General features: G+C 73.2%; 54 protein-coding genes (2 of these 54 running past the window's edge). 38 read left to right on the top strand and 16 right to left on the bottom strand.

Annotated elements, in window-relative coordinates; translation table 11 throughout:
- The 9 genes from AC0VX2_RS11075 to AC0VX2_RS11035 form a co-directional block, all read left to right on the top strand.
- A protein-coding gene (locus tag AC0VX2_RS11075; RefSeq protein WP_036339371.1) for a phospholipase D-like domain-containing protein crosses the window boundary here: on the top strand, window positions 1-1,078 show its 3' portion. 191 nt of this gene lie to the left of the window's left edge; 1,078 of the gene's 1,269 nt are visible here — the last part of the coding sequence; its start codon lies beyond the left edge, outside the window; its stop codon occupies window positions 1,076-1,078.
- 362 nt (window positions 1,079-1,440) lie between these two features.
- Window positions 1,441-3,198: an ABC transporter ATP-binding protein gene (locus AC0VX2_RS11070; protein WP_036339374.1), complete on the top strand. Its 1,758-nt coding sequence runs from the start codon at window positions 1,441-1,443 to the stop codon at window positions 3,196-3,198.
- Complete coding sequence (locus AC0VX2_RS11065) at window positions 3,195-5,300, top strand: ABC transporter ATP-binding protein (protein WP_020621743.1); 2,106 nt, start codon at window positions 3,195-3,197, stop codon at window positions 5,298-5,300. Before AC0VX2_RS11070 ends, AC0VX2_RS11065 begins: the two co-directional genes overlap by 4 nt.
- 372 nt (window positions 5,301-5,672) lie before the next feature.
- Complete coding sequence (locus AC0VX2_RS11060; RefSeq protein ID WP_020621742.1) at window positions 5,673-5,843, top strand: hypothetical protein; 171 nt, start codon at window positions 5,673-5,675, stop codon at window positions 5,841-5,843.
- Between the two features lie 13 nt (window positions 5,844-5,856).
- Window positions 5,857-6,603: a hypothetical protein gene (locus tag AC0VX2_RS11055; RefSeq protein ID WP_227717954.1), complete on the top strand. Its 747-nt coding sequence runs from the start codon at window positions 5,857-5,859 to the stop codon at window positions 6,601-6,603.
- Window positions 6,600-7,655: a hypothetical protein gene (locus tag AC0VX2_RS11050; RefSeq protein ID WP_020621740.1), complete on the top strand. Its 1,056-nt coding sequence runs from the start codon at window positions 6,600-6,602 to the stop codon at window positions 7,653-7,655. Before AC0VX2_RS11055 ends, AC0VX2_RS11050 begins: the two co-directional genes overlap by 4 nt.
- The gene (locus AC0VX2_RS11045; RefSeq protein WP_020621739.1) at window positions 7,652-8,338 is read left to right on the top strand and encodes an ABC transporter ATP-binding protein; all 687 of its coding nucleotides are present in this window, start codon (window positions 7,652-7,654) and stop codon (window positions 8,336-8,338) included. Before AC0VX2_RS11050 ends, AC0VX2_RS11045 begins: the two co-directional genes overlap by 4 nt.
- A 16-nt stretch (window positions 8,339-8,354) precedes the next feature.
- Complete coding sequence (locus AC0VX2_RS11040; protein WP_475432588.1) at window positions 8,355-9,449, top strand: permease; 1,095 nt, start codon at window positions 8,355-8,357, stop codon at window positions 9,447-9,449.
- A gap of 63 nt (window positions 9,450-9,512) precedes the next feature.
- Complete coding sequence (locus AC0VX2_RS11035; protein ID WP_020621737.1) at window positions 9,513-11,024, top strand: SulP family inorganic anion transporter; 1,512 nt, start codon at window positions 9,513-9,515, stop codon at window positions 11,022-11,024.
- Window positions 11,025-11,034: 10 nt separating this feature from the next.
- Here the strand turns inward: AC0VX2_RS11035 and AC0VX2_RS11030 are convergent, their stop codons facing one another.
- Window positions 11,035-11,448, bottom strand: coding sequence for a VOC family protein (locus AC0VX2_RS11030; protein WP_020621736.1), 414 nt, complete (start codon window positions 11,446-11,448; stop codon window positions 11,035-11,037).
- Between the two features lie 143 nt (window positions 11,449-11,591).
- Between AC0VX2_RS11030 and AC0VX2_RS11025 the strand changes: the two genes are divergently transcribed.
- From AC0VX2_RS11025 to AC0VX2_RS11010, 4 genes are all read left to right on the top strand, one after another.
- A complete protein-coding gene (locus AC0VX2_RS11025; RefSeq protein ID WP_036317511.1) occupies window positions 11,592-12,545 on the top strand; it encodes a CPBP family intramembrane glutamic endopeptidase in 954 nt (317 codons plus the stop codon).
- 1 nt (window position 12,546) lies between these two features.
- Entirely contained in the window at window positions 12,547-13,959 is a 1,413-nt protein-coding gene (locus tag AC0VX2_RS11020; RefSeq protein WP_020621734.1) for an MATE family efflux transporter, read from the top strand.
- 60 nt (window positions 13,960-14,019) lie between these two features.
- A complete protein-coding gene (locus AC0VX2_RS11015) occupies window positions 14,020-14,601 on the top strand; it encodes a hypothetical protein (protein ID WP_043276001.1) in 582 nt (193 codons plus the stop codon).
- Window positions 14,602-14,718: 117 nt separating this feature from the next.
- Entirely contained in the window at window positions 14,719-15,120 is a 402-nt protein-coding gene (locus tag AC0VX2_RS11010; protein ID WP_020621732.1) for a hypothetical protein, read from the top strand.
- 10 nt (window positions 15,121-15,130) lie between these two features.
- Here the strand turns inward: AC0VX2_RS11010 and AC0VX2_RS11005 are convergent, their stop codons facing one another.
- Together AC0VX2_RS11005 and AC0VX2_RS11000 are read right to left on the bottom strand one after the other, a co-directional pair.
- Window positions 15,131-16,117, bottom strand: coding sequence for an L-lactate dehydrogenase (locus AC0VX2_RS11005; protein ID WP_020621731.1), 987 nt, complete (start codon window positions 16,115-16,117; stop codon window positions 15,131-15,133).
- 96 nt (window positions 16,118-16,213) lie between these two features.
- A complete protein-coding gene (locus AC0VX2_RS11000; RefSeq protein ID WP_036341617.1) occupies window positions 16,214-17,005 on the bottom strand; it encodes a CGNR zinc finger domain-containing protein in 792 nt (263 codons plus the stop codon).
- A 167-nt stretch (window positions 17,006-17,172) separates the two neighbouring features.
- Between AC0VX2_RS11000 and AC0VX2_RS10995 the strand changes: the two genes are divergently transcribed.
- On the top strand, window positions 17,173-18,828 hold the full coding sequence (locus AC0VX2_RS10995; protein WP_036341620.1) for a thiamine pyrophosphate-dependent enzyme: 1,656 nt from the start codon (window positions 17,173-17,175) through the stop codon (window positions 18,826-18,828).
- Between the two features lie 32 nt (window positions 18,829-18,860).
- Here the strand turns inward: AC0VX2_RS10995 and AC0VX2_RS10990 are convergent, their stop codons facing one another.
- Window positions 18,861-19,421 (bottom strand): GNAT family N-acetyltransferase, encoded by a 561-nt coding sequence (locus AC0VX2_RS10990; protein WP_036341622.1) that lies wholly within the window; start codon window positions 19,419-19,421, stop codon window positions 18,861-18,863.
- Between the two features lie 267 nt (window positions 19,422-19,688).
- Between AC0VX2_RS10990 and AC0VX2_RS10985 the strand changes: the two genes are divergently transcribed.
- From AC0VX2_RS10985 to adhP, 4 genes are all read left to right on the top strand, one after another.
- Window positions 19,689-20,126 carry a DUF779 domain-containing protein gene (locus tag AC0VX2_RS10985; protein WP_010079970.1) on the top strand — a complete coding sequence of 146 codons (438 nt, stop codon included), beginning with the start codon at window positions 19,689-19,691 and terminating at the stop codon, window positions 20,124-20,126.
- Window positions 20,123-21,550 carry a helix-turn-helix domain-containing protein gene (locus AC0VX2_RS10980; protein ID WP_036316757.1) on the top strand — a complete coding sequence of 476 codons (1,428 nt, stop codon included), beginning with the start codon at window positions 20,123-20,125 and terminating at the stop codon, window positions 21,548-21,550. The genes AC0VX2_RS10985 and AC0VX2_RS10980 overlap by 4 nt, the downstream gene beginning before the upstream one ends.
- A 122-nt stretch (window positions 21,551-21,672) precedes the next feature.
- Window positions 21,673-23,196, top strand: coding sequence for an acetaldehyde dehydrogenase ExaC (gene exaC, locus AC0VX2_RS10975; RefSeq protein WP_070708862.1), 1,524 nt, complete (start codon window positions 21,673-21,675; stop codon window positions 23,194-23,196).
- Between the two features lie 54 nt (window positions 23,197-23,250).
- A complete protein-coding gene (gene adhP, locus AC0VX2_RS10970; protein WP_070708863.1) occupies window positions 23,251-24,282 on the top strand; it encodes an alcohol dehydrogenase AdhP in 1,032 nt (343 codons plus the stop codon).
- A 154-nt stretch (window positions 24,283-24,436) separates the two neighbouring features.
- Here adhP and AC0VX2_RS10965 read toward each other — a convergent pair whose 3' ends face one another.
- Both AC0VX2_RS10965 and AC0VX2_RS10960 read right to left on the bottom strand, forming a co-directional pair.
- A complete protein-coding gene (locus AC0VX2_RS10965) occupies window positions 24,437-25,342 on the bottom strand; it encodes an alpha/beta hydrolase family protein (RefSeq protein ID WP_020624651.1) in 906 nt (301 codons plus the stop codon).
- Between the two features lie 9 nt (window positions 25,343-25,351).
- Complete coding sequence (locus tag AC0VX2_RS10960; protein ID WP_043279157.1) at window positions 25,352-26,359, bottom strand: IS481 family transposase; 1,008 nt, start codon at window positions 26,357-26,359, stop codon at window positions 25,352-25,354.
- Between the two features lie 165 nt (window positions 26,360-26,524).
- Here AC0VX2_RS10960 and AC0VX2_RS10955 point away from each other — a divergent pair, with 165 nt between their 5' ends.
- Both AC0VX2_RS10955 and AC0VX2_RS10950 read left to right on the top strand, forming a co-directional pair.
- A complete protein-coding gene (locus AC0VX2_RS10955; RefSeq protein WP_020624653.1) occupies window positions 26,525-26,965 on the top strand; it encodes a hotdog fold thioesterase in 441 nt (146 codons plus the stop codon).
- Entirely contained in the window at window positions 26,962-27,279 is a 318-nt protein-coding gene (locus tag AC0VX2_RS10950; protein WP_020624654.1) for a putative quinol monooxygenase, read from the top strand. The genes AC0VX2_RS10955 and AC0VX2_RS10950 overlap by 4 nt, the downstream gene beginning before the upstream one ends.
- Before the next feature lie 149 nt (window positions 27,280-27,428).
- Here the strand turns inward: AC0VX2_RS10950 and AC0VX2_RS10945 are convergent, their stop codons facing one another.
- A complete protein-coding gene (locus AC0VX2_RS10945) occupies window positions 27,429-27,986 on the bottom strand; it encodes an SRPBCC family protein (protein ID WP_020624655.1) in 558 nt (185 codons plus the stop codon).
- Between the two features lie 215 nt (window positions 27,987-28,201).
- Here AC0VX2_RS10945 and AC0VX2_RS10940 point away from each other — a divergent pair, with 215 nt between their 5' ends.
- On the top strand, window positions 28,202-29,209 hold the full coding sequence (locus tag AC0VX2_RS10940; protein ID WP_101965873.1) for an IS481 family transposase: 1,008 nt from the start codon (window positions 28,202-28,204) through the stop codon (window positions 29,207-29,209).
- Between the two features lie 9 nt (window positions 29,210-29,218).
- Window positions 29,219-29,632 (top strand): DUF4259 domain-containing protein, encoded by a 414-nt coding sequence (locus AC0VX2_RS10935; protein ID WP_036316745.1) that lies wholly within the window; start codon window positions 29,219-29,221, stop codon window positions 29,630-29,632.
- Window positions 29,633-29,683: 51 nt separating this feature from the next.
- Here the strand turns inward: AC0VX2_RS10935 and AC0VX2_RS10930 are convergent, their stop codons facing one another.
- The 4 genes from AC0VX2_RS10930 to AC0VX2_RS10915 are packed head-to-tail and all read right to left on the bottom strand — an operon-like array spanning window position 29,684 to window position 33,594.
- Window positions 29,684-32,143, bottom strand: coding sequence for a heavy metal translocating P-type ATPase (locus tag AC0VX2_RS10930; RefSeq protein WP_041103401.1), 2,460 nt, complete (start codon window positions 32,141-32,143; stop codon window positions 29,684-29,686).
- Window positions 32,144-32,148: 5 nt separating this feature from the next.
- Complete coding sequence (locus tag AC0VX2_RS10925) at window positions 32,149-32,367, bottom strand: heavy-metal-associated domain-containing protein (protein ID WP_041103399.1); 219 nt, start codon at window positions 32,365-32,367, stop codon at window positions 32,149-32,151.
- Window positions 32,368-32,408: 41 nt separating this feature from the next.
- Window positions 32,409-32,789: a metal-sensitive transcriptional regulator gene (locus tag AC0VX2_RS10920; protein ID WP_010079981.1), complete on the bottom strand. Its 381-nt coding sequence runs from the start codon at window positions 32,787-32,789 to the stop codon at window positions 32,409-32,411.
- 10 nt (window positions 32,790-32,799) lie between these two features.
- Window positions 32,800-33,594, bottom strand: a complete 795-nt coding sequence (locus AC0VX2_RS10915; protein ID WP_041103397.1) for an arsenate-mycothiol transferase ArsC — start codon at window positions 33,592-33,594, stop codon at window positions 32,800-32,802.
- 198 nt (window positions 33,595-33,792) lie between these two features.
- Here AC0VX2_RS10915 and AC0VX2_RS10910 point away from each other — a divergent pair, with 198 nt between their 5' ends.
- On the top strand, window positions 33,793-35,037 hold the full coding sequence (locus AC0VX2_RS10910) for an isochorismate synthase (RefSeq protein ID WP_041103395.1): 1,245 nt from the start codon (window positions 33,793-33,795) through the stop codon (window positions 35,035-35,037).
- Window positions 35,038-35,293: 256 nt separating this feature from the next.
- Here AC0VX2_RS10910 and AC0VX2_RS10905 read toward each other — a convergent pair whose 3' ends face one another.
- Window positions 35,294-35,566, bottom strand: coding sequence for a three-helix bundle dimerization domain-containing protein (locus tag AC0VX2_RS10905; protein WP_240756457.1), 273 nt, complete (start codon window positions 35,564-35,566; stop codon window positions 35,294-35,296).
- Window positions 35,567-35,911: 345 nt separating this feature from the next.
- On the opposite strand from AC0VX2_RS10905, the gene AC0VX2_RS10900 reads away from it, so the two are divergent.
- The 3 genes from AC0VX2_RS10900 (at window position 35,912) to AC0VX2_RS10890 (ending at window position 39,227) form a co-directional block, all read left to right on the top strand.
- A complete protein-coding gene (locus tag AC0VX2_RS10900) occupies window positions 35,912-36,784 on the top strand; it encodes an oxygenase MpaB family protein (protein WP_020628429.1) in 873 nt (290 codons plus the stop codon).
- Window positions 36,785-37,001: 217 nt separating this feature from the next.
- On the top strand, window positions 37,002-38,186 hold the full coding sequence (gene rlmN / locus AC0VX2_RS10895) for a dual-specificity RNA methyltransferase RlmN (protein ID WP_459564257.1): 1,185 nt from the start codon (window positions 37,002-37,004) through the stop codon (window positions 38,184-38,186).
- A gap of 453 nt (window positions 38,187-38,639) precedes the next feature.
- Window positions 38,640-39,227, top strand: coding sequence for a DUF4352 domain-containing protein (locus AC0VX2_RS10890; protein WP_169577820.1), 588 nt, complete (start codon window positions 38,640-38,642; stop codon window positions 39,225-39,227).
- 70 nt (window positions 39,228-39,297) lie between these two features.
- Here the strand turns inward: AC0VX2_RS10890 and AC0VX2_RS10885 are convergent, their stop codons facing one another.
- Window positions 39,298-39,780, bottom strand: a complete 483-nt coding sequence (locus AC0VX2_RS10885; protein ID WP_020628426.1) for a pyridoxamine 5'-phosphate oxidase family protein — start codon at window positions 39,778-39,780, stop codon at window positions 39,298-39,300.
- Window positions 39,781-39,876: 96 nt separating this feature from the next.
- Complete coding sequence (gene aroQ / locus AC0VX2_RS10880; protein WP_020628425.1) at window positions 39,877-40,329, bottom strand: type II 3-dehydroquinate dehydratase; 453 nt, start codon at window positions 40,327-40,329, stop codon at window positions 39,877-39,879.
- 128 nt (window positions 40,330-40,457) lie between these two features.
- Here aroQ and AC0VX2_RS10875 point away from each other — a divergent pair, with 128 nt between their 5' ends.
- Both AC0VX2_RS10875 and trxA read left to right on the top strand, forming a co-directional pair.
- The gene (locus AC0VX2_RS10875; protein WP_148408581.1) at window positions 40,458-41,465 is read left to right on the top strand and encodes an IS481 family transposase; all 1,008 of its coding nucleotides are present in this window, start codon (window positions 40,458-40,460) and stop codon (window positions 41,463-41,465) included.
- Window positions 41,466-41,664: 199 nt separating this feature from the next.
- Window positions 41,665-42,105, top strand: a complete 441-nt coding sequence (gene trxA, locus AC0VX2_RS10870) for a thioredoxin (RefSeq protein WP_051995255.1) — start codon at window positions 41,665-41,667, stop codon at window positions 42,103-42,105.
- A gap of 30 nt (window positions 42,106-42,135) precedes the next feature.
- Here trxA and idi read toward each other — a convergent pair whose 3' ends face one another.
- Window positions 42,136-42,765, bottom strand: a complete 630-nt coding sequence (idi, locus tag AC0VX2_RS10865) for an isopentenyl-diphosphate Delta-isomerase (RefSeq protein ID WP_020626536.1) — start codon at window positions 42,763-42,765, stop codon at window positions 42,136-42,138.
- 146 nt (window positions 42,766-42,911) lie between these two features.
- On the opposite strand from idi, the gene AC0VX2_RS10860 reads away from it, so the two are divergent.
- The 9 genes from AC0VX2_RS10860 (at window position 42,912) to crtX (ending at window position 50,227) form a co-directional block, all read left to right on the top strand.
- Entirely contained in the window at window positions 42,912-43,460 is a 549-nt protein-coding gene (locus AC0VX2_RS10860; protein WP_020626537.1) for a hypothetical protein, read from the top strand.
- A gap of 161 nt (window positions 43,461-43,621) precedes the next feature.
- Window positions 43,622-44,698, top strand: a complete 1,077-nt coding sequence (locus AC0VX2_RS10855; protein WP_010079993.1) for a polyprenyl synthetase family protein — start codon at window positions 43,622-43,624, stop codon at window positions 44,696-44,698.
- A 1-nt stretch (window position 44,699) separates the two neighbouring features.
- Window positions 44,700-45,596: a phytoene/squalene synthase family protein gene (locus AC0VX2_RS10850; protein ID WP_020626538.1), complete on the top strand. Its 897-nt coding sequence runs from the start codon at window positions 44,700-44,702 to the stop codon at window positions 45,594-45,596.
- On the top strand, window positions 45,593-47,293 hold the full coding sequence (gene crtI, locus AC0VX2_RS10845; protein WP_020626539.1) for a phytoene desaturase family protein: 1,701 nt from the start codon (window positions 45,593-45,595) through the stop codon (window positions 47,291-47,293). Before AC0VX2_RS10850 ends, crtI begins: the two co-directional genes overlap by 4 nt.
- Window positions 47,290-48,174 (top strand): prenyltransferase, encoded by an 885-nt coding sequence (locus tag AC0VX2_RS10840; RefSeq protein ID WP_020626540.1) that lies wholly within the window; start codon window positions 47,290-47,292, stop codon window positions 48,172-48,174. The genes crtI and AC0VX2_RS10840 overlap by 4 nt, the downstream gene beginning before the upstream one ends.
- Window positions 48,144-48,533, top strand: coding sequence for a C50 carotenoid gamma-cyclase subunit alpha CrtYg (gene crtYg / locus AC0VX2_RS10835; RefSeq protein WP_020626541.1), 390 nt, complete (start codon window positions 48,144-48,146; stop codon window positions 48,531-48,533). Before AC0VX2_RS10840 ends, crtYg begins: the two co-directional genes overlap by 31 nt.
- A complete protein-coding gene (gene crtYh / locus AC0VX2_RS10830; RefSeq protein ID WP_020626542.1) occupies window positions 48,530-48,886 on the top strand; it encodes a C50 carotenoid gamma-cyclase subunit beta CrtYh in 357 nt (118 codons plus the stop codon). Before crtYg ends, crtYh begins: the two co-directional genes overlap by 4 nt.
- Before the next feature lies 1 nt (window position 48,887).
- Window positions 48,888-49,439 (top strand): DUF2238 domain-containing protein, encoded by a 552-nt coding sequence (locus AC0VX2_RS10825; protein WP_169577817.1) that lies wholly within the window; start codon window positions 48,888-48,890, stop codon window positions 49,437-49,439.
- A complete protein-coding gene (crtX, locus tag AC0VX2_RS10820; RefSeq protein ID WP_020626544.1) occupies window positions 49,436-50,227 on the top strand; it encodes a C50 carotenoid glucosyltransferase CrtX in 792 nt (263 codons plus the stop codon). Before AC0VX2_RS10825 ends, crtX begins: the two co-directional genes overlap by 4 nt.
- Here the strand turns inward: crtX and AC0VX2_RS10815 are convergent.
- Complete coding sequence (locus AC0VX2_RS10815) at window positions 50,212-51,897, bottom strand: SDR family oxidoreductase (protein WP_020626545.1); 1,686 nt, start codon at window positions 51,895-51,897, stop codon at window positions 50,212-50,214. The genes crtX and AC0VX2_RS10815 overlap by 16 nt on opposite strands.
- A gap of 135 nt (window positions 51,898-52,032) precedes the next feature.
- Here AC0VX2_RS10815 and AC0VX2_RS10810 point away from each other — a divergent pair, with 135 nt between their 5' ends.
- Window positions 52,033-55,419, top strand: the 5' portion of a protein-coding gene (locus AC0VX2_RS10810) for a DEAD/DEAH box helicase (RefSeq protein WP_020626546.1). Its footprint extends 45 nt past the window's final position; only the first 3,387 of its 3,432 coding nucleotides appear in the window; the start codon lies at window positions 52,033-52,035; the stop codon falls past the right edge of the window.

The raw sequence follows: 55,419 nt of genomic DNA, 5'->3' as shown, positions 1-55,419 counted from the left end.
CCACGTGGAGGGCTCCGAGCTGCGCATCTTCACCTCGGGTGAGGACCTCTACAAGGAGATGATCGCCGCGATCGACGGAGCGCAGCGGATCATCAAGTTCGAGACCTACATCTGGAAGAGCGACCCCACGGGCCAGCGGTTCATGGACGCCTTCAACCGGGCGGCCGCGCGCGGCGTGGAGGTCTACGTCTCCTATGACGGGTTCGGGAACCTCGTGGTCCCGCCCCGCTTCTACCGTCAGCTGGACCCGCGCATCCACGTGTTCCGGCTGCCGGCCTTCGCCCGCCCGATCTGGCGAGGCGTGGTCCGACACAGCGGGTTCAACCACTCGAAGATCATGGTGGTGGACGACGAGGTCAGCTTCGCAGGCGGCTTCAACATCGGCGACGACTACGCCCGCTTTTGGCGGGACACTCACGTGCGCGAGCGCGGCCCGGCGGTGTGGGGGCTGGACCAGTCGATCTCCATCAAGTGGAACGCGCACCACCGTGCGGGCGAGCAGATGTCCTGGCGCCCCCCGGACACGTGGGACCCGCGCATCACCGTGGCCGCGAACCAACCGCCGCTGCTGGTCTACCCGATCCGGCTGAGCTACCTCGACGCCATCCAGCGGGCGCAGCACCGCATCCTCATCAACACGCCGTACTTCATCCCGGACCAGCAGGTCCTCGAGGCGCTGCTGCACGCGGCCCGGCGGGGGGTGGACGTGCAGGTGATGGTGCCGGAGGACTCCAACCACATCGTGGCGGACTGGGCCTCGCGCGGCTTCTTCGGGAAGATGCTCGAGGCCGGCATCACGATCCTGCTGTACAGGGCCAGCATGATCCACGCGAAGACCGCCACCGTGGACGGCATCTGGTCCACCGTGGGCTCGGCCAACGTCGACCGCCTCTCCCTGGGCTTCAACTACGAGTCCAACGTGGTGGTCGTGGACCGCGACTTCGCCGCCCGGATGGAGGAGATCTTCGCTCTCGACGCCCAGCGGGCCGTCCGGATCGACACCCCGCGCTGGAAGGACCGTCACCGCCTCGCCCGCGTGGTCGAGGTCCTCCTGGTCCCGCTGCGTCCCCTGCTCTGAGGGGCCCGGGCGCTGAGCCAGACGTTTCTGCGGTTCTGACGCCCGATCCGCAGCAGAAACGTCTGGCTCACGCCCCCGTCTGGCGTCGCTCAGTCCTCGTGCGGGTCCGCCAGCAGGTGGTTCGGCAGCCGGTCGTCCGGGGTGCGCCCGGGGCGTCCGACGACGACGTGCGGCGCCGGGTTCACCGTCGAGGGGCCCGAGATGAGCACGATCCCGCCCACCGGCTGAGGGACCGGCGCTCCCTCGACGACGGCTGCTGCCCGCGCCCTCCCGCGGCTGGGGCACAATGAGCCCGGCCCCCTTCGGCCCACCTCACTGCAGCCCACGCGGCCGCGCGCCCATCCCGACTCCCTGGGAGCCCCATGCTCTGGACCCTGCTCCGCCGTCACGGCCGGCGCTATCGCGGCGCCGTCGCGGCCGTCGTCGTGCTGCAGCTGCTCAGCACGCTGGCCATGCTGTACCTGCCCAGCCTCAACGCCCGCATCATCGACGAGGGCGTAGCCCGCGGTGACACCGCCCGCATCTGGGACATCGGCCTCGTGATGCTCGGCGTCGCGCTGGTGCAGGTGGTCGCCGCGATCGCCGCCGTGTGGTTCGGGGCGAAGGCCTCGATGGGCGTCGGCCGGGACCTGCGCCGCGCCGTCTACACCCGCGTGGACGCGTTCTCCGCGGAGGAGCTCGGCCGCTTCGGCGCCGCGACCCTCATCACGCGCGGCACCAACGACGTCAACCAGGTCCAGATGCTCACCCTCATGGCCCTGAACTTCATGGTGGCCGTGCCGATCATGGCGGTCGGCGGCATCATCATGGCCATCCGCGAGGACCCGGGCCTGTCCTGGCTCGTGTGGGTCTCCGTGCCGGTGCTGCTGGTGATCGTGGCGTGGATCGTCGCCCGTCTCATGCCGCTGTTCCAGCGGATGCAGGACAACATCGACGACGTCAACGGCGTGATGCGCGAGCAGATCCAGGGCATCCGCGTGGTCCGCGCGTTCGTGCGCGAGCGCCACGAGACACGCCGGTTCACGGACGCCAACGCCGCCCTGACGGAGACGTCCGTGCGGATCGGCCGGCTGTTCGTGCTGCTCGGCCCGGTCATCACGATGATCCTCCACCTCGCCACCGCCGCCGTCCTGTGGTTCGGCGGCGAGCGCGTGGACGCGGGGCTCGTGCAGGTCGGCGCGCTCACCGCGTTCATGCAGTACCTGCTGCAGATCCTCATGGCGGTGATGATGGGCACCTTCATGATGATGATGCTCCCGCGCGCCGTGATCTCCGCCCGCCGCATCGGCGAGGTCCTGGACACCGTCCCCACGCTCGCTGAGCCGGTCCGCCCGGTGACCCCCGCGCGTCGCGACGGCGCCGTGGAGCTGCGCCACGTCACCTTCCAGTACCCCGGCGCCGAGGCGCCGGTGCTCGACGACGTCAGCTTCGCCGTCGCCCCCGGCACCACGACGGCGATCATCGGCTCGACCGGCTCCGGCAAGTCCACGCTGATCAGCCTGCTGCCGCGGCTGTACGACGCGACGTCCGGCGAGGTGCTCGTGGACGGTGTGCCGGTGACCGACCTGGCCCGGGCCGAGCTGACCGAGGCCGTGGCCCTCGTGCCGCAGAAGCCGTACCTGTTCTCGGGCACCGTGCGGGAAAACATGCAGTTCGGGGCCCCGGACGCCTCGGACGAGCGCATCTGGGCGGCCCTCGAGACGGCCCAGGCCGCCGACTTCGTGCGCGCCCGCACCACCGGCAAGGCAGAGACGGCGGCCTCCGGTCTGGACTCGCGCCTCTCCCAGGGCGGCACGGACGTCTCCGGTGGCCAGCGCCAGCGCCTGTCCATCGCGCGTGCCCTCGTGGCCGAGCCGCGGATCCTCGTGTTCGACGACTCGTTCTCCGCGCTGGACGTCACCACCGACGCGCGGCTGCGGGCGGCGCTCGACCGCGCGGCGGCCGGGGTGACTCGGATCGTCGTCGCCCAGCGGGTGGCCACCATCACCGACGCCGACCAGATCATCGTGCTGGACGAGGGCCGCGTGGTCGGCCGCGGCACCCACGCCGAGCTGCTGGCGGACAACCAGACCTACCGGGAGATCGTGGACTCCCAGCTGACCGCGGAGGACGTGGCATGAGCGAGCACCTGACGGACGAGGAGATCCTCGAGATCCAGGAGCAGGGCGCCACCGACGACTGGGGCGGCGGGCCGGCCCGCAAGGCCAAGGCGTTCTGGCCGTCCGCGAAGCGGCTCATGAGCCTGTTCCGCACGGAGAAGCTGGGCCTGGTGGTGGTCGCGCTGATGGTGCTGGTCGCCGTCGTGCTCAACGTGTGGGCCCCGCACGTCCTGGGCCGGGCGATGGACGTGATCTTCGGCGGCGTGGTCTCCGCGCAGATGCCCGGCGGGCTGAGCCGCGAGCAGGTCATCGACGGGCTGCGCGCCCAGGGCGAGGACCAGGCCGCGGAGATGCTCTCCGGCATGGCGTTCACACCGGGCGAGGGGATCGACTTCACCGAGCTGGGCCGGCTGATCCTGATCGTGCTGGCCATGTACCTCGTGGCCCAGCTGTTCATGTGGCTGCAGGGCCGCGTGCTCAACGACCTCGTGATGCGCCTCGTGTTCCGCCTGCGCGAGGACATCGAGGCCAAGATCAACCGGCTGCCGCTGAGCCACTTCGACCGCGGGCAGCGTGGCGACCTGCTCTCCCGCACCACCAACGACGTGGACAACGTCCAGCAGGCCCTCCAGCAGGCGTTCGCCTCGCTCGTGTACTCGGCGCTGACCGTGATCGGCATCGTCGGCATGATGTTCTGGCTGTCCTGGCAGCTCGCGCTCATCGCCCTGATCGCCCTGCCGGTGGCCGGTGTGGTGGTGGGCGTGATCGGCAAGAAGTCCCAGGCGCTCTTCTCCGCGCAGTGGCGGGAGACGGGCCGGCTCAACGGGCACATCGAGGAGTCGTTCACGGGGCACGAGCTGGTGACCGTGTTCGGCCGTCAGCGGGACATGGCCGCGCGCTTCGACGAGCGCAACGAGGAGCTGTACGAGGCCGCGTTCACGGCGCAGTTCTACTCGGGGATGATCATGCCGATCATGCAGTGGGTGAACTGGCTGGGCTACGTGGGCATCGCGGTGGTCGGCGGCCTGCGCGTGGCCAACGGGCAGATGACCCTCGGCGCCGTGACCGCGTTCATCCAGTACTCGCGCGAGTTCAACCAGCCGCTTGGGCAGATCGCCGGCATGTCCAACATGCTGATCTCCGGCGTGGCGTCGGCCGAGCGCATCTTCGAGCTCCTCGACGAGCCGGAGGAGACCCCCGACGGCACCCCCGCCCGCACCCCCGACGGCACTTTCGTTTGGGAAACGGCGCCCTCCGAGAGCGCTTTCGTTCGGGAAACGGCGCCCTCCGCCATCCCCGGGCCCGACGGCGTCGCCCACCTCCCGCGCCCGCTGCGCGGTCGCGTGGAGTTCGAGCATGTGCGCTTCTCCTACACGCCGGAGAAGCCGCTCATCACGGACCTGAACTTCGTGGCGGAGCCGGGGCAGACGGTCGCGATCGTCGGGCCGACCGGTGCCGGCAAGACCACCCTGGTCAACCTGATCATGCGGTTCTACGAGGTGGACGGCGGGCGGATCCTGCTGGACGGCGTGGACACCCGCACGGTCAGCCGCGGCGAGCTGCGCGCCGCCACCGGCATGGTGCTCCAGGACGCCGTGCTCTTCGGCGGGACCATCCGGGAGAACATCCGCTACGGCCGACTCGACGCCACGGACGAGGAGGTCGTCGCGGCGGCGAAGGCCACCTACGTGGACCGTTTCGTGCACACCCTGCCCGACGGCTACGACACCGTGATCGAGCAGGACGCCGCCAACGTGTCCGCGGGCGAGCGGCAGCTCATCACCATCGCCCGTGCGTTCCTGGCCCAGCCCTCGCTCCTGATCCTGGACGAGGCCACCTCCTCCGTGGACACCCGCACCGAGGTGCTGGTCCAGGGCGCGATGGCGGCGCTGCGCTCGGACCGCACGAGCTTCGTGATCGCCCACCGCCTCTCCACCATCCGGGACGCGGACGTCATCCTCGTGATGGAGGACGGCGACATCGTGGAGCAGGGCTCGCACGATCAGCTGCTGGCCGCTCGCGGCGCGTACTTCCGGCTGTACAGGAGCCAGTTCCAGGGCGGGGAACAGGCGGAGGAGCAGGACGACGACGGCGCGCCCGCCGCGCGCGAGGACGCCCGCTGAGGCCGGGGCTGGATGGCGCCGGCGCCCAGCCACTGGCCGCTGGCGTCGCTGCGACACGGGACCACCCGATGACCTTCTCGATCCAGGTGCCGGTGAGTTTCACGAGCCCGCACCTCTCCGGAGCCGGAGGTGTACGGGGCTAGGGCGCGCGGCGGTGACGGGAGTATCGAAACCCGATCGTCGGGCCACCCCTGCCGGTGTGGCCGCGCTCATTCGTCCCCTGAGATTGCGCATCCGTCACGCGCAGGACCCTCTTGACTCCCTGGTGGGGCACGTCTGTGGACCGACCGAGAATTCTCTGGACACAGGGCGAGCACCTTCATAGAGTGTGACGCAGATCACGAATGAGCGTGAACCATAAGGAGGAGCGACATGGGTATGAAGCAGCGGATTTCTAAGGTCGGTGCCGGCGTGGCCGTCGCTGGACCGTTGGCCGTCTCCGGTGCGGTGCCAGCGCAGGCGCTGACGGACTCCGGTCGGCAGGACTGCAGCGCAGGACTCCTCCTGTCGGGCACCTACGGCTACTGCTACTACCCGTACTGACTCGCCGGCACCGATGACTTCATTACGCATTCCTGCGACGGCCGCCCTGGTGGCGGCCGTCGCCCTGACCCTCACCGGCTGCGTCGGTCGGGAGTCTGCGGGCCTCGGCGGTTCATCCACGGTCGCCGCTCCCCCCACCGCGACGGCCGAGAAGACCTGGGACGCCTCGCAGTGGGTTCCCACCGAGAGGATCGAACCCCTCCTGACGACGGAGGCGGAGAAGGAGCGCGCCTACCGTGAGCAAGTCGCGCGGCACGCTCAGGGGGCGGGAATGCCCGCGCCGCCTCAGGTGGAGCGCTCCGGGTGGTACGCCACGTCCCTCGAGTCGGACCGCATGGTGTCCACATGCCTGGCCGAGGCCGGGTGGCCGAACTCGGTCGGTCCGACCGGGGGAATTCAGATCGACACCCCACCTGAGTCCCAGAGGTCTGCTTTCGAGGCGGCCTACGTGACCTGCTACGCACAGCACCCGGTGGATCCGAGCTACACCCAGGACTGGACCGATCCGCAGCTCCGCCTCGTCTATGACTACTGGGACCAATACCTCATCCCGTGTCTCGAGGCCTACGGCTACACGGTCGACACCTCCGCGCGCCCCTCCAAAGAGGCATTCGTCTCCGCGTTCTACACTCCAGGCCGCCACCAGTGGTGGCCCTTCGCGGACAGCATGAGGGGCGTGTCGGCAGAACGCCAGGCCGAGGTCGCGCAGACATGCCCGGAGCTTCCGCCGCAGGATGTCTTCTGGGGGTCATCCGGATGAATCGCCCCGCCCGCTGGGCCGCCCTCGTCCTTGCGCTCGTGGCCGTCGCCGCGCTCGCCTTCTGGGCCGGCCGGGTCACGCTCACACCTCCGGCTCAGGCCGAGCAGCGTCCGGCCGCGAGCGCCCTCGTCACCGTCGCCGAGCAGGAGCTCGGCCGTGTCATCACCCTCGGCGTCTCCGTGTCGCGCGAGCAGACGCCGGCGGCGGTGAACGCGCTGACCGGCGTCGTCACCCGGGCCGGAGAGTCCGGCGAGGTGGCTGCCGGGGAGGTGCTGTACGCCGTCGCCCAGAAGCCCGTGCTCGTCCTCCAGGGCGAGCTTCCCCAGTGGCGCCCTCTCGGGGAGGGCACTTCCGGCGACGACGTCGCCGCGTTCCAGCGCATGCTCGCCGCCACCGGCGCGAAGGTGGAGGCCACCGGCACGTGGGACGAGGCCACCGCGGACGCCTGGGACGACTGGCTCACCGAACGCGGCTACCCCGCCGCGGACACCGTGGAGCTCGGCCAGCTCGTGGTCCTCGACGCCCTCCCCGCGCCCCTCAGCGTGGACGCGAAGACCACCGCCGTCGGCACCACCCTCGCCGGCGGCGAGAACGTGGTGGCCCGCCCCGGCGACCAACCGGACTTCGCCCTCGAGGTCAACCAGGAGCAGGCCGCCCTCATCCCGGCCGGCACCCAGGTCACCGTGCCCCACGGCGAACACGAATGGAAGGCCGTCGCCGGCGAGTCCACCTCCGACGAGCAGGGCCTGATCCGCATCACCCTCACCGCCCCGGACGGCGGCGTGGTCTGCGGCGAGGACTGCGACACCCTGCCCGCCGACGCCACCACCTCCCTGCTCTCCCAGGTCAGCGTGGTCCCGCCCGTCTCCGGGCCCGTGGTCCCCGTGTCCGCCCTGCGCACCCAGCCAGACGGCGCCGCGACGGTCACGGTGGTCCGGGACGGCGCCGCGGAGGACCGCACCGTCACCGTCCTCGGCTCCGCCGACGGCCTCGCCGTCGTGGACGGCGTGGACGCCGGCGAGCAGGTGCGCGTGCTGAACGGCACCCGATGACGGGGCCCGCCACCCCGGGCACGCCCGCCGCCCCCGTCGTCCCCGCCGCCCTCGCCGTCGAGGACCTGCGCTTTGCCTACACCCGCGCCGCCGAGGAGCTGTTCGACGGCCTCACCCACGCGTTCACGCCGGGCGCCGTCACCGCCCTCACCGGACCCTCCGGGCGCGGCAAGTCCACCCTCCTGTACGTGCTCGGGCTCATGCTCACGCCCACCTCCGGAGTGGTGCGCCTCGGCGACGTCGACGCCTCCACCCGCCCGGACCGGGAGCGCTCCCGCCTGCGCGCCACCTCCGTGGGATTCGTGTTCCAGGACTCGGAGCTGGACCCGTCCCGCCCCATCCTGGACTCCGTGGTGGAGCCCGGCCTCTACGCCGGGTTGGAGCGCCAGACGCTCGAGGACCGGGCACGGGCGCTGCTCGAGCGCTTCGGCCTCGCCCACCGCGCCGACCACCGGCCCGGGCAGGTCTCCGGCGGGCAGGCGCAGCGGGTGGCCGTGTGCCGCGCCCTCGTGAACGCGCCCGTCGTCGTCCTCGCGGACGAGCCCACGGGCAACCTCGACCCGGACAACGCCGGCCTCGTCATGGACGCCCTCGCCGATGCCGCCGCCGAGGGGCGCACCGTGGTGGTCGCCACCCACGACCCCGCCGTCGTCGCCCGCGCCGACGAGGTGGTGCGGCTGTGAACCGGGAGGACCGCCCATGAACCTGCGCACCCTGCTGCGTGAAGCCGTCACCGCCGCACGCACCTCTCCCGTGCCCTCCGCCCTCGTGCTGCTCGTGGTGGCCGCCATGTGCTTCGCCGCCGTGGCCACCGTGGGCAGGCAGGCCGCCACCGAGGCGGCCGTCGCCGCAGAGCTCTCCGGCCCCGGCGCCCGCGTGCTCACCGTCACCGACACCGGCGGCACCGGTTTCCTCACCGGCGCCACCGCGGCCACCCTCGCCGGACTCGACACCGCCGAGGCCGCCCTCGCCCGGGACTCGCCTATGGACGCCGTGAACACCGGGATCGGCCGGGGCGGCGCCCGCGTGGCCGTGACGAACGTGGTCGGCACCCTGGACCGTGGCATCGAGCTGACCCGCGGCCGCCTGCCCGCCCCCGGCGAGGTGGTGGTCCCCGAGGCCAAGCTCGCCGAGCTCGGCCTCGCCCAGCCCTCCGGAGCGATCGAGGCCACGGACGGCCGCCAGTGGGCCGTCGTCGGGGCGTTTCAGGCCGAGGACCCCTTCCAGGACCTCGACGGCTACGCCCTCACCGTCCCCGCCGCCCCGGACGCCCTCGTGATGCAGCAGGTCCGCGTCCTCGCCGCCGACACCGCCGGCACCCGCGCCATGCAGGAGGCCGCGCTCGCCGTGATCGACCCCGACCCGCGCGCCTCCTCCATCCAGACCGCCCGTGCCCTCTCCGCCGGCAACCAGGTGATCACCGGCGAGCTCGCCGGGCTCGGACGCTCCCTGCTGCTGCTGATCCTCGGAGCCGGCGCGTTCTTCGTGTCCATCGTGGTGCTCGCCGACGTCCTCATCCGCCGCCGCGACCTCGGCCGCCGCCGCACCCTCGGCATCGGCCGCGGAGACCTGATCCTGCTCGTGGCCGTGCGCACCGCCGTGCCTGCGCTGCTGGGCGCCGTGCTGGGCTCCGGAGCCGGGTACGCCGTCGTCGCCGGCCAGGGCGGGACGCTGGGGGTGGACTTCGTGGCGGCGGTGGCCGTGCTGGCCGCCCTCACCGCGCTGCTGGCCAGCCTCGCCCCGGCGGCGTTCGCCGCGTTCCGCGACCCCGTGCGGGTGATGCGGACGGCGTGAGGGGTGGCGGGCGGACCCGCTCACCGGCGGGCACCCCGCCCGCGCACCGCTACCCTCGGGAGCATGCCCGCCTTACCCGCCGCGCCCCCGCCTGCCCTCACGCCGCTCCAGCGGCAGTCCGTCCTGCGCACCCTGCGCAGCCCTCGGCTGCTGGGCACGGAGGTGCTGGCCGCCGTCGTGGTGGCGCTCGCGCTGATCCCGGAGGCCATCGCGTTCTCGATCATCGCGGGCGTGGACCCGCGCGTCGGCCTGTTCGCCTCCTTCACCATGGCGGTGACCACGGCGATCGTGGGCGGCCGGCCCGCCATGATCTCCGCGGCCACGGGGGCGGTGGCGCTCGTCGTCGCACCGCTGTCCCACGCGTACGGGGTGGGGCACCTCCTGGCCGCGATCATCCTCGGCGGCGTCATCCAGATCCTGCTCGGCGTGTTCGGGGTGGCCCGGCTCATGCGGTTCGTCCCGCGCTCGGTGATGGTGGGGTTCGTCAACGCGTTGGCCATCCTCGTGTTCACCTCGCAGCTGCCCGAGCTGATCGGCGTCCCGTGGCTCGTGTACCCGCTCACGGCGTTGGCCCTGGCGATCGTGGTGCTGTTGCCGCGGCTCACCACTGCGGTGCCTGCGACGCTCGTGGCCGTCGTCGTGGTCACCGCCCTGGTGATGGCCGCCGGCCTGGCCGTGCCGCGCGTGGGGGACCGGGGCGCGCTGCCGGATGCGCTGCCCGTGCTCGGCCTGCCGGACGTCCCGCTGACGTGGGAGACCCTCCGGTTGATCCTGCCGTTCAGCGTCGGCATCGCGTTCGTGGGGTTGCTCGAGTCCCTGCTCACCGCGAAGCTCGTGGACGACATCACCGACACCCGCTCGGACAAGACGCGCGAGTCCTGGGGGCAGGGTGTCGCGAACGTGGTCTCGGGGTTGTTCGGCGGCATGGGCGGCTGCGCCGTGGTGGGGCAGACCATGATGAACGTCAAGGCGAACGGCGCCCGCACCCGGATCTCCACGTTCCTCGCGGGCGTGTTCCTGCTGGTGCTCGTGGTGGCCTTCGGCGGCTTCGTGGCGCAGATCCCCATGGCCGCGCTCGTGGGCGTGATGATGTTCGTGGCCGCCGCCACCTTCGATTGGCATTCGGTGCGCCCCGCCACCCTGCGCGCGATGCCGCGCTCGGAGACCGCCGTCATGGTCGTGACCGTGGCGGCCACGGTGCTCACTCACAACCTCGCGATCGGCGTGGGTGTGGGCGTGCTCGCTGCGCTGGTGCTCTTCGCTCAGCGCGTCTCGCGTCTGGTCACGGTGGTCCGCGAGGTCCACGACGACGGCGACGCCGTCACGTATCGCGTGCACGGCGCCCTGTTCTTCGCGTCCTCGAACGACCTCTACTCGCAGTTCGAGTACGCCCTCGACCCGCCGCGCGTCGTGATCGACATGAGTGCCGCGCACGTGTGGGACGCCTCCACTGTGGCCGCGCTCGACTCGGTGCTGACCAAGTACGCCCGGCACGGGATCCACGCCGAGGTGACGGGGCTGAACGAGGCCTCCGCGGCGATGCACGCGCGCCTCACCGGGCGACTCGGCGCCTGAGCCGGCGGGCTCAGGCGGTGACGAACTCCCACTGGTGCCCGTCCGGGTCGACGATCTCGCGGGAGTGCATGCCGGAGTCGGCCATCTCCTCGCGCAGGTCCTCGGGCAGGGGCACCTCGGCGGCGCCGAGCTCGATCGCCCGGTCCGCCAGGGCGTCCACCGCCGCGGCGTCGCCGACGGTCAGCGCCATGAGGGCGGAGTTGGTGGTGAGGCAGTCGGCGATCTCACGGTTGCCGATGAAGTCGGTGTAGTAGCCGGGGCTGAGGTACATCGCGTACGTCGACTCGGTGAGCTCGATGCACACCGAGTGCTCGTCCGAGTAGTCGTCCATCGCGGTGGCGCCCAGGGTCGTCCAGAACTCACGGATCCGCTCGGTGTCCGTCGTCGGGAGGTTGATGAACACCGGCTGGGAGAACAAGGCCATGGGGAGCACCGTAGACGAGGCGTTCGGCCCGCCGCCACCGCGCGCGTGTCGCGGGCGCGCGGGCGTGGCGTGGGCCACGGAGCCGCTCCCGACGACGGCGCCCGCGGCCTGGCGCGTCCGCCCCCGTTGGTAGCGTGGCCGCCATGAGCGTTCCTCCCTCTGGCCCGCCGGCCGGTCCGCCCGCCGGCTGGCCGCCGTCGGGCCGGCCGTCCGCCCGCCGCGCCGCCGTCGCCCCGAGCCTGCACGGGCACCCCGGCGCCCCCGGTGGCGTCCCCGCCGGCTGGCCCGGCCGCCGGCCCGCGGCCCGCCCCGCGCCGGACTGGACCCCGGGTCGGTTCCACTGGGGCGACGCCGTCGTGGTGCTCGTGTACGTGGCGCTCATGGTGCTCGGGCTGGGGCTGTGGCTGGCGGTGTCGCTCGGCCTGGTCCCCGGTGACCTCGAGGCGTTCGACCTGGTCCGCGACGGGTTCACGGTGAACATCGTCAGCTACGCGATCCTCGTGGTGCTCGTGCTGGCCGTGGCCTGGCGCCCGCTCGTGACGTCGCTGCGGGTGTTCCGCACGGGGACGTGGTGGAAGCTGTTGCTGCTGCCCGCCACGTGGCTGGCGTGCATCGTCGTGAACGTGATCGTGCTGAGCCTCATCGGGGAGGCGCAGACCAGCGCCAACCAGGCCGCGCTCGAGGAGATGACCACGCAGGCCCCGCCCGTGCTCATGATCCTCATGACCGTGGTGGCCGCCCCGCTCGTGGAGGAGTACCTGTTCCGCCACCTGCTGATCGGCAAGCTCTCCCGCTGGATCAACGTGTGGGTGTGCGCCGTGGTCTCCGTGCTCGCGTTCACACTCCTGCACTTCCTCGGCACCGGCGGCGACTTCCGGCTCGTGGAGACCGTCCCGTACCTGACCCTCGCGGTGGCGATCACGGTGTCCTACATCCTGATGGGCCGCTCGTTCGGGTACGCGGTGCTGCTGCACATGGTGAACAACGGCATCGCCATCGCGATGCTCTACCTCGTGGCCCCCCTGCTGCCGGACACGCTGCCCGGCCCCACTGCCCCGACCACGGCGCTGGCCCCGCTGCTGGCCCTGCTGGGCTGAGATGGCAGGACCCTCCGGCTCGACGGCGGCGCCCGCCCCGCAGGACGCGCGCGCCCTCACGCGGCGCATCCTCGCGCTCGCGGTCCCCGCGTTCGGCGCGCTCATCGCGGAGCCGCTGTTCCTGCTGGCCGACACCGCGATCATCGGGCACCTGGGCACGGCCCAGCTGGCCGGCGTCGGGATCGGCACCACCATCCTGCACACGCTCACCGGCCTCATGATCTTCCTGGCCTACGCCACCACCCCGGCGGTGGCCCGGCTGATCGGGGCGGGGAACCCGGCCGCCGCGATGGACCGCGGCCGCGACGGCATCTGGCTGGGCCTGCTGCTCGGCGCGGTGCTGGCCGTCCTCGGCTGGCTCGCGGCCCCCGCGCTGACGGCGGCCCTCGGCGCGACGGGCGAGGTGCAGGCCCACGCCGTCGCCTACCTGCGCTGCTCCATGCCGGGGCTGCCGGCCCTGCTGGCCGTGCTCGCGGCCACCGGGGTGCTCCGCGGCCTCCAGGACACCGTGACGCCGCTCGTGGTGGCGGGTGTGGGCTTCGGCGCGAACATCGGGCTGAACGTGGCCCTGGTGTACGGGCTGGGCTGGGGCGTGGCCGGCTCGGCCGTCGGCACGTCCGTGGTGCAGTGGGCGATGCTCGTGACGTACCTGTTCGTGCTGGCCCCGCGCTTCCGCCGCTCGGGCACGGTGTGGGCGCCCCGTGCGTCGGGCATGCGCGCCACGGCCCAGGTGGGCTCGTGGCTGCTGCTGCGCACCGCGAGCCTGCGGGCGGCCATCCTCATCACCGTCATGGCCGCTGCCGGAGCGGGCGACCTCACCCTCGCCGCGCACCAGCTCGTCTTCACGCTGTTCTCCACGCTGGCGTTCGCCCTCGACGCCCTCGCGATCGCCGCGCAGGCCCTGATCGGCGCCGAGCTCGGGGCCGCCCGGCCGGACGCCGCCCGTCGCCTCACCCGGACGATGGTGCGCTGGGGGCTGGGCTTCGGCGTCGTGACCGGGGCCGTGCTGGCCCTGGCGGCACCGGTGCTGCCGGGGCTGTTCACCACGGACCCGACCGTGCAGGCCGCCGCCACCGTGGGCCTGTGGGTGCTGGCCGCCGGGCAGCCGGTGGCCGGCTACGTGTTCGTGCTGGACGGCGTGCTGATCGGCGCCGGCGACGCCCGCTACCTCGCCCTCGCCGGCCTCGTGAACCTCGTGGTCTACGCGCCGGCGCTCTGGGTGCTCGCGCAGCTCGCCACGGGCGGGTTCGGCTGGACCGCGGTCTGGCCCGGACCGAACGCCGCCGTGCCCGACGCCGGTGTGCAGCTGGGCCTGCTCTGGCTCGGCTTCGCGGGGGTCTACATGGGGATGCGGGCGCTCACCCTCGGCTGGCGGGCCCGGCGCGACGACTGGATGCGGCTCGGCGTCGGGTGAGCGCGTCCGGGCGGTGACGCGCGGGCCGGGCCGCGGCCGCACTGCTCCTAGACTGGGGCGGTGGCTACCGTGCAGACCCCCCTCGAGATCTCGTCCGTGGTGTTCAAGCCGATCCTGATCCGCGCCGTGGTGGCGCTGGCGTTCGGTCTGACCACCGTGTTCGTCGCCGAGCCGGGCCTGACGTGGATGAAGGTCATGTTCGCGCTGTACCTGGCGTTCTCCGGTTCGGCGATGTGGGAGTACCTGCGCCGCGACCCGGTGCCCGTGGCCATGCGCTCCCCGCTGTCCCTGGCGGCGGCCGCGTGGATGCTCGGCGTGATCGTGCTGCTGTTCCTGGGGTCCCCGGCGGCGGTGGGCGTGGCGGCCGGCGCCGCCCTCGTGCTCGGCGGCGTCGCCGAGCTCGTGGCGTGGGCCCGCCACCGCCGCGAGTTCATCCCCGCGCGGGACCAGCTGTGGACCGGACTCGTGGGCCTGCTCTCCGGGGGCGGCGTGGTCGTGGCGGCCCTGCAGGGCTTCGGCCCGCACGCCCTGCTCGGCATCGCCGGCGGCGGGGCGATCCTGATCGGGGTGCTCCTGATGGTCTCCGGGCTCGGCTTCCACCACGAGGTGCGCCGCGACCGCGGCACCGCCAAGGGGCTCTGAGTCGACCCGCCGACGCCAGCACGTAGACTGGATCCGGTCCACCGCGCCGTCTCGCCAGCAGCCGCGCCGCCGCGGACCACGCCACCCGAGCCGCCCCCAGCCGTCAGGAGTCCCGCCGTGAGCGCACCGTCCCCCCGCCCGTCCGCCGATCGCGCCGGATCCGGCCGCCCGGCACGCGGCGGTCTGCGCACCACGGTCAAGGGCCCGCTCGTCTTCTCCGCCGTGCTCGGCCTGATCGGCGGGGTGATCGCCGGCATCACGGCCTCCGGCGGCACCCAGAATCCACTGCGCGTCGACATCGCGCTGATCGCCTTCGGCGTCTTCTTCATGACCTCGCTCGTGGTGGTGGCCATGCTGCAGCTCGCCGCGCGCGAGAACCCGGACCACCTCTCCCAGGGCTCCGGCGTGAACCGCTCCTCCGAGGAGATGTTCCGCAAGGCCGCCGCCGAGCGCCGCGCCCAGGCCGCCGCCGAGCGCCGCGAGCAGGGCGGCACCGGAGGCGACGCCCCGCGCGCCTGAGGCCGGCGCCTCAGAACCCGAGGCTGCGTGCCTCCCGCCGCAGCGCGTCCGCCGAGGCGTGCAGCGCCCGCATCTCCGTGGCGTCCAGCTCGGTCTGGATCACGCGGGTCACGCCGCCGCGCCCCACCACGGACGGCAGGGACAGGGCGACGTCCGAGAGCCCGTGGACGCCGTCGAGCACGGTGGAGACCGGCAGAATGGCGTGCTGGTCGCGCAGGATCGCCTCGAGCAGGCGGGTCGTGGCCACGCCGACCGCGTACGTGGTGGCGCCCTTGCCCTGGATCACCTCGTACGCGGCGTGCACCACGGTGTCCGCGACTTCGTCCAGGTCGGCGCGGGTGAACAGCGGGTCGGCCGGCGTCGGCCACTCGAGGAGGGGCGTCGGGCCGATGCGCGCCGAGCTCCACGCGGGGAACTCCGTGTCCCCGTGCTCGCCGAGGATGGCCGCGTGCACCGACGACGCGTGGACCTGCGCCCGCGACGCCAGCAGCCACCGCAGGCGGGACGTGTCCAGCAGGGTGCCCGAGCCGATCACCCGGCCGGCCGGCAGGCCGGTGAGGCGCTGGGCCACCAGCGTGAGGACGTCCACGGGATTGGTGACGAGCACGATCAGCGCGTCCGGCGCGTGCGCCTGCACCTGGGGCAGCAGGCCGCGCAGGATCTCCACGTTGTGCGCGCCGAGGTCGAGGCGGGTCTGCCCCGGCTTCTGCTTGGCGCCGGCCGTGATCACGACGACCTCGCAGCCGGCCAGGACGTCCGGGTCCGCGCCGCCGGTCATCGCGGATGCAGAGGTGAACGGGGTGCCGTGGGCCAGGTCGAGGACCTCGGCGCGGACCTTGGGCTCGTCGATGTCGTAGAGGGCGACCTCGCGGGCGACGCCGCGGATCAGCGCCGCGTAGCAGATCGCGGTGCCGACGCCGCCGGCCCCCACGACGCCGACCTTGCGGTGGGCGGGTCCGAGGGACGCGGGGGTGTGGGCGGGGGTGTGCTCGCTCATGTCTCGCAGGCTAGGGGCGTCCGGCCGGCCGACGGAACCAGAGGCCGCCCCGTCCCCCGATGTTCAGCGGCGGGTCACCTGGCGGGTGGGGCCGGGTCAGTCCTTCTTCTTGTCCGACTTCTTCTTGCGGGCCTTCTTCTCCGCCTTCTTGCGGGCCTTCTTCTCCGCCTTCCTGCGCTCCTTCTTCTCCTTCTTGGTCTCCCGGCGGGGCTCGTCGGCGGCGGCCTCGGAGTCCACGGCGGCCTCGGGCGCCTCGGAGTCCACGACGGCCTCCGGCGCCTCCGCCTCCTCCGGCCCGGCCGGATCCGCCGCGGGGGCGGACTCCGCCGCCTCGGCCAGCCGTGCCCGGTAGGAGCGCACGTGGGTGCGGTTGGCGCAGTTGGCCTCGTCGCAGAACCGCTTGGACCGGTTCCGGCTGGCGTCCACGAGCGCGTTCTCGCAGTCCTCGCCCTCGCACACGCGCAGGCGGGTCAGCTCGCCGTCCATCGCGGTCTCCGCCAGCGCGAGGGCGGCCATCGCGGCCAGCCGCTCCACCGCGTCGGCGGGGACCTGCGCCGGTGCCAGCCCGACGACGTCGCCCCCGGCCGTCAGCCGCAGCGGCCCGGCCGCGGCGAGGAGGGCGTTCACGCGCTCCACGGCGGCCGCCTCGTCCACGGCGGCGAGGGCCCAGACCTCGGCCAGACGGCCGCGGAGTTCGCGGCCACGCACGGCCGCGGCGGCGGCCAGGCGGAGGCGGACCTCGTCCTCCTGGAGTTCAGGGACGAGGGAGGGCAGCTGCGTGGCGGCGGTGAACCGCTCGTCGGCCGGCTGACCGCCCCGCAGTCCGGGGGCGGTGTTCAGGAACGCGGCCAGGGAGGCGAGGCGGGAGAGCGTCGGCGCGGAGAGCATGGGGAAATCGTACGGCGGGCCCGCCCTCCCGTCACCGGCTTCACGCCGCGTATCGGGTCGCCTCCGGCGCCGTCCCGTCCAGTACCCTGACCCCCACGGACCCCGTCTGCACGGCGGGGTGCACCCACGGGGCCGGAGGGGCCCCCGAACCAGCACAGGAGACCTCCATGTCCCAGACCTCCCAGGCGACCGGTCGCCTCTCCGCCGGGCACGTCATCGTCAAGACCCTCGAGTCCCACGGCGTGAAGCGCGTCTACTCCGTGCCGGGCGAGTCCTACCTGGACGTCCTGGACGGCCTGCACGACTCGGGCATCGAGAACGTGGTGTGCCGCCACGAGGGCGGCGCCACGTACATGGCCGAGGCCGACGGCAAGATGAACGTGGTCCCTGGCGTCGCCATGGTGACGCGCGGCCCGGGCGCCGCGAACGCCCACGTCGGCCTGCACACCGCGTGGCAGGACTCGACGGCGCTCGTCCTGTTCGTCGGCCTGATCCCGTTCGAGCACCGCGACCGCGAGGCCTTCCAGGAGTTCGACCCGCACGCCTGGTTCGGCACCGGTGCGAAGCGCGTGATGGTCCTGGACCACCCGGAGCGCGCCTCCGAGATCGTGGCCGAGGCCATGTTCGCCGCCAGCTCGGGCCGGCCCGGGCCCGTCGTCGTCGGCCTGCCGGAGGACGTGATCCGTGAGGAGATCGATGCGCACCTGCACCCGCAGATCCCCGTGGCCTCAGGCGGCATGACCGTGGGGGACTGGAAGTCCCTGCACGCCGCGCTCAAGGAGTCCCGCAAGCCGCTGTTCATCACCGGTGGCAACGACTGGACGGACGAGGGTGCGCAGACCCTGACGACGTGGCTGGAGGAGCACAAGATCCCCGCCGCCGCCGAGTGGCGCACCGAGGGCACCGTGCCGTTCTCCTCGCCGTCCTACGTGGGCCCGATCGGCTACGGCCGCCCGAAGCCGACCTACGACATGCTCGAGGAGACCGACCTCATCGTGTTCGTCGGCACCGTGCCGGGCGACGTCGTGACCAATGGCTTCACCATCCGCCAGAACTGGGACAAGAAGAACTTCCTGGTCACCATCGACCCGTCCCTGCGCGGCCGCTCCGGCCCCGTGTCCCACCAGATCGTGGCCAAGCCGGACGGGTTCATCCGCGACCTCGTCCGCATGGAGCTCGAGGTCAAGCCGGAGTGGGAGGAGTGGACCTCCCGCATGCGCGGCGAGCAGGAGAAGTTCGCGGCCCTGCCCCCGGCCGAGCCGTCCGAGGGCCAGGCGAAGATGGCCACGCTCATGGCCAACCTGGTGCCGAAGCTGCCGAAGGACTCGATGATCTCCCTCGGCGCGGGCGAGCACACCAACTGGGCGCACCGGTACTTCCCGACCGAGGGCTATCGCTCCATGATCTCGGCCCGCAACGGCTCCATGGGCTACTCGGTGCCGGGTGCCGTGGCCGCGTCCCTGAACTTCCCGGACCGCACCGTGGTGACCATCGCCGGCGACGGCGAGTTCCTCATGAACGGCCAGGAGCTGGCGACCGCCGCGCAGTACGGCGCCACGCCCCTCGTGATCGTCATGGACAACCAGGAGTACGGCACCATCCGCACCCACCAGGAGCGCCAGTACCCCGGGCGCGTCTCCGGCACCCAGCTGAAGAACCCCGACTTCGCCGCCATGGCCCAGGCGTTCGGCGGCTTCGGGGTGCGCGTGGAGCGGGACGCGGACGTGCCGGCGGCCGTGGACGCGGCGCTCAAGGCGGTCCAGGAGGAGGGCCGGTTCGCGCTCATCCACCTGATCGTGGAGCAGCGCGTCAAGGCCTACTGAGGCCGGCGGCGCGGTCCCCGCCGTCCCTCCGGTCAGGCCGCCGTCGTGGGGACGTCGAAGCGCAGCTGGGGCACGGGGAAGGGCGCACCGTCGAGGTCCGCCTCGACCCGGTCCCGCAGCACGCCCCCGCACGCACGGATCGTGGCCACGGAGGCGGTGTTCGTCTCGTCGCACGTGAGCAGGGCGGCGGGCACCCCGCGTGCGGCCAGCAGCGTCAGGGCGCCGCGCAGCAGCCGCGCGGCGTGGCCCCGCCGCCGGAACGCGGGGCGCACCGCATAGCCCACGTGTCCGTTGACGTGCCGCAGCGCCTCGTTCAGCTCCCACCGCACGGACACCCGGCCCACCAGCTCACCGTTCTCGTCCACGCCCACGTAGAAGGAGGCGGGCGCGCGGCCGGGCTCGACGTCGCCGCGCGCCTCGGCGGCGAACGCGCGGCGGACCGCGGGGAAGGAGCGGGTGCCGGCCATCAGGAAGTCGAACCCCTCCCGATGCAGCTCGGCGTCCGCCTCGCGCGCCGCGATCTCGTCCGCGGCGCGCAGCGGGCGCAGCAGGAGGCCGTCCACGGTGACGGTGGGGCTGGGGTCCGGGAGCATGTGCCGAGTGTAGGGGGGGTGGACTCCGGGCGCGGCCGCGTGAGCCACCCGCCGCCCCCGCCCTCGTGCTTTCCCCACCCCCGCGCCGTGAGCCAGACGTTTCGGTCGTGATCAGCCCCTGATTGCGGCTGAAACGTCTGGCTCGCGGCACATCCCTCGGTGCACCCTCCGGGCTGCCGCGCCCCCATCACGCCGACCGGGGTGACGTGGATCACGTTCGGGGCTAGGGTGTGGGGACCGACGATCGCCCATCCCCAGGAGGTCGCGATGACCGTGCCGTCCTCGTCGGCGGAGCATGCGCCCGCGCTCGAGGCTCGCCCCGAGATGCCGGGCGAGACCCTGTCCCGCGTCGCCATGACGTCCGCGGCGCTCGAGCTGATCCGCCGACTCCTCCCGATCCATGGCCCGCTCATGTTCCACCAGTCCGGCGGCTGCTGCGACGGGTCCGCGCCCATGTGCTATCCCGCCGGCGACTTCACGACCGGCGCCGCCGACGTCCTGCTGGGCACCTTCGCGCTGCCGGCCGAGGGGGACCAGGCCGCCGTGGAGATCCCGTTCTGGATGTCCGCCGCCCAGTTCGAATACTGGAAGCACACCCACCTCACCCTGGACGTGGTGGACGGGCGCGGCTCCGGCTTCTCCGTCGAGGCCCCCGAGGGCAAGCGGTTCCTGATCCGCTCGCGGTTGATGGCAGGCTCGGGATGAGCTCGACCCTCGCCACCGGCGCCTACCGACGCGCCGTGGACCGGGCCCACGAGTCCCTCGCCGCGGTCCGCCTGTCGCTCGCGCCGTCGTCGCCCACCGCTCCGGCCGGCGCAGACCAGGGCCTGCGCGCCGCCCTGCAGGGGCTGCGGCGAGAGGTCCGTGAGTCCTGGCTGCGCTCCCTCGGCGCCCTCACCCCCGCGGTACCCGGCCAGACCGACCCGGCCACCCTCTCCGACGACGACCTCGCCGCCGCCCGCCGAGACCAGCGCCTCGCCGTGGCCCTGCCGGTGGTCCGCCGCATGCTCATCCACCCCGCGGCCGAGGCCGGGATGCTCGCCGCGATCGGCAACGCGCGCGGCCACCTGCTGTGGGTCGAGGGCGACCGGACCGCGGTGCGCCACGCCGAGACCATGGGCTTCGTGGCGGGCGCCGACTGGTCCGAGGCGTCCATGGGCACCTCCGCCCCCGGCATCGTCCTCGCGACCGGCGCCCCCACGCAGGTCAGCCGCGGCGAGCACCTGAGCCCGCGCGTGCACCCGTGGAGCTGTTCGGCCGTCCCGCTCACGGACCCGGCCACCGGGCGGCTCGTCGGGGTCCTGGACCTCACGGGCGGGGAGGACGCCGTCAGCCACCTCGCCCTGCCGCTGCTCCAGGCCACCGTGGACGCCGTGCACGCCGCCTGGCGGGACCTGCCCGCCCCGTCCCGGGGCCGTCCCCGCGGCACCGCCCCGACGCCGGGCCCCTCGGCTCCGCCGTCCGCCTCGCCGGGGCCGAGCCCCGCCGCCGCGCCGCACCGCCACGACGCCGCCGCGGGCCTGTTGCGCGTCACCGGCCACCTGCCGCCCACGCTGGACGGGGTCGAGCTCACCGGCCGGCACGCCGAGATCCTCACCCTCCTCGCGTGGCACGGCCCGGGCCTGACCGGCGCCGAGCTCGAGGTCGCGCTGTATCCGGAGGAGACCGCCGGGCCCCGGCCCGCGCCGGGCGATTCCCCCGCCCGCGCCATCTCGCTGCGCGCCGAGGTGCATCGACTCCGCCGGGCGCTGCGGGACGTGGGGGCGCCGGTGGCACTGCTGTCCCGGCCGTACCGGCTCGTGGGGGAGGTGCACGCGGACCTGCTGTGCGCGCGGGAGGCGCTGCGCGCCGGGGATCTGGACCGTGCGCTGCACGCGGCGGCCGGGCCGGTGCTGCCGCGGTCGGCGTCCCCCGGTGTCGCCTCGATCCGCGCGGAGCTGGGGGAGGCGCTGCGCGAGGCCGTCGCCCAGGACGCGGATGTCGAACAGCTCTGGGCCTACCTGGGCCGCCCCGAGGCCCGCGACGACGTCGAGCTCTGGGGCGCCGCCCTGCGTCTGCTGCCGGCGGACTCGCCGCGGCGGGCGCTCGCCGTGGCCACGCTCGAGCGGATCGAGCGGGACCTGGCCTGACCCGGCCCGCCCCTCACCCGCGCCCGGCTGCAACCTCCGTGCAACCTCCTTGTGACTAGCGTCACAGCCACGGCAGGGCGCCACCCGGCGCCGAGGCAACCGCAGGCAAAGGAGCCAGCACCATGACCGTCTACGCATTCCCGGGCACCGAGGGAGCCAAGGTCGAGTTCAAGTCCCGCTACGAGCACTTCATCGGAGGAGAGTGGACACCCCCGGTCAAGGGCCAGTACTTCGAGAACGTCACGCCCGTGACGGGCAAGGTGTTCTGCGAGGTCGCCCGCGGCACGGCCGAGGACATCGACGTCGCCCTCGACGCCGCCTGGAAGGCCGCCCCGGCCTGGGGCGCCACCTCGGCGGCCGAGCGGGCGCTCGTGCTGCACCGCATCGCGGAACGCATGGAGGAGAACCTCGAGATGCTGGCGGTCGCGGAGACCTGGGACAACGGCAAGGCCGTCCGGGAGACCCTCAACGCGGACTTGCCGCTGGCCATCGACCACTTCCGGTACTTCGCCGGCGCGATCCGCGCGCAGGAGGGCGGCCTGTCCCAGGTGGACGAGGACACCGTCGCCTATCACTTCCACGAGCCGCTCGGCGTGGTCGGCCAGATCATCCCGTGGAACTTCCCGCTGCTGATGGGGGTGTGGAAGCTGGCGCCCGCGCTGGCCGCGGGCAACGCCGTCGTGATCAAGCCCGCCGAGCAGACCCCGGCCTCGATCATGGTGTTCATCGAGCTGATCGCGGACCTGCTGCCGGCCGGCGTCGTCAACGTGGTCAACGGCTTCGGCCTCGAGGCCGGCAAGCCGCTCGCGCAGTCGCCGCGCATCCGCAAGATCGCGTTCACGGGTGAGACGACGACGGGCCGGCTGATCATGCAGTACGCCTCGGAGAACATCATCCCGGTGACCCTGGAGCTGGGCGGCAAGTCGCCCAACGTCTTCTTCGAGGACGTCATGGCGGACGACGACGCCTACTGGGACAAGGCGCAGGAGGGCTTCACCCTGTTCGCGCTGAACCAGGGCGAGGTCTGCACGTGCCCGTCGCGTGCGCTTGTGCAGGAGTCGATCGCGGAGAAATTCCTCGACGCCGTCGTGGAGCGGACCTCGCGCATCGTCACCGGCAACCCGCTCGACACAGACGTGATGATGGGCGCCCAGGCCTCCAACGACCAGCTCGAGAAGATCACCTCCTACCTGGACATCGGCCGTCAGGAGGGCGCCGAGGTGCTGATCGGCGGCGCCCGCGCCGAGATGGAGGGCGAACTGGCCGGCGGCTACTACGTGCAGCCCACGATCTTCCGCGGGGACAACTCGATGCGCATCTTCCAGGAGGAGATCTTCGGGCCGGTGGTCTCGACGACCACGTTCACCGACTTCGACGACGCCATGCGGATCGCCAACGACACGCTCTACGGGCTCGGCGCCGGCGTGTGGTCCCGGAACGGCAACACCGCCTATCGCGCGGGCCGGGCGATCCAGGCCGGTCGCGTGTGGGTGAACAACTACCACGCCTACCCGGCCCACGCCGCGTTCGGCGGGTACAAGTCCTCCGGCATCGGCCGCGAGAACCACCTGATGATGCTCGACCACTACCAGCAGACCAAGAACCTGCTCGTCTCCTACTCCGAGGACAAGCTCGGGTTCTTCTGAGCCGGTGCCGGCACCGCACGACCCCCCTCCCCATCCCACGAAAGGTGATCCCCCATGACCACGATGAAGGCAGCCGTCGTCACCCAGTTCGGCACAGAGGCCGACGTCCAGGAGGTCGAGCGCCCGACGCCCGGCCAGCACCAAGCGCTCGTGAAGCTCATCTCCTCGGGCGTCTGCCACACGGACCTGCACGCGATGGAGGGTGACTGGCCGGTGAAGCCGACCCCGCCGTTCATCCCGGGCCACGAGGGCGTGGGCATCGTCGAGGAGGTCGGGCCCGACGTCGAGAACCTCAAGGTCGGGGACATGGTCGGCAACGCGTGGCTGTGGGGCGCGTGCGGCCACTGCCAGTACTGCCGCACCGGGTGGGAGACCCTGTGCGAGGAGCAGATCAACGGCGGCTACTCCATGAACGGGTCCTTCGGCGAGTACATGCTCGTGGACGCCCGCTACGCGCCCCTGATCCCCGAGGGCGCGGACCCGATGGAGGTCGGCCCGATCCTGTGCGCCGGCGTCACGGTGTACAAGGGGCTGAAGCAGACCGAGGTGCGGCCCGGGCAGTGGGTCGTGATCTCCGGCATCGGTGGCCTGGGGCACATCGCGGTGCAGTACGCCGTGGCGATGGGCATGCGCGTGGTGGCCGTGGATGTCGCGGACGACAAGCTGGCGCTCGCCTCCCGGCACGGCGCGGAGCTGACCGTGAACGCGAACGTCGCGGACCCCTCCGTGGAGATCCAGGAGAAGATCGGCGGCGCCCACGGCGTGCTCGTCACGGCCGTGCACCCGCAGGCGTTCGGCCAGGCCATCGCGATGACCCGCCGCGGCGGCACCATCGTGTTCAACGGCCTGCCCCCGGGCGACTTCCCCGCGCCGATCTTCGACATCGTCCTCAAGGGCCTGACCATCCGCGGCTCGATCGTGGGCACCCGGCAGGACATGGTCGAGGCACTCGAGTTCTACGAGGCCGGGAAGATCCACCCGACGTTCCACACCCGCCCGCTCACCGAGATCAACGACGTGTTCGACGAGATGCGCCACGGCAAGATCGAGGGCCGCGTCGTCATCGACTACGCGATGCAGGACTGACGTGTCGCCTGGGCGTCGGCTGGGCGCGGGGTAGTATCGACACATCACGCGCACCAGTGCGACGGCGGTCGTCCCGCCCGGAGACCCGGGCCGGGGCGGCCGCCGTCGTCGTAGCGGGGACGGGACGGGCCGCAGCGATTCCGGTGCGCGAGCCTCAGCGGGCCGCGGCCGGGGCGACGCCGTCGCGCAGCCACTCCAGCGTGGCCGGCCAGAAGGCCGGCGCGAACCGCGCGTGGAACAGTCCGAAGTGCCCGATCTCCGCGACACCGAGCTCCTCCGGCCGCACCCGCCAGCGCACCGTCTGCCGACCCGGCGAGTAGGCGTCCGCGCGGTCGAGGGCGGCGTCGGTGCCGAAGTCGTCGTCCACGGGCGCCACGATCAGCGCGTCCGCCGTGAACGCGGCCAGACGACGGCGCAGCTCGTCCCGGCCGGCGCCGGTGCGGGCGCTCGCGGTGAAGTCGCGGCGACTGCGCGCCCAGTCCAGGGCGACCCCGCGCGGCAGGTCCTCGAGCCAGCCGAGCCGCCGCCCCGGGAAGTGCCCGCGGGCCAGCGTGATCGCCGGCATCGCCGCGTGCCACCGCGCCCACATCCGTGCACGCCCCGGCCGCGCCCGGTAGTCCCGCCAGTGGGCGTGCTGCCCGCCGACGGCCACGTGCCGGGCCACATGCCGCGCCTCGTCCGCGAGCCCGATGCCGAACCCGCCGTAGCTGTGGCCCACCGTCAGGAGGGGGCCGGGCAGGCGCGTCCGGGCCCAGCCGAGCACGGCGTCCGCGTCGAGGGCGCCCCAGTCCGCCCACCGCGCCCGCCGCGCCACGGCGAACGGCTCACGGGACTCCCCGACGCCCCGGTAGTCGAACGTGACCGCGTGGAACCCGTGGCCGGCGAGGAACTCCGCGTAGCGCCGGTAGTACGTGGCCTTCACCCCGGTCGCCGAGGCGATCACCACCGCGCCGGCGGGCCGGGCCGGGGGCGTCGTCGTCGTGGGGGCGAAGTGGCGGGCCGCGAGCACGAAGCCGTCGCGGGCGCGGAGGCGCACGGGGGTGGAGGGGGTCTGCGTCACGCCGCCACCCTAGGTGTAGGAGGGCATGACGTTGTTGACTCGGGCCGGTGCCAACGAGGCCGGCGGGGCGTTCCCGCAGGAGGTATGAGGCCGATGGTAGTTGTAGTGGTTCACCCACACGGCCAGCGCCTCACGCCGAGCTGTCTCTGAGGTATACGGGCGGGCGTAGAGGACCTCATCGACCATCAGCCGGTTGTACCTCTCCACCTTCCCGTTATGGCGCGGGGTGTAGGGGCGGATCCGGTGGTGCCGGCCCCCGAGCGAGACCACCTTGGCGGTGAAGTCCGCAGCCCGGTAGTTGTTTCCGTTGTCCGTGATCACCCGGTCCACGGTGATGCCGTGGGCGGCGAAGAACGCCCTCGCCCGGCAGTAGAAGCTCACGGTCGTGGCCGCCCGCTCGTCCTCCAACGCCTCGGTGTAGGCCAGCCGGGTGAACCCGTCGATCGCCGAGTGCAGATAGGTGTACCCGACCCGCCGGCCAGGCCCGCGCTTGGAAGCACGGCCTGCTTCACTTTCACGTCCGTGGGTGCGCCAGCCGCCCCCGTCTGGGATCTTCCCGATCTTCTTCACGTCCAGGTGCACCATGTGCCCCGGCCCTCTCGCGGTGATCTTCTGGGGTCGTTGGCGCAGGTCTTCTCCGGCCGGGGTCAGGTCCCGTAGGCGGGAGATCCCGAGTCGGTGCAGCCACCGTCCCACGGTACGAAGACACACCCGGTGGCCCTCGGAGACGAGGTAGTGATGGATGCGCCGTGCGGACCACTTGCGCTCCCGCCGCAGGGCGTGGATCTGGGCGACCAAGACCGGATCGAGCTGGGCAGGTGAACGGTGCGGCCGGCTGGGCAGGTCCTGAAGGCCGGCTTCTCCCTGGGCGCGGTAGCGGGCGACCCAAGTGGCCACCGTGGGCCGGCTCACCCGGAACTCGGCGGCCACGTGCGCCTGCGGGATCCCGTCGTGCAGGTGGCGGTGGACCATCCTGAGACGGCCGGTGGGAGTCAGGGGTGCGTTAGCGTGAGTCATGAGCGGGTCTCTTCTGGCAGGTCGGTGGTGTAGGAACTTCCATCCTGCGGGAGAGGCCCACTCGTCTCATCTCAGCCCGGTACCCATGTCAAGAACCTCATGACCCACAACACCTAGGCGCGGGGCGGCGCGACCTGCGACACAGACCTGCGACACAATGGGCCCATGACTGAGACCCCCCAGAGCTCGTCCGGCCAGAGCCGGGACGAGATCCTCGCCCGCCTCGAGGAGATCTACGCGAACGACCCCGCGGTGCGCGAGCACGGCGTCACCCTCGGCGAGGTGGCCGAGGGGCGCGTGGTGCTGCACCGCGACGTCACCGCGGACATGGTGAACTCCCACGAGATCTGCCACGGCGGCTTCCTGTTCCACCTCGCGGACTCGGCGCTGGCGTACTGCGTGGCGACCTTCGGCGCCGCCCCCGTCACCCGGCGCGCCGAGATCACCTACGTGGCGCCCGCCAGGCTCGGCGCGCACCTCGTGGCGACCGCCCGCCAGTCGGTGGAGTTCGGCCGCGACCGCATGATCGAGGTCGGCATCGAGGCGGACGGCCAGCTCGTCGCCTGGTTCACCGGCCACTCCACGAGCCCGCGGGTGCACGCGTGAGCGCCGGGCAGGACGCGACGACGGCCGGGCCGGTCGTCGAGTCGGTGGAGCTGCACGTGGCCGCGGGGGCGGAGGCGGCGTTCGAGGCCGCCGTCGCCGAGGCCGAGCCGCTGTTCCGGGACAAGGGCGCGACGTCCTTCGCGCTGTCCCGGCAGGTGGAGGACCCGGCGCGCTACCGGCTGCTGATCGGCTGGCGCACGCTCGAGGACCACACCGTGGCCTTCCGCGAGTCCGACGCGTTCCTCGCGTGGCGGGCGCTCGTCACCCCGCACCTGGCGCAGCCGCCGGCCGCGACCCACTGGTCCGCCGTCTGACCCCCGCGCCCCCCGCTCTCGTTCGGGAAACGGCGGTCCCCGGCGCGTTTTCGTTCGAGAAACGGCGCGAGGGCCGACCGTTTCCCGAACGAAAGTGCCCGACACGCCGCCGTTTCCCGAACGAAAGTGCCGACTGAGACGCGGTCGGTTCAGAGGTGACGGCCGGCCAACCGCGTGAGGCTCGACTGGATGCCCCGCCCGTTGTCCGCCGGCACCCGCAGCAGCTCGTACGCGCGGCGCACGGCCGGCCGGGCCCACGAGTAGTCGAAGGTCTCGGTGACCTCGGTGGTGCCGTCCCCGTTGTCCCGGAACGCCCAGCGCCACCGGTGTCCGCCCGGGTGGGCCCACTCCACGAGCTCGTCCTCGTCCACGGCGGTGGCGGTCAGCGTCATCGTGTACGGCACCCCGTACTTTCGCATGGCCACGCGGAACCGGTCGCCCACGGCCAGCCGGTGCGGCCCGCTCACCTTCGGCCGCACGGTCCCGGATCCGTCCGCCTCGTGATGGCGGTGCGGGTCCGCGAGCATCGCCCACAGCTCGTGCGCCGGCGCGGCCACGGTGACCCGGTAGGACACCTGGTGCTCGCCGGTCTCCACGCGCTCGGGCCACGCCGCCTGCGGGGCGGCCTGCGGCAGCCCGGACGACGACGGCGCGGCGGCGGACTCGGTCTCGGGGGTGGCGGACGAGGGGGTCGGCTCGGTGCTCATGCCGCCCAGTCTAGGAACCGCCGCGGACACCGGAAGCGGAGGCGACGGCACCCCTCGGCGGGACACCACAGGACTCTTGCCGGGGGCCCGCCCCGGGCCTAGGTGTTGTGGGTCATGAGGTTCTTGCCACGGGGTACGGGCTGAGATGAGACGAGTGGGCCTCTCCCGCAGGATGGAAGTTCCTCAACAACCCACCTGCCCGAAAAGACCCACTCATGACTCACGCTAACGCACCCCTGACCCCGACCGGCCGTCTCAGGATGGTCCACCGCCACCTGCACGACGGGATCCCGCAGGCGCACGTGGCCGCCGAGTTCCGGGTGAGCCGGCCCACGGTGGCCACCTGGGTGGCCCGCTACCGCGCCGAGGGAGAAGCCGGCCTTCAGGACCTGCCCAGCCGGCCGCACCGTTCACCTGCCCAGCTCGATCCGGTCCTGGTCGCCCAGATCCACGCCCTGCGGCGGGAGCGCAAGTGGTCCGCACGGCGCATCCATCACCACCTCGTCTCCGAGGGCCACCGGGTGTGTCTTCGTACCGTGGGACGGTGGCTGCACCGACTCGGGATCTCCCGCCTACGGGACCTGACCCCGGCCGGAGAAGACCTGCGCCAACGACCACAGAAGATCACCGCGAGAGGGCCGGGGCACATGGTGCACCTGGACGTGAAGAAAATCGGGCGCATCCCTGAAGGGGGAGGCTGGCGCGCCCACGGAAGAGACAGTGAGGCAGGGCGTGCTTCCAAGCGGGGGTCTGGCCAGCGGGTCGGCTACACCTACCTGCACTCGGCGATCGACGGGTACACCCGCCTGGCGTACACCGAGGCGTTGGAGGACGAGAAGGCGGTGACCACGATCGGGTTCTTCTGCCGGGCGAGGGCGTTCTTCGCCGCCCACGGCATCACCGTGGACCGGGTGATCACGGACAACGGCAACAACTACCGGGCCGTGGACTTCACCCGGAAGGTGGTCTCGCTCGGGGGCCGGCATCACCGGATCCGCCCCTACACCCCGCGTCACAACGGGAAGGTCGAACGTTACAACCGGCTGATGGTCGATGAGGTCCTCTACGCCCGCCCCTACACCTCAGAGCGGGCTCGGCGTGAGGCCCTTCAGGTGTGGGTGAATCACTACAACTACCATCGGCCGCATACCTCCTGCGGAGATGCTCCACCGGCCTCGTTGGCCCCGGTGCGTGTCAACAACGTCATGCCCTCCTACACCTAGGGTCAGGTCATGGGCGCATGGGGCAGAAACGTCTTCCAGAACGACACCGCGCTGGACATCGTGGACGAGGTCCTCGACGGCACCTTCGACCTGGACGAGTTCCGCAAGAACTTCCGTCGCGACGAGGACGAGGGCCACCTGACCGCGAGCCAGGGCGCCGCACTCCTCACCCTCGGGGCGCTCGTGCGGATCGCCCGGAACGAGGACCACGCGGACCTCGAGGCCCTGCTCGAGCACGCGGAGACGGACGAGGTGGACCTCACCGCCTTCATCGACCAGTTCTCGGACGAGGACGTCGAGACCCTGCGCGAGCTGATCGGCGTGGTCATCCGCGAGCCCTCCTGCTCCGAGCTCTACCAGCTCTGGGAGGAGTCCGGGGAGCTCGAGCAGTGGCTCGAGTACTCCCGCGAATGCCTGCCCTGACCGGCCGGCCGGGCCGGGGTGGACCCGGCCCGCGCTCGGCCCCGCCCCGGCTCAGCGCGCGTAGCGGGTGAGCCGCAGCGAGTTCAGCACCACGAGCACGCTCGAGGCCGCCATCGCGCCGCCGGCGATCATCGGGTTGAGCAGGCCCAGGGCCGCGACCGGGATGCCGAGCACGTTGTAGAGGAACGCCCAGAACAGGTTCATCCGGATGATCCCCAGGGTGCGGCGGCTCAGGTCGAGCGCCTGGACCACCTGGTGCAGGTCGTCGCCCATCACGGTGATCTGCGCGGCCTCGCGGGCCACGTCCGTCCCCGAGCCCATGGCGATGCCCATGTCCGCCGCGGCGAGCGCCGGGGCGTCGTTGACGCCGTCGCCCACCATGGCCACCACGGCGCCCTCGGACTGCAGGCGCGTCACCACGTCCACCTTGTCCTCGGGGCGCACGCCGGCCACCACGTCCTCGGCCGGGATCCCGACGGCGGCCGCCACCTGGGTGGCGACGGCGGCGTTGTCCCCGGTCACCAGCAGCGGGCGCAGGCCGAGCTCCTTGAGCCGGGCGATGGCGTCCGCCGAGGTCTCCTTCACGGTGTCCCGCACGGACAGGACGCCGGCCACGCGGCCGCCGACCGCGACCCATACGGCCGTGGCGCCGGCCTGCTCCGCGGCCTCGAACGCGGCCCGGTGCTCGGCGGGGATGCCGCCGTCGAGGGCGGTCTCGAGGACGGAGCCGCGGCCGACGGCCACGCGGACCGGGGCCGGGCCGGCGGCGTCGTGCGCGCCGGAGCCGAGGGCGCCGTCGTCGTGGGGGAGGGCGACCAGCCCGGACACGCCGCCGCCGGCTGTGGAGGCAAAGTCCGCCACGTCGGGCACGGTCAGGCCGCGTTCCTCGGCGCCGGCCACGATCGCGCGGGCGATCGGGTGCTCGGACCCGCGCTCAACGGCGGCCGCCAGGGTCAGCAGGACGTCGGCGGCCTGGTCCGGCGCCGTCTCGGCCACGAAAGCGCTCCGGGAGGCGCCCGTTTCGGCCACGAAAGCGGGGTCGAGGACGAGGACGTCCGCGAGCGCCATGCGGCCCTCGGTCACGGTGCCGGTCTTGTCCAGCACGATCGTGTCCACGGTGCGCGAGTCCTCGAGCACCTCGGGGCCGCGGATGAGGATGCCCAGCTGCGAGGCGCGGCCGGTGCCGGCCAGCAGGCCGACCGGGGTCGCCAGACCGAGGGCGCACGGGCACGCGATCACGAGCACGGCCACGCCGGCGCGCAGCGCGGACGGCAGGTCGCCGGTCACCAGCATCCACACCGCGAAGGTCAGCACGGCGATCCCGAGCACGATCGGCACGAACACGGCGGAGATCCGGTCGGCCAGCCGGGCCACGCGGGCCTTGCCGGTCTGCGCCTCGGAGACGAGCCGTCCCATCTGGGCGAGCGTCGTGTCCGAGCCGACGCGGGTCGCGCGGGCCACGAGCCGGCCCGAGGTGTTCAGGGTGGCGCCGGTGAGGGCGTCCCCGGGGCCGACCTCCACGGGCACGGACTCGCCCGTGAGCAGGGAGGCGTCCACGGCGGAGGTGCCCTCGAGCACCTCGGCGTCCGTGGGCACTTTCTCGCCGGGGCGGATCAGCACGACGTCGCCCGGCGCGAGGGACTCGGCGGGCACCGTGCGCTCGTCGTGGGTCTCGGGGTCGTAGAGGGTGGCCTGGGCCGCGCCCAGGTCCAGGAGGGCCCGCAGCGCGGCGCCGGCCTCCCGCTTGGCGCGGGCCTCGAGCCAGCGGCCCAGCAGCAGGAACGTGGTGATGACCGCGGCCGTCTCGAAGTACAGGCTGTGGTGGGCCATCTCCGCCATGGTCCCGCCCACGTGGGCGGTCATGTCCGGCGCCAGGATCAGCTCCACGGCCGAGAAGGAGAAGGAGACGAGCACGCCCAGGGACACGAGGGTGTCCATCGTGGACGAGCCGTGCCGGGCCGCGCGGAACGCCGCCGAGTGGAACGGCCACGCCGCCCACAGCGCCACGGGCGCCGCCAGGGCGAACGCGACCCAGCCCCAGTGCGGGAACTGCAGCGCCGGGACCATGGAGATCAGCACGAGCGGCACCGTCAGCACCGCCGCGCCGATCAGGCGCGGCTTGAGCACGTCCTCACTCGGACCGTGGGCCATGTGGTCGTGGTGGTCCACGCCGTCATGGTCCGCGGCATGCTCCTCGCCGTGCTCGGAGGTGTGCGCGTGCCCGGCGTGTCCGGCGTGTCCGGCCGGCGGGGCGGGACGGCGCACGGTGGCGCCGTACCCGGCCTTCTCGACGGCGGCCACGAGCTCCTCGTCCGAGACGCCGGCGGGCGCGGTGACGGTCGCCTGTTCGAGCGGCAGGTTCACGGACGCCGTGACGCCCTCGAGCTTGCCCAGCTTGCGTTCGACGCGACCCACGCACGAGGCGCAGGTCATGCCGGTGACGTCCAGGTCGACGCGGCGGGTGGTCTCGGCCGGCGGGCCGGCCGGGGTGGAGGAGGCGGGGTGGGTCATGGGGCTCAGCCCTCCACCAGCGTGTAGCCGGCCTCCTCGACGGCGGCGCGTGCGGCGGCGGGGTCGAGGGGGCCCTCGGAGGTGACGGTCGCGGTGGACACGCCCCCGGCGTTCAGGTCGACGTCCACGGCGGAGACGCCGGCGATCTCACCGAGCTCCTCCCGGACGGAGGCGACGCAGTGGCCGCAGGTCATGCCGGTGATCTTCAGGTCGGTGGTGGTCATCTCGTGCTCCTCGTGCGGTGGTGGGTGGGCGACGGCGCCGGTCAGCGCAGCAGGCGGCCGAGGGCGGCCGTCGCCTCGGCGACCTTCTCGTCGATGAGCTCGGTGCGGCCTTCCGCCTCGGCCTGCACCGCGGCCTCGGCCACGCAGTGACGCAGGTGCTCCGAGGTGAGGTTCAGGCTGAGGGACTGCAGCGCCTTCGTGACGGCGGCGATCTGCGTGAGGACGTCGATGCAGTACACGTCCTCGTCCACCATGCGGTGGAGGCCGCGCACCTGCCCCTCGATGCGGCGCAGTCGCGCCAGGTGCTTGGCCTTGTCCCGGTGGACCTCGTGCGGGGGCCGGTGGCCGTCGCAGGCGTCCGCCGCGGCGGACGGAAGGGGCGAGGCGGCGGCGGGCGCCGTCGTCGTGCTGTCCGTGCTCATACCCCCTGTTCTATACCCCAGGGGGGTATAGGTCAAGGGGTCGGCCGACGCGGGTGCCCTCCTCCGGCAGCGGGGTGGCGGCTTCGCCCAGATCGGCGATCAGGCCGCGGACCTCCAGGTCCAGGGCGTCGCGCACGCCGCGCACCTGCTCGAGGCTCATGCCGCGGATCGACGGCACGGACCACTTCTGCACCTGCGCGCCCTCGGGGATCTCGAACGGATCCGCGCCGTCGAAGAGCACCACGATCTCGGCGGCCCGGAGCACGTCCGGGTCCAGACCCTTGGTGTACGTGTGGTGCAGCGGGATGCCGATCTCGTTCATCGCCTCGAACGCGGTGGAGATGACCTCGCCGGCAGGCTCCGTGCCGGCCGAACGGGCCCTGACCGCGCCGTGGGTGCGGTTCTCGAGCAGGGCCGCGGCCATCTGCGAGCGGCCGGCGTTGCCGTGGCAGACGAACAGCACACGCGGGTGGCGGGACTCGATGCTGCCCTGGTTGATCGCCTTGGCGCGCAGGCGCGAGGCGGCATGCTGCACCGCGGTGGTCGGCAGCATCTCCGGATGGCGGCTCGTCGCGGCGAGCTCGGCGTAGGAGTCGAACAGGATCTGACGCACCGTCGCCTCGTCGGCCACGCCGGGGAAGCGCGCCATCAGCGGCCCGACCTCGCGCTCGAGCACGTGCGCGGCCATCCCGTGCGGCACGGGGTCCACCGCGGCGGGGATGTCCGGCGCGGCCGTCGTGTCCAGCGGCATGTCGTCCACCGCCGGGGCGTGATCGGCGTGGGGGTCCGGGGGGATGGGGGTCATGGTGCGAGTCCTCCGGGGAAGGCGGTCGGCTGAACGCGAGGTGAACGGGTGCCCCCACCCTGCGACGTCGGGTGTGCCGGCGCAAGCCTTGACGGGATCCCTCCGCGCCCGACGACGCTGCTCGCCGCCGTCGTCGGGGCGGTGGCCGACGCCCGGGCCCGGAGCGGGGGTCCGCCGAGGTGGGAGAGAATGGGGGCCATGTCTGTCCGCTCCCTGCTCCCGGACCTCGGCGCCCCCGCGACCGGGGCCCCCGAGGCCGCCGTCCCCCCGTTCGCCCGGGCGGTGCTGTGGGCGCACGGGGACGACGCGTGGCGGGGCGAGGGCGGCTGGACCGTGCTCCTGGACGGCACCGACCGGCTCCGCCGGCTCTCCGCGCTGTGGCAGGCCGCCGTCGCCGGGCGACCGGACCCGACGGCCCCGCTGCGGGGCTGGATCTCCTCGACCTTCGCCGATGACTCGCCCGAGCCCGCGGTCCTGCGCATCCCCGCGGATCTGCGCCGCGCCACGCCGTCCGGCGTGCGGGACGTGGCCCAGCACGTGGACGCGGACGCGCTCGCAGCCGCCGTCGCCGCGGACCGCGGAGCCCGGCTGCTGGCCGACGGCGAGGTGCCCCTGCCCGCCGACGTCGCCGACCTCGCCTGGGACGACGCCGGCTACGCGGCCGGGGTGCGCGAGCTGCTGACGCGGATGGCCGACTCGGGCGGGGAGCTGGCGAAGGTCGTGATCAGCCGCACGATGACCGTCCCCGCGGACGACGCCGACCTGTGGCGGGCGATCGGGGCCCTGCGCCGCGAGTACCCGCAGACCTGGGTGTTCGCCGTCGGCGGGCTGCTGGGCGCCACGCCCGAGGTCCTCGCCACGCGGCACGCGGGGCTCGTGGGCTCGCGGGTGCTGGCGGGGTCCATGCCGCGCGGCGCGGACGAGGAGGAGGACGCCGCGCTGCGGGAGCGTCTGGCCTCTGATCCGCGGCTGGCGGAGGAGCATCGCTGGGCCGCGCGGTCGGTGCTGGACGCGCTGGCGCCCGTCGTCGACCTCGCCGACGACGACCCCGCGCCCACCGTCCTGACCCTGCCGAACGTGCACCACCTGGCCACGTCCGTGCGCGGCCGGCTGCGGGACGGGCGGGGGACCGTGCTGGACGTGGTGGCCGCGCTGCATCCGACGGCGGCCGTCGGCGGGACCCCCACGCCGGACGCGGTGAGGGTGATCGCGGAGGTCGAGCCCGTGGACCGCGGCCGCTATGCGGGCCCGGTCGGGTGGCTCGACCAGGACGGCGACGGCGAGATCGCCCTGGCGCTGCGCTGTGGCCAGCAGGTGCCCGGCGGGGTGCGGCTGCAGGCCGGGGGCGGGATGGTCCCGGGAGCGGTGCCCGAGGAGGAGGTCACGGAGATCCGGGCCAAGTTCCTGCCGATGCGCCGAGCGCTGGGCGTCGCCGAGGACTGAGGCCTCCCGTGCCGGTCGCGCTTTCGTTCGGGAAATGGCGGCGTGTCGCGGTGCTTTCGTTCGGGAAACGGCGTCGCACGCCGGATTCGCGTGGGCGGCGATGGAACGGCGTCCAGGAGCGGAGGTGCCGGATGGCCGCATCAGCAAGGAGCGGTGACGCCGTTTCTCGAACGAAAGCGTCCGGGGAGGCGAGAAGACCCGCCGGCCACGGCCCCTCGCGGGGCGGGCCGACGGGTCGTCGCGTCGGTATGGGGGATCAGGCGGCGACGGCCATGGCCTCGTGGGCCGGCGCCGCGGCCTGGAGGCGGCGGGTGGCCTCGCGCTCGGCGAGGGCCGGCAGGAAGGTGGTGATGCGGGCGCCGCGCTTGAGGTCGGCGACGACCTCGCGGACGACCGAGCGGACGGTCTCGGCGGTGACGGTGCCCTCGAAGCGGCGGAGGAGGGTCTCCTCGACGCGCTGGAGCACGTGGCGTTGCATGAGGGGGCTCGGGGCGGTGGGCAGGTGGTGGCTGGTCGTGTTGATGCTCACGGTGAGCACCTCCTTTGGTTGCCGGACCACGAGTCCGGCGGATCGTCGCGGCGGGGCCGCGGGTGATGAGTTCGGTGGAGTCCCGACCTCGCGTTCCGTAAACGCTAGGTGAACTGCTTGTGAACAAGTTTACAGATTTCCTCCCGGAGTGCAACTCCGTGTTCACCAACGTGACCTGTGACACCCTGTCGCGCATGCCTGCATGGCGCGAAATCAGCGCAATCATGCGGTTCTCGGATCGAGGTGCCACGAGCGGCAGGCGAACAGCAAGATGAACAGAAGGTGAACGGCACCGTTCATCTCGGCCCCCTGCCCCTCCGCCCGGCCCGGTGCGAGGCTGGGACCATGCGCCCCGACTGCCACTCCGCCCCGACCTCCGCGGCCGCCCTCGCCCGCGAGGCCGTGATCCTCGCCGGCGCCGGCGCGGCGATCCTGCTCCAGGTGGCGCACCGGCCGGTGGGGGCCGGCGTCGCCGTCCACTCCCGGTTCACCGAGGACCCGATGCGCCGGCTCCGCCACACGCTCGCCTACATCTACGCGGTCACCCTCCCCGAGGCCGCGTCGTTGCGAGACGCGGTCGTCGACCGGGTGCGGGCGGCGCACCGCCCGGTCCGCGGGGTCGACGCCGGAGGCCACCCCTACGACGCCGCCGACCCGGACGCCCAGCTCTGGGTGGCCGCCACCCTCTACGCGATGGGGGAGCAGGTGCGCCGCCGGATGTGGGGCGCCCTCGACGCCGAGGACGCCGACCGCCTCTACCGCGGGTACGCCCCGCTCGCCACGAGCCTGGAGGTCCCCGCCTCCGCCTGGCCGGTCGACCGCGCGGCGTTCGCGGACTACTGGGACGACCGGGTGGCCCGGCTCGAGGTCACGGACGACGCGCGGCGGATCGCCGCCGACCTGTTCTCCGGCCAGGGCGTCCCCGCGCCGCTGCGGGCGGCCCTGCCCCTGGCCCGGTTCGTCACCGCCGGCCTCCTCCCGGGGCGCGTGCGCGCCGGCCTCGGCTGGTCCTGGACCGGGCGGGACTCCGTCCGGGAGGCACGCCTCTGGGGGCTGGCGCGGACCCTGTACCGGCCGCTGCCGGCGAGGGTGCGCGGCGTCGTCGTCCGCTGGGTCCTGCGGGGGCTGCCCCGGATGCCGGGGCCGCGCGGCGCCGTCGACGTGGAGGCGACCCGCCGCGAAGTCCGCCCCGTCTGGGAGAATGGTGCCGATGTCTGACTACCAGCCCCGCCGCCCCGGATCGAAGCCCACCCCGAACCGCCAGAGGGACCGCGCCGGCAAGCCGGCCCTCGGCCGCCCCGAGCGCGGCCTGATCGACGAGTCCGAGGCGCGCCAGCTCGCCGAGGACCGAGAGCGCATGCGCCGCGCCGGCGTCGGCCACCAGCTCTCCGCGCCCAAGCGCCGCGAGGCCGCCACCGCCGAGCGCCCCCAGGTGATGCCGAAGACCGAGGGCTGGACCCAGCCGATGGGCCCGGACGGCCGACCGCAGCTGCAGTTCAAGCAGCCGCGCGTCTCCCAGCCGCCCACCCACCTGGCCGACCTCACGCTGAAGGAACGGCAGGAGAAGGCCAAGGAGATCGGGCTGCCGGCGTTCCGCGCCAAGCAGCTCTCGGTGCACTACTTCGAGCACTACACCACCGATCCGGAGCAGATGACGGACCTGCCCAAGGACAAGCGGGAGGCGATCGCGGAGGCGTTCTTCCCGCCGCTGCTCACCGAGGTCCGGCGCATGGAGACCGACCGCGGGGACACCGTCAAGTTCCTGTGGCGGCTGTTCGACGGCGCGCTCGTGGAGTCCGTGCTCATGCGGTACCCCGGCCGCGTGACGCTGTGCGTGTCCAGCCAGGCCGGCTGCGGGATGAACTGCCCGTTCTGCGCCACGGGCCAGGCCGGGCTGACCCGCAACATGTCCACGGCGGAGATCGTGGAGCAGATCGTGCTGGCCAACCAGGTGATCGCCCAGGGCGGACTGGGCGGCAAGCGCAAGGACGGCGGGCACGACGCCGACCGCGTCACCAACGTCGTGTTCATGGGCATGGGTGAGCCCCTGGCCAACTACAAGCGCGTGATGGCCGCCGTGCACCGCATGGTGGACCCCTCGCCCGAGGGTCTGGGCATGTCCGCGCGGAACATCACGCTGTCCACTGTGGGCCTGGTGCCGGCCATCCGGAAGCTGGCCGAGGAGGGGGTGCCGCTGACGTTCGCCCTGTCCCTGCACGCGCCGGACGACGAGCTGCGCGACGAGCTGATCCCCGTGAACTCGCGCTGGAAGGCGGACGAGGCGATCGACGCCGCATACGACTACTTCGTGGCCACCGGGCGCCGGGTGTCCATCGAGTACGCGCTCATCAAGGACATGAACGACCACGCGTGGCGCGCCGACCTGCTGGCCAAGAAGCTCAACGCCCGGGGCAAGGGCTGGGTGCACGTGAACCCGATCCCGCTGAACCCGACGCCGGGCTCCATCTGGACCGCCTCGGAGAAGGACGTGACGCGCGAGTTCGTGGACCGGCTCAACGCCGCCGGCATCCCCACCACCCTGCGTGACACCCGTGGCAAGGAGATCGACGGCGCATGCGGCCAGCTGGCGGCCGAGGACGAAGACGCGGCGGCCAGTTGACCCCGCCCCGGCGGCGCCCCCGGCCGGGGAAGGGGCGGCCCCGGCGTCGCGCCGGGACCGGGGTGTTGGATTGCAGGGCATCACTGCTTGTTGCTGCGCGTCGAGGTAGGTCTATGGCCGACAATGAGCGCGCAGAGAAGACCAGACACGTCGCGCATTCAACACTTCCTGCCGCTAGGCGCCTCGACAAGGGGGCCTTTTTACTTGAGCCTCAGACCGCCGATGGAGGACCTGGTGAGCGGCACGCACTCGGTGACCGATGCTGCGCGTGAGTGTGACCTAGAATGCGGATGTGTCTGTAGTTTGCTGCCGAGGGGCAGCAGGAGGAGTCGAGGGGGTCGCATGAGGTTGTACAAGACCGCATTACGGGTGGGACTGGGGATCTTTGCTGCTAGTGTGCTTGCCGGCTGTGGGGTCGAGGGGGGCGCAGGGCCAGCGACCGCAACGGTAACCGTGACAGAGACCGCTTCGGTGCCAGCCGATCCGGCTTCGTCTACCAGCGCTGCAGCAGCACCGGGATCGGATAGCTCTTCATCCGCCTCTTCCGCGGCCACGGTGAGTGTAACGCCTTCGACGCTCGAGGAGCTGCCGACCATCGGTGACACTCAGACACACGGCGGGGCAACGGTAACCCTGATTGATGCGGAGGCTTCGCGGACGTTAGAGCGCAATACTTCAGGTCACCGCGAGGGCTCCGGGTACGAGACTTTTGAAGTTGTTGAGGCCGATCAGGGAGGCCGCTTCGTAATTGCAACGACCGAGGTCCAGAATGACGGTTCTTCCTCGATGGACCTGACGTGCTCGTTGCCTATCATGGCTAAGGTTGTAGATGCGCAGGGTCGCGAGTTCGATACAGTGAAATCACTCTATGAACTCCGTGGGAACCCTGAATGCAATGATCAACTGCAGCCAGGCTTCAGTTCCGAGATGACCTATGCGTTCCTGGTGCCAGAAGGCGCTGACATTCGGGGCATCTACTTCCAGGATTTGAATCTGAACGATGGAGATGGGGCGGTCTTCGCCTTCGATCCATCGCTCTAATTCACCGGAAGACCTAAAAGACGACGACGAACCCATATTATGGGTTCGTCGTCGTCGGGTTAACGATGGATCAGAACCGGACGGTCTCGCTGTCGCCCGGCTCGGCGGTCCCGCCGGTGACCTTGGCCTTCACCAGCTCGACGGCGGTGGCCACCGCGCCCGGGGACTCCCAGAACTGGGCGGTGTCCACGTCCACGCGCACCAGCACGATCTGCGGATCCTCGGGGTTCGAGCCCTCACCGAAGAACGCCTCGGTGGCCGGGTTCCAGAACTCCTTCTTGCGCGCGTCATCGCGGACGAGCTGCCCGTGGCCCGCGAGGGAGGCCCAGAAGTCCTTGTCCTGCACGGCGACGTTGACCGGGCGCTGCGGAGCGTCCGCGGCGACGTCGGAGGTGGCGCGCGTGAGGAACCAGAGCGTGCCGCCGTCCTCGGCCTGTTGCAGGCCCATCGGGCGGGTGACGAGCGTGCCGTCCCGCTCAGCGGTGGTCAGCATGCAGACGTTCACCTTCGCGAGCTTCTCGAGCAGACGGGCGCGGGGATCCTGGGTGCCCATGGCGTGACTCCTTCGTCGTCGGGTGCCGGCGCCCTGATGTGGCCACCGGCTCGTACCACCGACCCTAGGCACGGCCAGGCGGGGCCTGACCAGCGCTCAGCGGCGCACAGCCGCGGCGAGCCAGTCGACGGCGAGGGCGTAGCCCTGGACTCCCGCCCCGGCGATCACGACGTCGGCGACGGCGGAGACGTGCGAGTGGTGCCGGAACGCCTCGCGCCGGTGGACGTTGGAGATGTGCACCTCGGCGATCGGCCGGTCGACGGCGGCGAGGGCGTCCCGGATGGCGATGGAGGTGTGCGAGTACGCGGCGGGGTTGATGAGGACGCCCGCGTGGGAGGTGCGGGCCTCCTGGATCCAGTCGATGAGCTCGCCCTCGTGGTTGGACTGTCGGAAGTCCACGGTCAGCCCGTGCTCGGCCGCGCGGGCCTCGGTGAGCGCACGGACGTCGTCGAGGGTGGCCGTGCCGTAGACCTCGGGCTCGCGGGTGCCGAGCAGGTTCAGGTTGGGGCCGTTGAGCACGAGCAGGGGCAGGGCGGGAGTGGCGGTCATGCGGTCAGTCTAGGTGTTGTGGGTCATGAGGTTCTTGACACGAGGCACGGGCTGAGATGAGACGAGCGGGCTCCGCCCCGCAGGATGGGAATTGCGACATCCACTCATCCGCGGAAGGAAGCCCGCTCGTGACTCACGCTAACGCACCTCTGACCCCCACCGGCCGGCTGCGCATGGTCCACCGCCACCTGAACGACGGGATCCCGCAGTCCCACGTGGCCGCGGAGTTCCGCGTCAGTCGGCCCACGGTGGCCACCTGGGTCGCCCGCTACCGTGCCGAAGGCGAGGCAGGACTGCAAGACCGGTCGAGCCGGCCCCATCGCTCACCTGCCCGGCTCGACCCCGCGATCGTGGCCGAGCTGGAGGCCCTGCGCCGGGCCGAGAAGTGGTCCGCCCGGCGCATCCATCACCACCTCGCCTCCGAAGGCCACCAGGTGTGCCTGCGCACCGTGGGGAGGTGGCTGCACCGACTCGGGATCTCCCGCCTACGGGACCTGACCCCAGCCGGAGAAGACCTCCGCCAACGACCCCAGAAGATCACCGCCCGCGGCCCGGGGCACATGGTGCACCTGGACGTGAAGAAAATCGGGCGCATCCCTGAAGGGGGAGGCTGGCGCGCCCACGGAAGAGACAGTGAGGCAGGGCGTGCTTCCAAGCGGGGGTCTGGCCAGCGGGTCGGCTACACCTACCTGCACTCGGCGATCGACGGGTACACCCGCCTGGCGTACACCGAGGCGTTGGAGGACGAGAAGGCGGTGACCACGATCGGGTTCTTCTGCCGGGCGAGGGCGTTCTTCGCCGCCCACGGCATCACCGTGGACCGGGTGATCACGGACAACGGCAACAACTACCGGGCCGTGGACTTCACCCGGAAGGTGGTCTCGCTCGGGGGCCGGCATCACCGGATCCGCCCCTACACCCCGCGTCACAACGGGAAGGTCGAACGTTACAACCGGCTGATGGTCGATGAGGTCCTCTACGCCCGCCCCTACACCTCAGAGCGGGCTCGGCGTGAGGCCCTTCAGGTGTGGGTGAATCACTACAACTACCATCGGCCGCATACCTCCTGCGGAGATGCTCCACCGGCCTCGTTGGCCCCGGTGCGTGTCAACAACGTCATGCCCTCCTACATCTAGGAAGCGACGACGACGGCTCCCGTCTCGGCCGCGACAGTGCGTGGAAGGCGCCCGTTTCTCGAACGAAAGTGCCGGGACACGCCGCCGTTTCCCGAACGAAAGTGGGGTGGGGCGGAATAGGTGCGGCGGGGTGTCCGTTGTGGTCGGCAGGACGATCGCCGGCGTGAGCGCGTCGGCCCCGCTGACGAAAGGACCCACCGTGGCCACCAAGGACCTGACCCTCGAGGAGTTCGGCTCCACCGTCGCCGAGAACGACACCGTGCTCGTGGACTTCTGGGCCGGCTGGTGCGGCCCGTGCCGCCAGTTCGCCCCCGTGTTCGAGGCCGCCTCGGAGAAGCACGACGACGTCGTGTTCGCCAAGGTCGACACGGAGGACCAGCAGCAGCTGGCGGCGATGGCCGGCATCACCTCCATCCCCACGCTCATGGCCTTCCGCGGCGGCGTGCTCGTGTTCTCCCAGGCCGGCGCCCTGCCGGGCACCGCGCTCGAGCAGCTGCTCGACCAGGTCAAGGGCCTCGACATCGCAGAGGTCCGCCGCCTGGCCGAGGAGCAGCAGGGCCAGCAGGGCGACGCCGAGCCGGGGCAGGACGAGGCCGTGCAGTCCACCGCCGCCCACCTCGACGACGTCAACGGCCGCTGACGGCCCGCGCGGCGTCGCCGCGCCGGCCGCTCACCGCGGGTCGAACGCCCCCTGCTGCCACTGCTCCACGAGCCACGGGCTGAACGCCCGGGGGACGGCGGCCAGGGCGGCGGCCAGATCGGCCGGCTCCACCCAGCACCACTCCGCGACCTCGTCCCGCTCCGGGGCGGGGTCGCCGTGCATCCGGGCCCGGAACACCGGGCAGATCTCGTGCTCCTCCATGCCGGAGGCGTCCGCGGCCCGGTAGCGGAAGTCGGGGAGCACCTCGACGACGTCGGACACCTCCACGCCCAGCTCCTGCGGGGCGCGGCGCAGCACGGCCTCCGCGGGGGACTCGCCGGGGCCGGGGTGCCCGCAGAACCCGTTGGTCCACACCCCGGGGAACGCCGCCTTGCCCAGCGCCCGGCGGGTGAGCAGGAACCGGTCGGCCTCGTCGTACACGTGACAGGAGAAGGCCAGGTGCAGGGGCGTGCCGCCGTCCTCGGTGCGGCGGTGGACCGTGGCCTTGGCCTCCGTGCCCACGGCCTCGCCCGCCGGGGACAGCAGGACCACGCGCTCGACGTCGTCGGGGCCTGCGACCGGGACGTCCGAGGCCGCCATCCACGGTCGGGCGACGGGGGAGGGGTGGTCGTGCGGGGAGGGCGTGGCCGGGGTCTGCATGCCTCTCAGTGTGGCAGGCGAGCCGGGCCGCCCATCAGATGTGGGCCATGTCACCCCGGCCCGATCCTGATGGCCGGGCGTGGCTAGAGTGCTGAGGTCGGCGCCACACCCCGGCGCGTCCCACGTCACTCGAGGAGAGCACCCCCATGGCCTTCGCCGCCCTGTCCCGTTCCGCCCGTCTTGCCGGCCTGTCCGCTGCCGCGCTGCTGGCCCTCACCGCGTGCGGCGGTCAGGACTCGTCCGACGCCGACGCGTCCGCCTCGACGACGGCGCCCGCCTCCGCGTCCGCGCAGGGTGCGGAGTCGTCGTCCGCCTCGGCGTCGTCGCTGTCCGCGGCCCCGGCCGACTACGAGGCCGGCACGTGCTTCACCGCCCCGCTCGGCGCCCGTGACCTGTCCTCCTTCGAGACCACCGACTGCGAGGGCGCCCACACCGCGGAGTACCTGTGGGCCGTGCCGGCCGTGGCCGAGGGCGAGGAGGCCGACCCGGCCGCCGCCCAGACCTGCACCGCCCAGGCCCAGCGCCTGAGCGAGGAGAAGGAGGACCAGCTGAACGGGGCCGTCCTGACCTCCTCCGAGCTGGGCAACTACGGCACCGACGAGAAGCACTGCGTCGTGTACGGGGTCTCCGGTGAGTGGGAGGGTCAGATCGTGGACCCGGAGATCACCCTGGAGACGGCGTCCGCCGACGCCTGATCCCGACGGCGGCCCCGTGCGTCGTGAGATCGCGCCGCCCGGGACCGCCGCGCATGGACGCGGGACCGGCGAGGCCCGTAGTGTCTTCTGCGTCCAGAAGTTAGACGGTCGAACAGATGCGGCGGTCGGTGCCGCGTCGTGTCCGCCACCGAGGAGGCGCCATGGGTGAAGCGAGGACGGGCGGCGAGGCCGCGCTCTCCGGGGTGACCGCCGAGCTGGACGCCGCGCTCCGACATGCCGCGGCCCAGGCACCCGGATCCGCCGCCTTCGCCGAGCTGCTCGACTCGCTCCACGTCCATGTGGGCGCCGGCAAGCTCATCCGCCCCCGTCTCGTCGAGCTCGGCTGGCGCCTGGCGACCGCCGACCCGGTCCCTCCGTCCGGCCGCGCTGCCGTCGACCGACTCGGGGCCGCCTTCGAACTGCTGCACACCGCGCTGCTCGTCCACGACGACGTCATCGATCGGGACGTGCTGCGGCGCGGCCAGCCCGCCGTGCACGCCTCCGCCCGGCACCGCCTCGAGGCCCGCGGGGTGCCCGCCGCGGACGCCGCCCACGCCGGGGTCGCCGTCGCCCTCATCGCGGGGGACGTCCTGCTCACCCAGGCGTTCCGGCTCGCCGCCACCTGTGCCGCCGACACCGCCCGGGCCGCCGAGGCCGCCGCCGTCGTCTTCGACGCCGCCGCCGTGACCGCGGCCGGCGAGCTCGAAGACGTGCTCCTGGGGCTGTCCCGCCACACCGGTGAGGAGCCCGATCCCGACCGCATCCTCGCCATGCAACGGCTCAAGACGGCGCACTACACGGTCGGCGCGCCCCTGCGCGCCGGCGCCCTCCTGGCCGGGGCGGATCCCGACCTCGCCCGGGCGATGGGCGAGGCCGGCGCCGACCTCGGCGCCGCCTACCAGGTGATCGACGACGTCCTCGGCGTGTTCGGCGATCCCGGGGAGACCGGCAAGTCCGCCGACGGCGACCTGCGCGAGGGCAAGGCCACCGTGCTCACCGCCCACGGCCGCCGCATCCCCGCCGTCCGCGCCCTGCTCGACGCGGGCCCGGCCACCCCCGCGGACATCGAGGCCGCCCGCCGCGCCCTCGAGGCGGCCGGTGCCCGGGAGCACGCCCTCGACGTCGCCGCCGAGCTCACCGTCCGCGCCCGCGAGCGCATCGCGGCCCTGCCCCTGGACGAGACGGTCCGGGCGGAGTTCGCCGACGCCTGCCACGCCGTGCTGACCCGGAGGTCCTGAGATGGCCGCGCCCACCCCGAGCCCTGCCGCGCTGTACACGCGGACGGCCCACGCCGCAGCGGCCCAGGTGATCCGCCGCTACTCCACGTCCTTCTCCTGGGCCTGCCGCACCCTGCCCCGGCAGGCACGCCAGGACGTGGCCACGATCTACGCCATGGTCCGCGTCGCCGACGAGGTGGTCGACGGCGTCGTGGTGGCCGCCGGGCTCGACGAGGCCGGGGTCCGCGCCGCCCTGGACGACTACGAGCGGGCGTGTGAGGCCGCGATGGCGTCGGGCTTCGCCACCGACCCGGTCCTGCACGCCTTCGCCGACGTGGCCCGTCGCCACGGCATCACCCCGGAGCTGACCCGTCCCTTCTTCGCCTCCATGCGCGCGGACCTGGGGATCCGCGAGCACGGCGCCGAGTCGCTGGACGCCTACATCCACGGCTCGGCCGAGGTGGTGGGGCTGATGTGCCTGCAGGTCTTCCTCTCCCTCCCCGGCACGCGGGCCCGGACCCCGGGCCAGCGGCAGGAGCTGCGCGCGCAGGCCTCCCGGCTGGGGGCGGCGTTCCAGAAGGTCAACTTCCTCAGGGACCTGGCCGCGGACCACCACGAGCTGGGCCGCACCTACCTGCCCGGTGCCGCACCGGGCGTGCTCACCGAGGCCCGCAAGGCCGAGCTCGTGGCCGAGGTCCGCGCCGACCTCGACGCCGCCCTGCCCGGCATCCGTGTCCTGGACCCCGGGGCCGGGCGCGCCGTGGCCCTGGCGCACGGACTGTTCGCGGCCCTGGTGGACCGGATCGAGGCGACCCCGGCGGCCGAGCTGGCCCACCGCCGTGTCCGGGTGCCGGACCATCAGAAGGCCCGGATCGCCGCCCGCGTCCTGGCACGGGGCCGCCGGGGAGGCCGCCGATGAGCGCCCGGGACACCGCTCTCGGCCCGCGCACCGTGGTGGTGGGCGGCGGGTTCGCCGGACTGGCCACGGCGGGCCTGTTGGCCCGCGACGGGCACCGGGTGACGCTGCTGGAGCGCGGCGCCGTCTTGGGCGGCCGTGCCGGACGCTGGTCTGAGGCGGGGTTCACCTTCGATACCGGGCCCTCCTGGTACCTGATGCCCGAGGTGATCGACCGCTGGTTCCGCCTCATGGGGACCTCCGCCGCCGAACGGCTGGACCTGCGCCGTCTGGACCCCGGCTACCGGGTGTACTTCGAGGGGCACCTCCACGAGCCCCCCGTGGACGTGCGCACCGGCCACGCGGAGACGCTGTTCGAGTCCCTCGAGCCCGGCGCCGGGCGCCGGCTGCGGGCCTACCTCGACTCCGCGTCCCGGATCTACGGGCTCGCCAAGGAGCACTTCCTCTACACGGACTTCCGCCGGCCGGCCGCCCTGGCCCACCCGGACGTCCTGCGCGCCCTGCCGGCCCTCGGGCCCCAGCTGCTGGGGGGCCTGCGCTCCCACGTGGCGGCCCGCTTCCAGGATCCCCGGCTGCGCCAGATCCTGGGCTACCCGGCGGTCTTCCTCGGCACGTCCCCCGACCGTGCCCCCGCCATGTACCACCTGATGTCCCATCTGGACCTCGCCGACGGCGTGCAGTACCCCCTCGGCGGGTTCGCGGCCCTCGTGGACGCCATGGCGGAGGTCGTGCGCGAGGCCGGCGTGGAGATCCGCACCGGGGTCGAGGCGACCGCCGTCGAGGTGGTGGACCGTCCCGCCCCCGCCGGCCGCCTCGGACGCCTGGCCGCCCGCCTGCCCAGGCCGGGAGCAGCCCGCGGGGACGAGGGCCGACGTCGCCGCCCGGGCCAGGTGACCGGCGTCGCCTGGCGGTCCGACGACGGCGCCGCGGGACGCCTCGACGCCGATGTGGTGGTGGCCGCCGCGGACCTGCACCACGTGCAGACCCGTCTGCTGCCTCCCGGCCGGCGCGTCGCGGAGTCCACGTGGGACCGGCGCGACCCCGGTCCCTCCGGCGTGCTCGTGTGCGTGGGGGTGCGCGGATCCCTGCCCCAGCTGGCCCATCACACCCTGCTGTTCACGGCGGACTGGGAGGACAACTTCGGGCGCATCGAGCGGGGAGAGGACCTCGCCGCGGATACGTCGATCTACGTCTCGCGCACCTCCGCCACGGACCCGGGGGTGGCCCCGGAGGGCGACGAGAACCTGTTCATCCTCGTCCCGGCCCCCGCCGAGCCGGGGTGGGGGCGCGGCGGCATCCGGGTCCGTGACGGCCAGGGCTGGCGGGTGGACCGCACCGGGGACGCCCAGGTGGAGGCCGTGGCGGACCGGGCCCTCGATCAGCTGGCCCGCTGGGCCGGGATCCCCGACCTGGCCGAGCGCATCGTGGTGCGGCGCACCTACGGGCCCGGTGACTTCGCCGCGGACGTGCACGCCTGGCGGGGCTCGCTGCTGGGCCCCGGGCACACGCTGGCGCAGTCGGCCATGTTCCGCCCCTCGGTGCGGGACGCGGACGTGGCCGGCCTGATGTACGCGGGCTCCTCGGTGCGCCCGGGCATCGGGGTGCCCATGTGCCTGATCTCCGCCGAAGTGGTCCGGGACGAACTGCGCCACGACGCGCGCAGGGCCCGGCCCGCGGGCCCCGGGGGGAGCGGCACATGATCCGCACCCTCTTCTGGGCGTCCCGGCCGGTCAGCTGGGTGAACACGGCCTACCCGTTCGCCGCCGCCGCGATCCTGACCGGGGGGCTGCCCGCGTGGCTGGTGGTCCTGGGCGTCGTGTTCTTCCTGGTGCCCTACAACCTGGCCATGTACGGCATCAATGACGTGTTCGACTTCGCCTCGGACCTGCGCAACCCCCGCAAGGGGGGCGTGGAGGGCTCCGTGCTGGGCGACCCCGCGGTGCGCCGCCGGGTGCTGGCGTGGTCGGTGCTGCTGCCCGTGCCGTTCGTGGCCGTGCTCGCGGGCTGGTCCGCCATGCGGGGCGAGTGGGCCGCCGTGCTGGTGCTGGCAGTGAGCCTGTTCGCGGTGGTGGCGTACTCCTGGGCCGGGCTGCGGTTCAAGGAGCGGCCCTTCCTGGACGCTGCGACCTCCGCCACCCACTTCGTCTCCCCCGCGGTCTACGGCCTCGTGCTGGCCGGGGCGACCCCCACGCCCGCCCTGGCGGCGCTGCTGGGGGCCTTCTTCCTGTGGGGCATGGCCTCGCAGATGTTCGGGGCGGTGCAGGACGTGGTGCCGGACCGGGAGGGGGGCCTGGCCTCGGTGGCTACCGTGCTGGGCGCCCGGCGCACCGTCCTGCTCGCCGCCGGCCTGTACGCGGCGGCGGGCCTGCTGCTGCTGGCCACCGACCCGCCGGGCCCGCTCGCGGCGCTGCTGGCCGTGCCCTACGTGGTGAACACCCTGCGCTTCCGCCGCATCACGGACGCCACCTCGGGCGCGGCCCACCGCGGCTGGCAGCTGTTCCTCCCCCTGAACTACGTGACCGGCTTCCTCGTGACCCTGCTGCTGATCGGGTGGGCGCTGACCCGGGGGGCGGCGGCATGATCTACCTGCTGGCCCTGCTGGGTGTCATCGGCTGCATGCTGCTGGTGGACCGGCGCTTCGAGCTGTTCCTGTGGCATCGCCCGCTCCCGGCGCTGCTGGTGCTGGCCGCCGGGGTGGCCTACTTCGTCGCCTGGGACCTGTGGGGGATCGCCGAAGGCGTGTTCCTGCACCGGCAGTCGCCCTACATGACCGGGGTGATGCTCGCCCCCCAGCTGCCCCTGGAGGAGGGGTTCTTCCTGCTCTTCCTCAGCCAGATCACGATGGTGCTGTTCACCGGGGCGCTGCGCCTGCTGCGCGGCCGGGGACGCGACGCCCGTGCCGCGACGCCGGCCGATCCGACCGACGGGGGCAGCCGGTGACCTTCCTCGACCTCGTCCTCGTCTTCGTGGGCTTCGCCCTGGCCGTGCTCGTGGGCGCCGCCCTCGTCGGCCGCGTGCGGGGCGAGCACCTGCGGGCCGTGGCGGCCACCCTGGTGGCCCTGTGGGCCCTCACGGCGGTCTTCGACAACGTGATGATCGCCGCGGGGCTCTTCGACTACGGCCATGAGCTGCTGGTGGGTGCCTACGTGGGCCAGGCGCCCGTGGAGGACTTCGCCTACCCGCTCGGCTCCGCCCTGCTGCTGCCGGCGCTCTGGCTGCTGCTGACGAGCCGTGGTCGTGCCGGTCGGCGCGGCCCTCGGCCGGGACGCCGCCCCCACCCGGACGATCGCTGACATGCTGCCGCTGATCCCCGCAGACCTGTTGCGCGCGCTCGGCCTGATCCTCGTCCCGGTCGCGGCGGTGCACGCCGGATGGCCGTCCGCGGCGGCGATGCTGCTCGTGTTCGGCTCCCAGTGGCTCACCCGCTGGCTCGCCCCGGGCGGCGCCCTGGACTGGGCCGCGCAGGCGGTCCTGCTGCTGGCCGGGTGGCTGAGCGTCATCGGCCTCTACCCGCGGGTGCCGTGGCTGGACCTGCTCGTGCACGCCGCCGCCTCCGCCGTGGTCGCCTGTCTGACGGCACTGGTGGTGGGGGCATGGCTCCGGCGTCGGGGGACCGAGGCCGGGCAGGCCGTGGCCCTGCTCGGCCCGGGCCTGGCCGGGCTGGGGATCGCGGCCGCCGCCGTGGCCCTGGGCGTGGTGTGGGAGCTGGCCGAATGGTGGGGGCACACGGCGGTGACCCCCGAGATCGGTGTGGGCTACACGGACACCATCGGCGACCTCGCCGCCGATCTCGTCGGCGCCGGGATCGGCGCCGCCCTCGCCGTGCGCCGGGAGCGCATCCGGTGACCCCGGCCCGCCCCACGGTCTCCGTGGTCGTCCCGGTGCTCGACGACGCCGAGCACCTGCGCGTGTGTCTCGCCCTGCTGGCCGCCCAGAGCCGGCCGGCGCTGGAGGTGGTGGTGGTGGACAACGGCTGCGTGGACGACTCGGCGGTGCTCGCCCGCGCCGCCGGCGCGCGGGTGGTGCGCGAGCCGCGCCGCGGGGTCCCGGCCGCGGCGGCCGCCGGCCTGGACGCCGCGGTCGGGGAGCTGCTGGCGCGCTGCGACGCCGACACGCGGATGCCCGCGGACTGGCTCGAACGGATCGTGGCCCGGTTCGACGCCGACCCCGGGCTCGACGCCCTCACCGGGCCGGGGACCTTCCACGACCAGCCCGGCCTCCGGGGACGGGTGCGGGCGGCGCTCTACACCGGCGCGTACCGCTGGGGGGCGGGCGCCGCGGTGGCGGCCACCCCCGTCTGGGGCTCCAACTGCGCCCTGCGCGCCGAGGCGTGGCAGGCTGTGCGGACCCGCGTCCACCGCGAGCGCGGGGACGTGCACGATGACCTGGACCTGTCCTTCCAGCTGGCCTTGGCCGGCCGCCGGATCCGGTTCGATCCGGACCTGCGGGTGGAGGTCGCCGGGCGCATCTTCCACTCCCTGCGCCAGCGGGTGCGGCAGGGCCGGATGGCGGTCACCACCCTGCAGGTCAACTGGGCCCGGCTGTCCCCCGGGCGGCGGTGGCTGCGCCGGGCGGCCCGGTCACGCCCCCGGCCCCACTGGGGGCGTGGCCCCGACGGTCAGTCCCGCGACTGAGCGCCGCCGGCGCCGCGGGCTCGCCTGTCCAACGGGTTGCGACGCAGGGGCAGCCGGTCCACCAGCGGCCGCAGCAGGCCGCGGGTGCGGGGACGCTCGCCGCCGTCGTGCCGGCGCCTGGCCTCGGCCAGGATGTTCGCGGCCATCTCCGGGAACACCACGGCGTGGAAGGGCAGGATGGCGGTCCAGTAGGCGCGTCCGAGCAGGCCGTCCGGCATGAAGACCGCCCGCTGGCGGTAGACGGAGCCTCCGCCCTCCCGCGGCTCGGTGCTCAGCTGCAGCCAGGCCCGCCCGCCGGCCTTCATCTCCGCCCGCAGGGTCAGCCGCCGCCCCGGCTCCACGTCCTCCACCCGCCACCAGTCCACGGCGTCGCCGCGTCGCAGGTGGTTCGGGTCCCGCCGGCCGCGGGTCAGGCCGGGCCCGCCGGCCAACTTGTCCATCAGCCCGCGGATCTTCCACAGCAGCGGGGTGGAATACCAACCGTTGGCGCCGCCCACCGACTCGATCACCGGCCACACCTCCTGCGCGGGCAGGTCGGACTCGCGCTCGCGCTCGTCCGTGTAGACCGTGGTGCCGGCCCACTCGGGATCCGAGGGCAGGGAGGCGGCCGGGTCCGCGGAGCTCTGGAGGTCCGCGTCGAAGGTGACGTCCAGGGGACCCTCCTTCTCCCGCTTCAGCGCCAGCCGCACGGCGTCCATGTAGGAGGTCAGCCCGCCCGGCGGGTCCGGGATGAGGTCGCGGACCGAGCGGTCCTCCACGACCGCCTCCTCGGCGAGGGATGCGGCCAGGGGCAGGGCCACCGCGACCGGGATGGGGGTCACCATGCCGATCCAGAAGCCCGCCAGGGTCTTCAAGGGCAACGGGGTGGGGATCACGATGCGTCGGGACAGGCCGGCGGCCTTGGCGTAGTCCACCAGCACGCTCGCGAACGACTGGGGGTGTCCGTTGCCGATCTGGGCCCTCAGCTGCACGGGCTCCGGGAGGGCGCAGGCCTGCAGGAGGTAGTACAGGACGTCGCGGATGGCCAGCGGCTCCACCCGGTTCCTCAGCCAGGACGGGCCGGGCATCACGGGCAGCCGCTCGGCGAGATGGCGGATCATCTCGAACGAGGTGGAGCCCGAGCCGATGATCACCCCGGCCTCGAACGTCAGCGCCGGGGTCGCCGCCCGCTCGAGACGCTCGGCCACGAGGGCGCGGGAGCGCATGTGGTCGGACAGCTCCGCGACGGGGACCGTGTCCGGGTGCAGGCCGGAGAGATAGACGAGCTGGGCCACGCCGGCCGTGTCCGCGGCGGTGCCCACGATGTCCGCGATCCGCTGCTCCTGGGCCACGAAGTCGCCGCCCCCGCCCATGGAGTGCACGAGGTAGAGCACGGTGTGCACGTCCTGCATGGCGGCTTCCACGAGGTCCACCTCGGTGAGGTCGAGCTCCACCGCCTCGATGCTGTCCGACCACGGTCGGTCCGCGAGGTCGGAGGGGTTCCGGGCGCCGGCCCGGACGTCGAAGCCGGCGGCGAGCAGCTCGGGGATGAGGCGCCCGCCCACGTACCCGGTGGCACCGGTGACGAGGACGCGACGGCCCCGGCCGTCCGGCAGGGACAGGCCGAGGGGGGAGGTGTGGGACGCCGGCGTGGCACCGGCGGGGACGGGGGAGGGCTGTGTGGACGCCATGGGCGCACTCTAGGGTCCGGGGCGGGTCGGGCTGAAGGTCTCAGGTGTGCGGGCCCGGGAACGGGGTGGTCGGCACGCCGCCGGGCCGGTGTCGGTCGGAGCGGGCCCGGCACGGTCCGTGAAAGACTGCTCGCTATGGCCACTGCAGATTCCGGAGACGTCCTGCCGCACCTGCGCACCGAGGCCATCCGCGCCGTCGTCGGGCCCACCAGTGCGGACCGCGGCTTCGCCGTGGCCGCGTCGGGTGCCGTGGGGCGCCTGCGCTATGACGCCGCCACCGGCCGTCTGAGCGCCTCCGTCCAGGGCACCGCGCCCAGCCCCTACCGGGTGCAGGTGCAGCTGCAGGAGGCCTACGACGACGCCGCCGAGGACGGCGCCGGCGCCCTCATGGAGCCGGTGGGCGGGCGCTGCACGTGCCCGGTCGGGACGGACTGCAAGCACGTGGCCGCCGCGCTCTACCAGGTGGTCCGCCTCGACGCCGACCAGGCCCTCGACGACGCCCGCCGCAAGCTCGCCGAGATGGTCACCACGGCGGACGCGCTGCCCGCGCCCGCCGGCCGGGGCCACGACGGCGGCGGCCCGGCCGGCCTCGACGCCCCGGCCGCGGACGGGGCGGCACCCCCACCCCCTGCCGGCCTGGACTGGCGACGGGTCATGGAGCCGCTGGCCGGACTCCACGGCCCGCGCCGGGTGGGCACGCCGCCCGCGCTGGCGATCGGCGTGGAGCTCGTGGCCGAGTCCTCCCGCAACGCGTTCCAGCAGTGGGGCCCGGCGACCGCCGGGGAGGAGCAGGTGCGCGAGGGCCGCCCGCTGTACGTGACCGTGCGCCCGCTCAAGCGCGGGGCCAAGGGGACGTGGATCAAGGGCGGGCTGACGTGGAAGGCGTTCCAGTTCCCGCGCGCCGAGTTCGCCCCCGCCCAGGAGCGGGCGATGCGCCTGATCTGGCGTCAGGTCCAGGCCGAGGACTCCTACCCGGGCGACGCCTGGTTCGGTCTGCACGTCTTCGACTCCCCGCGGATCTGGCAGCTGCTCGCGGAGGCCCGCGAGGTCGGGGTGGAGCTCGTGCCGCTGGGGCTGCTGACGGACGTGGTGCTGGAGGCGCCCGTCGCCGTCGGGCTGGACGTCACCGCCGCCCCCGACGGCGGTCTGGACGTGGCCCCGTCCCTGGACCCGGCCCCGCCCGGCCCCGGGCTGAGCGGTGTGCACGCCGTGGGCGGCATCGGCTTCTACCGCGTGGAGCTCACGGACGAGGAGGCCGTGCTCCACCTGATCCCCGCCGCACGCCCCGTCCCCGAGGCCGTGCAGCAGCTCGTGCTCGCCGGCGGGCCCGTGCGCGTGCCCGCCGCGGACCGCGAGGAGTTCCTCGGCCGGATCTACCCGCGGCTGCGTGGCGCCCTGCCCGTGACCAGCGGCGACGCCTCCGTGGAGCTGCCCGAGTTCGAGCCGCCCGTGCTGCGGCTGCGCGCCGACTTCCGACCCGGCCACGAGCTCGTGCTGCGCTGGTCCTGGCTCTACTTCGACCCGCCCCGCGAACTCGGTCTCGACGCCGGCGGCGACCCCCTGCGGGACACCCGGCACGAGGACGCGGTGCTGCGCGCCGTGGCCGAGCTCTGGCCGCGCGCCGGCCGTGCGGAGGAGCAGGTCCTCGAGGGCGTGGGCGCCGCCCGGTTCTCCGAGCAGGTGCTGCCGCTGCTGCAGCGCGCCGACCACGTGCGCGTGGACGTCACCGGCGACCGCCCCGACTACCGCGAGCTGAAGGCCGCCCCGCGCATCGAGGTCGGCACGAAGGCCACGCAGAACGACTGGTTCGACCTGGGCGTGCAGGTCTCCGTGGACGGGCACGTGCTGCCGTTCGTGGAGCTGTTCACCGCGCTCGTGCAGGGCAGGACCACGCTGATCCTCTCGGACGGCTCCTACCTGGGCCTCGATCACCCCGCCTTCGACCGGCTGCGCGCCCTGCTCTCCGAGGCCGCCACCCTGCAGGAGTGGACCCCGGAGCACACCCCCGTCTCACGGCACCAGGTCGGCTTCTGGGAGGACCTCAAGGAGCTCGCGGACGAGGTGGACGAGGACCCGGAGTGGACCGCCGCCGTCGGGCGTCTGGCCGCCGTCGAGCGCCTCCCCGAGGCCCCGCGCCCCGCCGGCCTGAAGGCCGACCTGCGCCCCTACCAGGAGGAGGGCCTGCGCTGGCTCGCGTTCCTGTGGGAGCAGGACCTCGGCGGGATCCTGGCCGACGACATGGGCCTGGGCAAGACCGTCCAGACCCTCGCGCTCTTCGCCCACGCACGCCAGGCCCGGCCCGAGCGGCCGCCGTTCCTCGTGGTCGCGCCGAGCTCCGTGGTGTCCGTGTGGGCGGCCGAGGCCGAGAAGTTCACCCCGGACCTCGACGTGCGCGTCCTGGACACCACCACCCGCAAGCGCGGCACCGCCGTGGCGGACGAGGTGGCGGGGGCGGACGTGGTGGTCACCAGCTACACGCTCCTGAGGATCGACGCCGGCCAGTACGGCGGACTCGATTGGGGCGGGGTGGTCTTCGACGAGGCCCAGTTCCTGAAGAACCGCGCCGCGAAGGTGCACACGGTGGCCCGCGACCTGCGCGCCCCCTTCCGGCTGGCCATCACCGGCACGCCGATGGAGAACTCCCTCAGCGACCTGTGGGCGCTGCTGGGCGTCGTCGTGCCGGGCCTGTTCCCGAGCCACCGCCGGTTCCGCGAGACCTACGTGACCCCCATCGAGACCGGGGAGGACCCCGAGCGGATGGCGGCCCTGCGCCGCCGCGTGCGCCCGTTCATGCTGCGCCGCTCCAAGGAGCTCGTGGCGAAGGACCTGCCGCCCAAGCAGGAGCAGATCCTCCAGGTGGAGCTCGAGCCGGCCCACCGCAAGCTCTACGACCGCGTGCTCCAGCGCGAGCGCCGCAAGGTGTTGGGGCTGCTCGGGGACATGGACGGCAACCGGTTCACCATCTTCACGTCGCTCACGCTGCTGCGGATGCTGGCGCTGGCGCCGCAGATCGTGGACGACCAGTACGCCTCCGTGCCCAGCTCCAAGCTCGAGCGGTTCCTCGACGACCTCACCGAGGTGATCGGCGAGGGGCACCGCGTGATCGTGTTCAGCCAGTTCACGAGCTTCCTGCGGGTGATCGCCGAGGAGCTGGACCACCTGGAGATCGAGCACGCGTACCTCGACGGCTCGACGCGCGGGCGCGCCGACGTGATCCGCGGCTTCCGCGAGGGCGAGGCGCCGGTGTTCCTGATCTCCCTGAAGGCGGGCGGCTTCGGCCTGACCCTGACCGAGGCGGACTACGTGTTCCTCATGGATCCGTGGTGGAACCCCGCCGCGGAGGCGCAGGCCGTGGACCGGGCGCACCGGATCGGGCAGGAGCGGACCGTGATGGTCTACCGGCTCGTGTCCGAGGGGACGATCGAGGAGAAGGTGCTCGAGCTGCAGCGGCGCAAGGCCGAGCTGTTCGGCGCGCTCATGGACGAGTCCGACGACTCCGGCGCCGGCGCCTTCACCGACTCC

The sequence above is a fragment of the Micrococcus sp. iso_239 genome (genome assembly GCF_056173395.1).
This window is presented reverse-complemented; position numbering and strand designations above follow the sequence as displayed.

Coding starts and splice junctions, on each gene's coding strand:
- AC0VX2_RS11070 (WP_036339374.1), top strand. CDS start 1,441: ATGCTCTGGACCCTGCTCCGCCGTCACGGCCGGCGCTATCGCGGCGCC.
- AC0VX2_RS11065 (WP_020621743.1), top strand. CDS start 3,195: ATGAGCGAGCACCTGACGGACGAGGAGATCCTCGAGATCCAGGAGCAG.
- AC0VX2_RS11060 (WP_020621742.1), top strand. CDS start 5,673: ATGGGTATGAAGCAGCGGATTTCTAAGGTCGGTGCCGGCGTGGCCGTC.
- AC0VX2_RS11055 (WP_227717954.1), top strand. CDS start 5,857: ATGACTTCATTACGCATTCCTGCGACGGCCGCCCTGGTGGCGGCCGTC.
- AC0VX2_RS11050 (WP_020621740.1), top strand. CDS start 6,600: ATGAATCGCCCCGCCCGCTGGGCCGCCCTCGTCCTTGCGCTCGTGGCC.
- AC0VX2_RS11045 (WP_020621739.1), top strand. CDS start 7,652: ATGACGGGGCCCGCCACCCCGGGCACGCCCGCCGCCCCCGTCGTCCCC.
- AC0VX2_RS11040 (WP_475432588.1), top strand. CDS start 8,355: ATGAACCTGCGCACCCTGCTGCGTGAAGCCGTCACCGCCGCACGCACC.
- AC0VX2_RS11035 (WP_020621737.1), top strand. CDS start 9,513: ATGCCCGCCTTACCCGCCGCGCCCCCGCCTGCCCTCACGCCGCTCCAG.
- AC0VX2_RS11030 (WP_020621736.1), bottom strand. CDS start 11,448: ATGGCCTTGTTCTCCCAGCCGGTGTTCATCAACCTCCCGACGACGGAC.
- AC0VX2_RS11025 (WP_036317511.1), top strand. CDS start 11,592: ATGAGCGTTCCTCCCTCTGGCCCGCCGGCCGGTCCGCCCGCCGGCTGG.
- AC0VX2_RS11020 (WP_020621734.1), top strand. CDS start 12,547: ATGGCAGGACCCTCCGGCTCGACGGCGGCGCCCGCCCCGCAGGACGCG.
- AC0VX2_RS11005 (WP_020621731.1), bottom strand. CDS start 16,117: ATGAGCGAGCACACCCCCGCCCACACCCCCGCGTCCCTCGGACCCGCC.
- AC0VX2_RS11000 (WP_036341617.1), bottom strand. CDS start 17,005: ATGCTCTCCGCGCCGACGCTCTCCCGCCTCGCCTCCCTGGCCGCGTTC.
- AC0VX2_RS10995 (WP_036341620.1), top strand. CDS start 17,173: ATGTCCCAGACCTCCCAGGCGACCGGTCGCCTCTCCGCCGGGCACGTC.
- AC0VX2_RS10990 (WP_036341622.1), bottom strand. CDS start 19,421: ATGCTCCCGGACCCCAGCCCCACCGTCACCGTGGACGGCCTCCTGCTG.
- AC0VX2_RS10985 (WP_010079970.1), top strand. CDS start 19,689: ATGACCGTGCCGTCCTCGTCGGCGGAGCATGCGCCCGCGCTCGAGGCT.
- AC0VX2_RS10980 (WP_036316757.1), top strand. CDS start 20,123: ATGAGCTCGACCCTCGCCACCGGCGCCTACCGACGCGCCGTGGACCGG.
- exaC (WP_070708862.1), top strand. CDS start 21,673: ATGACCGTCTACGCATTCCCGGGCACCGAGGGAGCCAAGGTCGAGTTC.
- adhP (WP_070708863.1), top strand. CDS start 23,251: ATGACCACGATGAAGGCAGCCGTCGTCACCCAGTTCGGCACAGAGGCC.
- AC0VX2_RS10960 (WP_043279157.1), bottom strand. CDS start 26,359: ATGACTCACGCTAACGCACCCCTGACTCCCACCGGCCGTCTCAGGATG.
- AC0VX2_RS10955 (WP_020624653.1), top strand. CDS start 26,525: ATGACTGAGACCCCCCAGAGCTCGTCCGGCCAGAGCCGGGACGAGATC.
- AC0VX2_RS10945 (WP_020624655.1), bottom strand. CDS start 27,986: ATGAGCACCGAGCCGACCCCCTCGTCCGCCACCCCCGAGACCGAGTCC.
- AC0VX2_RS10940 (WP_101965873.1), top strand. CDS start 28,202: ATGACTCACGCTAACGCACCCCTGACCCCGACCGGCCGTCTCAGGATG.
- AC0VX2_RS10935 (WP_036316745.1), top strand. CDS start 29,219: ATGGGCGCATGGGGCAGAAACGTCTTCCAGAACGACACCGCGCTGGAC.
- AC0VX2_RS10930 (WP_041103401.1), bottom strand. CDS start 32,143: ATGACCCACCCCGCCTCCTCCACCCCGGCCGGCCCGCCGGCCGAGACC.
- AC0VX2_RS10925 (WP_041103399.1), bottom strand. CDS start 32,367: ATGACCACCACCGACCTGAAGATCACCGGCATGACCTGCGGCCACTGC.
- AC0VX2_RS10920 (WP_010079981.1), bottom strand. CDS start 32,789: ATGAGCACGGACAGCACGACGACGGCGCCCGCCGCCGCCTCGCCCCTT.
- AC0VX2_RS10915 (WP_041103397.1), bottom strand. CDS start 33,594: ATGACCCCCATCCCCCCGGACCCCCACGCCGATCACGCCCCGGCGGTG.
- AC0VX2_RS10910 (WP_041103395.1), top strand. CDS start 33,793: ATGTCTGTCCGCTCCCTGCTCCCGGACCTCGGCGCCCCCGCGACCGGG.
- AC0VX2_RS10900 (WP_020628429.1), top strand. CDS start 35,912: ATGCGCCCCGACTGCCACTCCGCCCCGACCTCCGCGGCCGCCCTCGCC.
- rlmN (WP_459564257.1), top strand. CDS start 37,002: ATGCCGAAGACCGAGGGCTGGACCCAGCCGATGGGCCCGGACGGCCGA.
- AC0VX2_RS10885 (WP_020628426.1), bottom strand. CDS start 39,780: ATGGGCACCCAGGATCCCCGCGCCCGTCTGCTCGAGAAGCTCGCGAAG.
- aroQ (WP_020628425.1), bottom strand. CDS start 40,329: ATGACCGCCACTCCCGCCCTGCCCCTGCTCGTGCTCAACGGCCCCAAC.
- idi (WP_020626536.1), bottom strand. CDS start 42,765: ATGCAGACCCCGGCCACGCCCTCCCCGCACGACCACCCCTCCCCCGTC.
- AC0VX2_RS10860 (WP_020626537.1), top strand. CDS start 42,912: ATGGCCTTCGCCGCCCTGTCCCGTTCCGCCCGTCTTGCCGGCCTGTCC.
- AC0VX2_RS10855 (WP_010079993.1), top strand. CDS start 43,622: ATGGGTGAAGCGAGGACGGGCGGCGAGGCCGCGCTCTCCGGGGTGACC.
- AC0VX2_RS10850 (WP_020626538.1), top strand. CDS start 44,700: ATGGCCGCGCCCACCCCGAGCCCTGCCGCGCTGTACACGCGGACGGCC.
- crtI (WP_020626539.1), top strand. CDS start 45,593: ATGAGCGCCCGGGACACCGCTCTCGGCCCGCGCACCGTGGTGGTGGGC.
- AC0VX2_RS10840 (WP_020626540.1), top strand. CDS start 47,290: ATGATCCGCACCCTCTTCTGGGCGTCCCGGCCGGTCAGCTGGGTGAAC.
- AC0VX2_RS10825 (WP_169577817.1), top strand. CDS start 48,888: ATGCTGCCGCTGATCCCCGCAGACCTGTTGCGCGCGCTCGGCCTGATC.
- AC0VX2_RS10815 (WP_020626545.1), bottom strand. CDS start 51,897: ATGGCGTCCACACAGCCCTCCCCCGTCCCCGCCGGTGCCACGCCGGCG.